This is a genomic window from Geomicrobium sp. JCM 19039, from assembly GCF_000698145.1.
GTDB lineage: Bacteria > Bacillota > Bacilli > Bacillales > Marinococcaceae > Geomicrobium_A.
This window is the reverse complement of sequence record NZ_BAXB01000012.1, coordinates 1-57,671: the sequence shown is the minus strand read 5'-3', so window position 1 is coordinate 57,671 and position 57,671 is coordinate 1. Positions and strand designations below refer to the sequence as shown.

The window sequence follows — 57,671 nt, the reverse complement described above, 5'->3', positions numbered from 1 at the left end:
GAAGGGGTACTTGTCACCCACCGTGTTCACGAAGTTATTGATAACGGTCAAAGCTATATTACAAAAGGGGATAACAACAATGCTCCAGACACGTCCCCAGTGATGGCCGAAGACATTGTCGGAAAATATACTGGGTTTACCGTTCCATTTATCGGTTCTGTCATTATGTTTGCCACATCTGAGTTAGGAGCTGTGCTGTTGTTAATTGTTCCAGGTGTGCTATGTGTCATTTACTCAATAATCATTATTTTTAAGGCATTAGATCAAGTTGATCAGATGGCTAAAGGTAATGCTGATGTAACCCCTTCGGTGTCTACGTCTGAACATGAGACGTTACATAAATAAATCTCTAGGAGGAAGCAATCATGACGGTAAAAAAACAGCTTGGGATGGGAGTTGCAACTGCAGCTCTAGGGTTGACGCTAATCGGTGGTGGAACGTATGCATTTTTTAGCGACAGTGTCACAACGAACAACACGTTTGCAGCGGGTACGTTAGATTTAACTGCAGAGCCTACGGAAGTGATTAATGTGGATAACATTAAGCCTGGAGATTCTATGATTCGAGACTTTGAGTTAGGCAACGATGGTCATTAGACATTGGACTCGTCACGTTAGAGACAGATTATCGCGTGATTGATGCACAAGGAAACAACACAGATGATTTTGGAAACTTTATTGAGGTGGAATTTTTATACAATGTGGACAATCTTGATGAAGTGATCTACCAAACGACACTTAGCGAGCTACAAGACATGTCACCGGAAGCCATTAGTGAAAACATCTTCTATCCTGAATTGGGAGATCAAGGACTGCCTGTTGGTGAAACGCATGACCTTGTTGTCCAATTTAATTTCTTAGCAGATGTAGAAGAAGATTTAAATCAGTTCCAAGGAGATTCATTACAACTCGAATGGACATTTGTGGCAACACAAACGACGGGCGACGATAACCGTTAACTTTACTTCACTTATCATTCATTTGGCCCTCGTGATTAATCAATGTCACAGGGCTTTATTCAAACAGTAAAGGAGGGGCAATATTGAAGAAAATAATCGTTTCCGCAGCACTAGTGGTGAGTTTACACGTTCCAAATTTTGCGCAGGCAAGTGAAGGTTTGAGTGAATTTCCAAATCCAACAGACAAACAGTCCTGGCAGTTACCAAGAGACATGACGTGGGATGATTATAAACCAGTCCCTGGCATTGACTGGCACAACCCTGAGGTTGAAGCAGATCGAGAAATACGTGGCGCTTTAATTTTAGTTGATTTTCCAGATCAAGAGTTTATTTTGACGAACGAGCAAGGGAGTGACCCAGCTGGAAATCCTATTGGCGCAAGCGAAATTTCCGAAGAAGAGCTTGGGCAATGGTGGGTCGACTTTTTGAACACACCGCAAGACTTAAATAATGGACGTACCGTAGATGAGTTTTGGCGTGAAAACTCGTATGGGAAATGGAGTGTTGAACTCGATGCGTTCGGAGTCTATACAATGGATCATAAAGAGTTTCAATACGGATTGAATGAATTTGGTCAGCAGCAACATTTACCTGAAGGATATGGACCCCAGCGTCTCGTTCCTGATGCACAAGCTGCTGCTCGTGAGGATCTTGAGGCATCAGGTGAGGATTATGATTTTGAGTTCATCATTCATGCAGGTTACGATGAATCCGCACTTTGGCAAGAGTTTGGTGAGATGATGTTTGAAACAGCACAAGATGTGAGCGATGAATTTGGCTCACCGTTCGAGGGTCATCCAAACTATACGACGACGCGCTACGTAGATTGGACGTCTTGGTTTGCTGCGAGAAGTATCTGGTCACATGCGTACCGGGGAGGGTCTGTACAAGCGGAAAATAGTGGGCAGTCGGTGTTTGCTCATGAGTTTGGCCATATCGAAGGGTTGGGAGATAACTATAACAACCCGTATGCAAACCCGGTGTCTAGGTCTTATTCAGGCCCGTGGGAATTAATGAGCCGAGGCGCATTTAATGGACCAGGTGGTCCGCACACACGGTGGATGATCCCGGCAGTTGAAGGGTCTAGCTCGCCGTCTCACCACATGTTACGGAATAAAATTAAGCAAGAGTTCGTGACGGAAGGTGAAGAGTATTTGCAAATTGATCGCGATGACCTCAAGGACGGTCCAGTCTTTGAAAACATTTTGACAAGAGCCGTTCCAACGGGTGAGAATTTTGGGCGGGATGACTATATCGGCATCAACATTACGATGGACGAAGACAAAACGCCTAGAAATTATTTGGAAGATGACTGGCGTGCCGATATGCAACAAGGGGAAGATTGGTACGATAACTACACGTTAGAAGTCGTTGACCAAGTCGGTTTTGATTCGTTTCAAATGGACTCCGGTGTGTTGGTAGCAAAAACGAAGGATGAAGAGCGAGCACCGTTTATTTGGGTCGTTGATGCACATCCGGAAGATATTCAAGAGGTCGATTTTGTTCGACCGACCGGCACCATTCAAATGTTGTCGAAAGGGGATTATCAGCAGTTAGCGGATGCATTATTTAAAGCAGGCACCGGCGAAGGTGTTGTAAGTGAATATGTGGATGAACATAATCGCCTCCATTTTTATGTATTGGACAAGCACTATGATGACGTTGGTGCTTTATCTTATCGTACGGCCGTTCGTCATCTTGATTATGGCGGGGATTACACGAGAGAAATGAATGCGACTCATCAAACCATTGACCATGCTTCACCTGGGAACATTGAAACCCACACATTTACGGTTACAAATGATGGAGAGGCGACAGACCTTTACCGGTTGGATGTAGATGTCGATGAAGAAGTTGAATATACGTTCGACCATCACGTCATTGAAGTGGGCGCTGGTGATACTGTGGAAGTACCCCTTTACGTTCGGGTTCCAGAGGAGATTGATGCTGCCATTGAATATACGTTTACCATTGCTTCAGAAACAGATGCAGACGTCGTCGAATCAATCCAACAAGATATTGGTGTATCAGCCAGTACAATTTTGGCACTCGTTGATGAGTTAGAAGAATCCGCTTTTTATTCGGAACAAGCGTACCGGATCGCGAGAACCCATATGACCGCAGTTACTCACTTTGAGAATCGTTCGAACAGCACGAAAGTTGTGGAGCATACGAGAGGCTTTCAAGCGTTGATCGCACACCAAATGAATCAAGGAAATCTTGAAGAAACGGCTTTCGAGCGACTTGATCGGTTATCAGAAACGTTAATTACTAGATGGGAATAGATAAAGATTGGAGACATGATCTATGAAACTACGAAAAGCAACGCTTGCTGCTCTTGTAACTCTTCCAGCTCTATATCATCTTGACGAGACAGCAATCGCAGAAACGGCGGTATCTGATCATGTAATTGACGAGGGTGTATCCCAGCCGGTCTTCTCTTATGAAGATGCGATCAGAGAAACCATTTATGTGGAAACGGATTTAGACACAGATGGTGATGGAAAAAACGATAGAATCGCTGCGGATATTATCCGTCCTGCTGAAAGTGAAGAAGGTTTAGAAGTACCTGTCATCATGGTTGCTAGTCCATACAACGAAAACATGGGCCGCGGCGAGGAGTCGCAGTTAAAAGAGTATATTGATGGAAAGCCAGTTTCATTTCCATTATTTTATGACAACTATTTTGTTCCACGTGGTTACGCCGTTGTACACGTTGATATGATTGGGACGAGCCTTTCGGACGGTTGTCCGACGACAGGAGGGTATGAAGAAACTGAAAGTGTAACCGCCGTCATTGATTGGTTAAATGATAATGCGGATGGTTATGACATTCATGATGAAACCGCAGTTGCAGATTGGAGCACTGGTAAAGTAGGGATGTATGGGAAGTCATACGATGGTACACTTGCAAATGCAGCAGCAGCGACAAATGTTGAAGGGCTTGAAACCATTATTCCTGTTACGGCAATCAGTAGCTGGTACGACTACTATCGTGCAAATGGTAGCATCTACTATTTGAATGGACCGAACGGTTTGGCCAATCGCGTAGTGAACTCAGAACGTAGGGGAGATTGTCAGTTTGTATTCAATGGCATGAGGGATCTAATGGATGATGAATTTGGTGATTATAATGAATTTTGGGAAGAAAGAAATTACGTACCAGATGCGGATAACGTTACAGCGAGTGTTTTTCTCGTTCATGGTTTGAATGATCTGAATGTAAAAACGAATCATTTCGGACAATGGTGGGAGCAATTAGAAGAACATGATGTCGATCGGAAAATATGGTTGGCACAAACGGCTCATGCTGAACCTTTCGATTATCGGCGAGATGAGTGGGTGAGCACTGTCCATAGATGGTTTGACCATGAGCTTTTAGGTGTTGATAATGGCATTATGGACGAGCCAATGGCTGATGTGGAGCATGCAGCCAATGAATGGACGACGTATGACTCGTGGCCAGAGAGTAGCACCGAAGATGTGAAATTAACGATTGGACAAGGTAATGAGCACGGTCATTTGACAGATGTGCCGGTTCCATCAGGTGAAGAGCTTAGTTTTCGCAACCTTCCACTAACGGAGAGGCAACTTGCCGAAGATCCTTTAGCCGATCATGACCATCGTCTTGCATTTTTATCACCTGAGCTTGAAGAGGAAGTTCGAATAAGTGGAACTCCAGAGATCGAACTGACAGCTTCGGTAAATGGAGAAAGAGTAAACCTTTCTGCACTTATCGTTGATTATGGAACAGATGAACGGCTGGATCATCGGAGTGGTTCTAGCGGTATGCAAATGATTGAAGAGCAAACATGTTGGGGCGAAAGTTCTGAACATGACAGCGCTTGTTATTATGAACATGAATTGCTTACTCACGTGCAAGACTATGAAATTGTGTCCAGAGGATGGATGGATGCAAGAAATTATGAATCGGTTTGGGAAAGTCAATCGCTCGTTCCTGGGGAAACGTATTCGTTTAATTGGAACACGATGACTCATGATTACGTGTTTAAGCCAGGACATCGAATTGGTGTTATTATTTCAGGCAGTAACCGCACACATACACGCGCTGAACATAGCGATGTTGAGGTAACGGTAGATTTGAGTGAAAGCCTCATTTCATTGCCAGTTGTTGGCGGTAGTGACTCCATTGATTTTGGTTTAAGTGTAGAGAGTCTCATTGAACAAGTGGAGCAATTCAACCTTGAAGGCGCATTTTCTAATGAACGATCTGTACGCCAATTGCTTACACATCTGACCGCAGTCAAACATTTTGAACAGCGAGGAGACCGAGAGCGAGCGGTGCAGCACCTCGGTTCATTCCACCATCTACTACAAGGGCAACTTAACAATGGGGTCATTAATGAACAAACGTATAACGATTTAATCGCTCATACCAACGCTTTGCAATACAAATGGGAATAACAGATGGTCGCCGGCCTTTCGCCGGCGGCTTTTCATGTGAGAAAGTGTAAGAAGTACATATGAGGAGTTGTTGTACTGTCGGGGCAGGTTAATTATTATTAGGTTAAAACTAAAATATCGGAGAGTGAGTATATGTTAGAGCTTAGGCCCAAAAAAATACACATTGGTACAATTTCTCGTTTGTATGGGAGGATTTGAAACAATTTATATGTCGTAAAACAAGAAAATCTCACCATAGATTGTTCTATGGTGAGATTTCGTCCCATCCCCTACGCCCTGTGGACAGGGGGATAAGCTGCCCCCGAGGGTAGACGTGCATCGTTTAAGAATCGTCTTCATCCTCTGGTGGGTCGTTTTCTGGTGGTGGGGTTTCATTATCCTCACCGTCTTCTTGGTCATCAGGCTGTTCGTTATCCTCGTCAGAACTCCCGTTGTTTTCACCTTCGCCAGTAGAGTCACTTTCTTCTGGCTCTTGACCTTCAGTAGGGTCTTCTTCTGGCTCTTCAGGTGCTGGAACGCTTTCGGTCGGATTCGACGGGTTCGACTCTCGGCCCATCGTATCGACTGCGGCTACGTAGTAGCCTTGGGCAGGGTCAATGCCAGAAAAGCTCGTCGACGTATTTCCTTTCACTGAACCAACGAGACTGCCTGATGCTGTGTATACACGATAGCCCACAATGTCGCCATCGGAATGTTGCGCCCAGCTGATTGTTCCGCCACTTGATGACACTCCGGAAACTGCAGCTGGAGTATGGTCAAGTGCAGGGGCGTTTCGGTCAGGCACTAAATTCCCGGACAAACTGTCTGGCAAATAATCTTGGATATTCACACCGTCGAAGAACGTTGAGTTTACGGAAAAACCGGTGTCCGTAAATTCGGCAGGTGTTTGTTCATACGCAAGATAACTTTGACCACTAATCGTTACGTAGCGTGCGCCTTCTAGTGAGTCATCGGTTTGAGATGGCAAATAGTTGCTATTAAACAAATCGGTGTTCACAAGGCCAGCGTCGTAGCAACTTTGGGAAGGGAGTAACCCGCTCACGCCACAAATTGACTGTCGTACAATTCCTTCGGGTTGCTCGAATCGTGAATCGGTCAAGACGACGTCACGGTTTGTTTCAACAGTACGGTTCATAAGCGTTGCCCAAAGCTGTTGTTGACGTTGACTGTATTCGCCTTGAAGCGGTTGGTTATCTCCGTAGCCGATCCATAAACCGAAGCTCACTTTCGGATTCATGCCGACGAACCAATAATCACGGGCACCTTGCGACGTCCCGGTTTTTCCGGCCCAATCCCCACCGAAGTTTAACAGGCTAGGAATTCGCGATGCGGTTCCGTTTGAGAGGACATCTCGCATCATATCAATAGAAAGGTACGCCGTTTGCGGGGAGAACACGTCAATTTGATTGTGTTCATGCTCATAGATCACTTCACCCGTATGCGTCTCTATCCGTTCAATCATATACGATTCATTCCGCGTACCACCGGTCGCAAGCGTCGATAATGCATTCGTGTTTTCTTCAACCGTTGCATCAAAAGAACCGAGTGCAAACGACTCCGCAGCATAGTCAAGGTGCGGGGTGTAGCCAAGTTTTATCATATCATCGTACAAATCTTCTTCTGGCACTTGCCAAAATGTCCGTACCGATGGGGTGTTTCGTGAGTTCGTAATCGTATCTCGCACGGAAGGGATGCCGGCGTAAGAACCACCAAAGTTACTAACGGGACCTTGATCTCCCCCGCGGTAATTTGTTGGCACATCGGGAACGACGATGCCCGGTTGCACAACCCCGCGCTCCATCGCAGATCCGAACGGCATGAGCGGCTTAATCGTTGAACCCACGGACCGGCCTTCGCCAGTCGTAGCGTGGTTCCATGATTCTTTTTCAAAGTCACGTCCGCCGATAAAGCTTAAAATCGCTCCTGTTTCATTATCTTGTAACAAACCGCCCACCTGTTCAGGTTGTCCGTCATTCGTATTCGGACCGAACAATTCACTGTTGGCGATCGTGTCTTCCATCGCGTCATAAATGTCTTTATGAATGGTAGTATGAATGCGGTATCCGCCAAGTCGAAGTTCAGTGCTTGCGCGCTCGGTGTATTGTTGGACTGTGTGTGCACGGTCTTCATCTTCCATGTCACTTAAGTCAACCCCGTCTTTGTCCAATAGATAATCTCTAAGAATGGGGACGGTTCTGCGTTCTGTTTCGTTCGTAACGTACGGATAACTCTCAAAGCTGTTTTCTGGTGCATAATCCGTAATGTCTTCCATTAGGTCATACTCTCGAGCTGCTTCGTACTCTTCCTCGGTAATCGTTCCAGAGTCTAACATCCGGTAAAGAACGATATTTTTTCGTTGCATTCCAGCAGTCAAGTCCTCTTTCAAATCCCCACCGGACGTGAAGGGAGTGTATGAAAACGGATTTTGTGGAATGCCGGCAATATACGCGGCTTGAGGTAACGAAAGTTCCGAAGCCTCGACATCAAAAATCCCATTCGCTGCAGCTTGAATGCCTGCAATTTGTGTACCGGCCGCATTTCTACCGAATGGTACGATGTTTAAGTACGCTTCAAGAATTTCATCTTTGTCCATATAATTCTCTAAACGCATCGCAATTAAGATCTCTCTTGCCTTACGGTCAAAAGAAACTTCGTTAGATAGCATTTGGTTTTTCACAATTTGTTGGGTGAGCGTACTGCCTCCCGTTTGCATGCCTGTGTCGACGAACTCTTGAAACACTGCGCGCATTACTGCTTTTGGAACGATGCCATTATGTTCAAAGAAATATTCGTCTTCTGTCGCAATTAACGCGTCTTTCACGTGCGTAGACACTTCGTCCAAGCTTACTTCTCTTCGCTCAAGAATCGAAGGAAGTTCGCCTAAATATACGTCATCGGCGAAGTAAACGACACTCGTTTCTTCATAATTGTAAATATCTGCACGTATTTCTTCTTGTGTATATTCCGGCTCATCTTCAACTAAAGAAACGAAGTAGCCAGCACCGGCTGCACCGACAAATGTCGTTCCGAGCAAGATCGTCACGCTTAAAAGAATGAGAATGTTCCAAGCGACAAGGCTTGTAATATTTAACCCTTGTACATAGCGATTGTTTTGTATGAAATCAGCCCAGCGGTTAAACCTCTGCAATATATTTTTCATCGTTCACCCCCTAAGAAGATCACGCATATTATAGCATACTTTGTTATAGACTAAAGAACCGCTATCCAGGTTATTCGTGATGATTATGTACAATTCCTCTTCTAACCTTTCGTTCTTACGTGTAGGTTGCCATATCGATCGGGTTTACATACAGTTGACAGTGAACAATTGGCATGGTATAAAAAGATCATTGTCAATATAGGTAACGCGATGATGGCAACGAAGTAGTTTCTTGTGTACAGGTCCAGAGAGTCGACGGTCGCTGCAAGTCGATCCGGCGCAAGAGATGAATTACATTGCTTGAGCTTTCTAGGAAACGTATACTCTGCGTTAAAGAGCCGAGTGGAGAGCGGAAGTTCTCAACAAGGGTGGTACCGCGATACGTTCGTCCTTTTTAGGGGAGGGGCTTTTTTTTATGGACAAAAATAAGAGGAGGACGAAGATATGACAAGCGAATGGACATTAACAACAGAACAAAAGGAAGAAGCGAATCGCCAAGTCGAGGCGCTCATGAGAGGTGTTGTGGAGATTGTGCCTGAAGAGGCGTTCCGAGGGAAAATTGAGAAATCAATTGCAACAGGTAAACCGCTCAACATTAAGCTAGGCATGGACCCTTCGGCCCCGGACGTGCACATTGGCCACACCGTCGTTCTTCATAAGCTTCGCCAATTTCAAGAATTTGGACATCACGTACAAATGCTGATCGGCGACTTTACAGGCAGAATTGGTGACCCAAGTGGTAAATCTGAAACGAGAAAAGTATTAACGAGTGAACAAGTAGCAGAAAACGCCAAAACGTACGTCGAACAGTACGGCAAAGTGTTGGATATGGACAAAGCAACGCTCTACTACAACTCGGAATGGTTAAGCCAGCTAAACTTTGAAGATGTCATCAACTTAGCTGGGAATTTAACAGTGGCAAGAATGCTTGAACGTGAAGATTTCAATAACCGGTACAAGAACAACCAACCGATTTCCATTCATGAGTTCTTCTATCCATTAATGCAAGGCTATGATTCGGTGGCGATGGATACCGATATTGAGGTTGGGGGTACTGACCAAACGTTTAACCTTATGATGGGACGTCAGCTTCAAGATGCGTACGGGAAAGATAAGCAAGTTGCCCTAACGCTTCCGCTCATTGAAGGGTTGGACGGTGTGCGCAAAATGTCGAAGTCATTAAACAACTACATTGGAATTGATGAAGAACCGAATGAGATTTTTGGTAAATCAATGAGCATTCCTGATGAGTTGATGGTGAAGTATTATAAACTGGCAACCGATATTCCGATGGAAGAGGTTGAAGCTTTGGAGAAAGGACTTGGTGAGGGGAGCATTCACCCAAGAGATGTGAAACAACGACTTGGTCGCCGTTTTGTTGAAATGTACCACGGGGAAGCTGCAGCTGCCGAAGCTGAGAAATACTTCCAGACGGTGTTTACGAAACGTGCACTTCCTGAGGATTTGCCGGTCGTTGACTGGAAAGGTGAGCCGATCGTGTCCATTATTGATTTGCTCGTTGAGCTGGAATTACAACCATCGAAAGGCGAAGCACGCCGCATGATTAAAAATGGCGGTGTGAAAATTGATGAGCAAAAAGTCGAAGACATTCATGCAGAGATTACAATTGCAGACGATATGATCGTGCAAGTTGGCAAACGGAAGTTTGCTCAACTTAAGAAATGAAGAAAAAAGATGGGGAGCATCCCCGTCTTTTTTCTTGCTAAATGAACGTCTCTATGGAAAAATAAAACGAAATAGGTGAGGAGGAGCGGTGATGTATAACAAAGCGTATTCAAGCCGATTGGAAGAATTCAAATCGTTAGCTCCAGAGGCCTTTGCTGCCTTCATCGCATTCGACAACGAAGCGCTCGCGCCAGGAAAGTTGCAGCCGAAGTTGAAGGAATTGATTGCTGTAGCGGTTGCTCATACAACCGGGTGCCCGTATTGCATTGAGCAACATGTTAATCAAGCGAAGAAACAAGGGGCAAAGAAAGAAGAAGTGGCAGAAGCAATCCTAGTGGCTACCGCTTTAAAAGCTGGATCAGCAATCGCGCATAGTGTAAATGCATGGAATGCTTATGATGAAAACGGCGAAGATGAATTGTACAAATCTTCTTACTTTAGACGCCTAGAGGAAATGAAAACATACACTGAAGATACTTTTCAGAAATTTCTTTCGTTTGATCAAGCGGCTCTTCAAACAGGTGCATTAACGGTGAAAGAAAAAGAACTCATCGCTATTGCCGTCGCACACACGACAGGTTGTCCATATTGCATTGAATTGCACACAGCAGCCGTAAAAGTTGCAGGAGCATGTCGCGAAGAAGTGGCCGAGTCTTTACTTGTTGCAACAGCTTTGAAAGCTGAGTCTGCCCTTGCCCACGGAGTGAACGCATTAAATGCCTACGATCAGTAAATGAGGAGGTGACAATCGAATGAGTTTAGTGTGAATCATTCAGCTTCATCTACTCTAACTTGACTTGAGTGTCGAGAATCGAATCACTTAATCTTAAGGAGGATAATGATGAAGCAGAATAAACAAATCGAGCGATTACTGAACGTTCAACGAGATGTGAATTTTTCTGGAGTGGTATTCATAAAAGAAAACGATGGTGTGTTCGAGCAAGCGTTCGGTTATGCCAATCAGGCGGAACAACTAAAAAACAGGCCAAGTACACGGTTTGGCATCGCATCCGGAGCGAAGGTGTTCACGAGCGCAGCCATTTGCAGACTCGTTGAAGAAGGGAAACTTTCATTTAATACGCGTTTACAGCAATGTGTAGACATCGCATTCCCACACTTTCATGAGGACATTACGATACATCATTTGCTTACGCATACGTCAGGCATTCCCGATTATTTTGATGAAGAAATGATGGATGATTTTTCTGCATTGTGGGATGAAAAGCCGATGTACAGCATGAGGGAAGGCAAGGATTTTTTGCCAATGTTTCAACAAGACCCGATGAAATTCCATCCTGGTGAACGGTTTCATTATAATAACGCAGGTTATATTGTGCTAGGTCAAATCGTTGAGGCGGTATCGGGACGTCCGTTTGACCGATTTGTTGAAGAAGAGATCTTTCAAAAGGTGGGCATGGACAAGTCAGGTTATTTTGAACTTGATCAGTTGCCTGAACAGACTGCGCACGGGTATATTGAAAGCAATCGAACGAATCAATATTGCATTCCGATAAAAGGTGGGGCAGATGGGGGTGTGTTTGTCACCGCAGCTGACGTGGTAACGTTTTGGCGGAGTGTCGATAAAGCTGAACTTTTCTCAGAAAAGATGACGGAACAATTTTTACGTCCGAGAGTTCACGTAGACGATACTGTCTTTTATAGTTATTCAGGTTATACAATTGAAAGAGAAGACGGTTCAAGAAAACATCTACTCGTCGGCTACGACCCGGGTGTTTGCTTTCGGGCTTCGTTTGAACCCTCGAGTAGTCGTGTTGTCGTCGTGTGCTCAAATCAAAGTGAGGGCGCAGATGAAATGATCGAAGCGATTAAATAATAAAAACCCCCTCTTTATAAAGAGGGGGTTTAGTGTATTAACGAGAGTACCACTCAACGATAAGCGCTTCGGTAATTTCTGAAGAAAGTTCAGAACGCTCTGGAAGGCGTGTGAACGTAACTTCATACTTCTCACCGTCTACACTGACATATTCAGGTGTGAAGGCAAGGGATTCGCGAGCCTCAGCGATCGAGTTCATGTTGCGTGACTTCTCACGTACACCGATTACTTGTCCTGGCTTAAGCGTGTAAGACGGGATGTCTACGCGCTGACCATCAACAGTAATGTGACCGTGGTTTACGAGTTGGCGCGCCCCACGACGTGTACGAGCAAGACCTGCACGATAAACGAGGTTATCTAGCGAGATTCAAGAAGGATCATGAATTCTTCACCGTGTACGCCTCCGCGCTTTGCTGCTTTATCGAATGTGCGCTTAAACTGACGCTCAGTCAATCCGTACATAAAACGTAGTTTTTGCTTCTCTTGAAGCTGGACACCGTACTCTGTCAATTTCTTGCGTTGAGTCGGACCGTGTTCACCCGGAACGTAAGGGCGTTTTTCTAGTTCTTTACCTGTACCGCTTAGTGAAATACCAAGACGGCGTGATTTCTTCCAAGATGGACCTGTATAGCGAGCCATAGTATAGCTCCTCCTTTTATCACGTTTATCGTGAAAAAGACGGGCAGGGGTAATCTCTTAGACGCTCATTTTGTTTTCACACATCTTCGCTCCGACAGCGGGGAGTTAGTGATGCACCTCGATTGTGATCAGCCGCAGTCGAGGAACAAAATGAAAGACGAAGTAAGTTTACCTTGGCTGTCTTTTAGCACAACTACCATTGTATAAATTCCTCATATAAAAGTCAACCTCAACGAACGAATAAAAACATGATATAGTGGGGGTGACTGAAAGAATGGAAGGTGAAGAATGATGAACAAATCAACACTCGCATCATACATTGATCATACGTTACTGAAACCTGAAGCATCAAGATCAGCCATTGTTACGCTTTGCGAGGAAGCCAAGACACATGAGTTTAAAACGGTTTGTGTTCACCCGTATTGGTAGAAACGGCTGTCGCTCTGTTAGAAGGTAGTCAAGTAGGTGTAACTACAGTCATTGGCTTTCCGCACGGCATGAATGTGCCAGAAGTGAAGGCTTATGAAACAGAAATTGCCATCAAACAAGGCGTAGCAGATGTGGATATGGTTATAAACATGGGAGCGCTCAAGTCTGGGAATGATGATCATGTGCTTCGCGATATTCAAGCCGTCGTAAACGCGGCAGCAAATAAAGCGACAGTGAAAGTAATCATTGAAACGAGTCAGCTTACCGACGCTGAAAAAGTAAAAGCTTCTGAGTTGTGTGTACAAGCCGGAGCGGACTTTGTTAAGACATCCACAGGGTTTCACACTGGCGGTGCAACGCTTAGTGACGTTCGTTTAATGAAAGAAACCGTCGGTGATCATGCAAAAATTAAAGCTTCAGGCGGTGTGAAGAATGCGGCCGTCGCTGAAGAATATATTGAAGCAGGGACAGATCGAATTGGGACAAGTTCTGGCATTGCGATTGTTTCAGGTGCCGAGTCTGGAAGCGACTACTAGTCTCAGAAAAGATTTCGGGTTTACAATCGGCGCAAAACAGGAAAATTCTCTATAACAACCTGTAAAGGAGAGAGAACCTGTGTTACTACGTGTCGAGGACTTTAGAGACTTTTCACTGTCAGCTACTGACGATGATTTCGGAGCGGTTGACGATGTGTATTTTGACAGTACGGGTCGTTGGAAAGTTCGTTATATCGTTGGGGATACGCGGCGTTGGTTTTTTGGCGGGAAGGTACTCATCAGCCCGAGTTGATTACAAGGCTTGAAATTACTGAACAGCTCGTTGATTTAGACGCAACGAAAGACCAAGTGAAGGACAGTCCGAAGCCAGAAACAGATCAGCCAATCTCAAGGCAATATGAAGCAACGTTGCTTGATCATTACGGCCTTCAGCATTACTGGACCGTTTCGCCTGCGACACCAGCAGGGGTTCCACACTTTCCATATGCAGGGCCAATTGCGCCCGTTTCGGGAACGCCAAGTCCAGACGATGTTGCCGGTTCACGTTTGGATGAAGAGAACTATCATTTGCAGAGCTCGAAAGATCTAACATCCTATTCAGTGTACGCCAACGATGAAAAGGCGGGTTCCATTTCCGATATTTTGTTCGATAGTACAACGTGGCAAGTCCGTTTTATAGAAATTGAGTCAGATGGCATTATGGAACGCGACCGTTACGTTTTGCCAGTCCAAGTGTTTAAAGACTTTGACCCGTTGGAAAGCAGCGCCCATGTGCCGGTTGCTTTGCAAGTCATTGAAGATGCTCCGAAATCGGAGACGTTAACCGATGACGACGAAAGAGAGTTAAACGCATATTACGGCATCAAATAAAAATAAAAGGCAAGCTCCTTCAACCAGGAGCTTGCCTTTCTTTATGCTAACGTTGTAAGTGAGGAACAAGGTGCTCAACAAATACAGTGAGCAGGCGACCCTCTTCTTCAGAGAAACGCGCCTTTTCTGGAGAGTCAATATCCAAAACACCGTATACTTGGTCGTTCATAATGATCGGAACGACTACCTCGGATTGTGAAGCAGCGTCACAAGCGATGTGGCCAGGGAATTGATGCACGTCCTCAACGACTTGCGTTTCTAGTGTCTTCGCTGCGGTACCACACACCCCTTTGCCGACTTGAATACGCACACAAGCGGGCAATCCTTGGAAAGGCCCGAGCACCAACTCGCCCTCTTTTAAAAGATAAAAACCGACCCAGTTCGTACGATCTAGAAATTGTTGTAACAAGGCAGTCGCATTGGCTAGGTTCGCTGTAGGATCATCCTCATCTTCAAGCAAGGCATCCAGTTGTTTATAGAGCATGTCATATTTCTTCTGCAAATTTCCGTCGTAATTGACAGGTTCAAACATTCGTGTACATCCTCCCCTATATAACACTGTCTAAACTCATACTAACATGTAGAAAGAGTAAATAAGAAGTCGTAAAGCCTTTGCAGGATCGCACGATCATAGAGCGAATGTATTCGTTAACCGAGTCATGAAAGGATGGAGCAAGTGAGAACTGAAAAACAAAACACAAAAGAAGCTGTCCAAACAGCAGCCATTGACTTGTTTATGACAAAAGGATTTACGGGGACATCCGTCCGTGCAGTTGCCGATCGAGCGAACGTAAATGTCGCTTTAATTTCATATTACTTTGGTGGAAAAAAAGGTTTGCTAGAATATATTTTGAATGACTATCTCTCTGGATATTTACAAGCAATTGAAGAAGCTATTTCATCGTCTGAATCTAGTTTTGATCAGCTATTGTCGATGGTGGAGCGGGCGATGGTGTATCAACAACGGCATGATCGTGCTGCCCGCCTCGTTCTACGTGAGTTGACGCTCGATTCAATGCTCGTTCGCGAAGTGATGTCGAGTTATTTCATGAAAGAAAAGCATCTATTTTCTCTCGTCTACGATCAAGGAAGAAAAGCGGGTGTGTTCACGCAAATGCGAAAGGAGTGGGCGATCTTACATTTGCGTGGCATGATTACGATGCCTTTTTTACATGCGCAATATATTCGTGAAGTCTTCCATCTTGAACCGAGAGACGAGACGTTTATTGGCAAGTATATGGGCCATGTTCGTCAGTTTGTGGAACGACAACTTTGTTCGACACGCATAGCAGATTCCCCGCCTTCAAGTCTTGTTTACGTCTAAAGGCGCGTACATTCGGACGCCTCTTAGCTGCTCTCGTCCTTGACTAAGGCCATGAGGATGGTGAGCATCGGAGCCGTACACGAGGTGAAGTCCTTCCGCTTCTTTTTCTTTTAGGAACGAAAGAGGCGGATACGGTTCTTGACAGCCAGGTTTATTCACACCTGCACCGTTCACATCCACTTGCATCCCTTCGTTTTTTATAAGGATGAGAGTGTCTCTAATCCATTGATCATCCGTTGGGTATGGCAGATTCTTCTGGAATTTACGAGCCAGTGTTGGATGTCCGATTCGTCTCGGTTTAAATACCCCCAAATGACAAGTGACGGATTGTTGCACAGTTTTATAGTAATGCCGCACCGCCTCGTCTATAGAGGAGAACTGGTTTGCGTACATTTGAAACACTTCAGCACTATAATCAATACAAAAGTAACCCGCACTCGTGTGGATGAAATGAACCGAGAGAATGCTATCATCTAGAAAACGTCCGTATTCATCAAGAAAAGCTTCGGTTTCTTTTTCGTAACCTTCGATATAATCAACTTCTAGACCAACGTTTATCGTCAACTTCGATTTGTATTCTTTTTTCAACTTCTGCAATTCATCCAAGTATCGTGCGAGGGACTCCAGTGTCATTGCACTGTCTGAATCGGGGGTAGGGTCAACAAACCTTTCAGGAAGTGGCGCATGCTCGCAGAACGTCACCCCTTCATACCCGTCGTGAATGAGGGTCTCAATGTATTCTGATATTGCCGCTGAACTTCCGTGGGGACAATACGGACTGTGAACGTGGCCATCGTATACGATCGATTTCATATTTCTCCCACCTTCTTTCCAATTTTCCACTACTCTATTAGGTTACATGTTAATATAGTAATACACCAGTTCAATTCTCTTCAAAAATCGTCAGCGATGTCGATATAATTTAGAGGAGTTTGGACGTATTTGTTGAATTTTGTAAGTGGGTATTATTATATACGAAACTAATTATTGATGGAATATATTGGAGTGAGAGAAATGGTTCCTGTAATCATCATTGCCGTTAGCATCCTTGTCGTTGCTGGAATTGCGTATGGTGCCTGGTCAAGGCGGCGGGTCTACCAAAGTGTAGATGAGTTAGATAAAAGAAAGAACAATGTGATTAATGAACCGATTGCGGATGAGATCAGCCGTGTAAAGGGGTTAACCATTTCTGGGGAAACAGAAGAGAACTTCGAGCGGTGGCGAAAAGCATGGGATTCCATCGTTGAAGATCGTTTTCAAGAAATAGAACTCGACTTGTTTGATATTGAAGAAGCCGCAAATAAATATCAGTTCAAGAAAGCGAAAGAAAAGATTGAAAAGGTTAGCGTAACCTTAACAAGCGTAGAAAACGAAATCGTTTCCATCCGTGAGGAAGTGGATGAACTTGTTAGTAGTGAACAACAGAATCGCGATGAAATTGAGGCTGTATCCGAAAAATTAAAAGATACACGTGCGATGTTGTCTCGCCAACAAAAATCGATGGGTGAATCGGTGGAAGCGATTCGTGAAGAAGTGGAATATTGCCGCAGTGAGCTTGATAACTATTACGAAGATACCGCTCTAGGAAACTACATGAGTGCAAGGAGTCGTTTATTAACGATCTCTGAGACGATTGAAAGACTTGACCAGTTGATGAATAAGATTCCTGGCATGCTCATGGAAGTAAGTGTCTCCTTGCCGGAAGAAATTCGCAATTTAAGAAGTGGAATTGAAGAGTTATCAGAACAAGGGTTTAACTTTGATCATTTTACGATTGAAGCGGACTTGCGTGAATTGACAACATCGCTTCCGAAGATTAAAGAAGCGGTTGATCGTTTGCAAGTAGAATATGGCGAAGAACAAATTGAACGCTCTAAAGAGCAAATCGAAGAGATGTACCAAACGCTAGAACAAGAAGTCGAAGCCAAGCAACGAGTGGAACATGGTGTGAAGCAACTTGGTGAAAAGTACGAAGCCGTTCGAACAAAACTGGAACACTTAGAAAAAGAACGTCAGAAGGTGAAAGAAAGCTATCAGCTTCCTGAAGAAGAAACGAATCTCTATGAACAGATGAAAAAGGAACTAAAAGATGCAGAGAAGGACCAGCAAGTGTTTGCTGATTTGCACGCTAATCGTAGACAGTCTTATATCGACTTAGAGCAGACGATGGTGAAACTTCAAGACAAGCTACAGACAGTTAAAGAAGATATAGATGCATCAATGGAGCGACTCGATGAGCTTAGAAGCGAGGAGCTAAGTGCGTATGAGCAATTAACGACGTTACGAAGACGGATGAAGTCGATTCAAATGAAAGTACACAAGAGTCACATCCCTGCTATGCCTGAGCATTTGCTCTCGCAGTTGGATGATGCAGAGAAAGAGTTGGAAAAGGCGAGAGCTCAACTAGACGTGGCCCCGCTGCAAATGAAAGCGGTGAAAGAAGCAATTGAGCTCGGTCAGCATCAAGTAGGAAAGGCCGCTCATACGGTTGACGATACGTTGGCTCGTTCCGCATGGGCAGAGCGGTTGATACAATTTGGTAATCGCTATCGCAACGAACACCCAAGGCTCCGACAAGTTCTCGAAGAGAGTGAATGGCAATTTAGGAATGGCTATTATGACGACGCGGTCGAGAAGTTGACAGATGCGTTAACCGAAGCTGTACCTGTAGCACTAGGGAATTTAGAATCGTCTTGGAATGAAAGTGAAGAGAATGTCTATCAGAATGCTTAAATGAAGAAGTGACAAGAAGAGCTGGGCAAACGAGCCTAACGTTGAAGCACAAGTGCAATCATAATGCACTGTGCTTCTCGTTTGTTTACTCCACTTCTCGGCACACAGGTGAATTTATGATATAATATTCCGTTGCTAGCGAACAGTTGAAAACAAGAGGTGTCAAGCTCAATGATCTATCTAGATAATAGTGCAACGACAGAACCTTATCCAGAGGTTATTCATACATTTGTAACGGCTAACGAACGTTACTTTGGGAACCCATCTTCATTACACCAAAAAGGTTCTGAAGCAGAGAATCTCCTGCGAGAAGCGAGGCGGACCATCGCTCGACTGCTGAATGCACAACCATCAGAGGTTGTGTTTACTTCAGGTGGCAGTGAAAGCAACAACTTGGCAATACAAGGAATCGCAAGGGCGAGAGAAAAGCGTGGGCGACATCTGATCACAACGGCTGTTGAACACCCGTCAGTACTTGAGACGTGCGAGTATCTAGAGACGGTTGGGTTTTCAGTGACGTATTTGCCAGTAAACGAAGAAGGCGTCGTATCTTTAACGGACTTAAAGCAGGCAATAACTGAAGAGACAATCCTCGTATCGGTCATGCATGTAAATCATGAAACAGGGGCTATTCAGCCGGTTCTAGAGTTCGGTGAATACTTGAAGAAGTTTGAGAAGATCCGTTTTCATGTTGACAACGTCCAAGGGTTCGGGAAGGTCAATCTCGACATCCAATCTGTGGGCATTGACCTTTGTTCTGTATCCGGGCATAAGTTTCATGGCTTAAAAGGGACCGGTTTTTTATACGTTAGAAGCGGAGTGAACATCCAGCCACTTGTATTTGGCGGAGGGCAAGAGTTCCAACTGCGTGCCGGTACAGAAAATGTTCCTGCTATTGCTTCACTTGCGAAAGCGGCTCGTATGGCGATGGAGAAAAAAGAAATACAAAATAGCAAGCTTGCTCGTATGAAACAGGAACTATTCGAGTGGTTTGACGCTCAAGAAGGGGTGCACGTGAATACCCCGAGAGAAACAAGTGCGCCGCACATTATGAATGTTTCCATCGAGCGGACAATGCCGGAAGTGCTTATCCAAGCCCTCAGTAATAAAGACATTCACGTATCATCAAAATCAGCGTGTGCTTCCAAACAACCGAGCAAAAGCGCAGTACTCCTAGCACAGTTTGGTGAAGAAGACGAAAGAGCAGCGACGGGGTTGCGCGTGAGCATGTCATGGCAAACTTCACAAGCAGACCTGGAAGCTTTAAAAGCCGCATTGAGTCAAATCGTTCCACAGGTGAGAGAAATGAAGGAAGTGAAATCGTGAACATTGAGCATATACTTGTAAGGTATGGAGAAATTGCCTTAAAAGGAAAAAATAGAAATGAATTTGAACGGGCATTAAAAGGGAACATCAACAGTGTTCTTAGAAAGATTGGCTCATCTCGAGCGAAACGAACGTTTGGACGACTTATTGTTGAACTGAACGGCGATGACCCGAATGTTGTGATTTCTAGACTGAAAGATATATTCGGCATTATCTCACTATCAGTGGCAGCAAAAACGAGTCATGACGTCCACGACATCCAAAAAGTTGCGCTGCAACTAATGAAAGAAGAAACCACAGCGAAGACATTTAAAGTGTCAGCAAGGCGTTCATTTAAGAAAACAGAACTTGACTCACAAGCACTTAACTACGAAGTCGGATCCTACGTGCTACGAAACACAGACGATATTACGGTTGATGTGCATAATCCCGACGTTGAGATTAGCGTTGAAGTCCGTGAGCACGGCACATATATTAGTGCAGGTAAAGTCCTAGGTAGAGGCGGTTTGCCTGTAGGTACGTCTGGAAAAGTTATGCTCATGCTTTCGGGGGGAATTGATAGCCCAGTGGCAGGATACCTCGCGATGAAGAGAGGGTCGATCGTCGAAGCGGTCCATTTTCATAGTCCTCCATTCACAAATGAACGAGCGAAACAAAAAGTTATTGATCTTGCTAAGCAGCTGTCACTCTATGGAGGCGCAGTGCGGTTGCACGTCGTCCCTTTCACTGAAGTTCAACAAGAAATTCATCGGCAAATCCCTTCATATTATGCAATGACGATTACGAGAAGAATAATGCTAAGAATTACAGAGAAGATTGCAGCAGAACAAGGTGCACTTGCGCTAGTGAATGGGGAAAGCTTAGGTCAAGTTGCTTCGCAAACGTTGGAAAGTCTTCGTACGATTGAACAGGCAGCTGAAATCCCAATATTACGTCCGTTAATTACGATGGATAAAATAGAAGTGATGGACATTGCCAAACAAATTGGGACGTATGAAACATCCATCTTGCCGTATGAAGATTGTTGTACGATCTTTTTGCCAGAGCAATCAAAAACAAAACCGAAGCTTGAAAAAGCCTTGCAATTTGAAACCTCACTCGATATTGATGCGATGGTCGACAAAGCCGTTAACAACCGAGAACCATCCCTTATTTCTAGTGATTCACCAACCGATAACAATTTCACGGAATTATTGTAAGTTCATTCATACACCGTCATCCTAAATATACTTGCCTAGTTTAGGGTGATGGTGAACGTTCTAGGAGGTTGACGATGCAAACCATTTACTATAACGGCAAAGTATATCCGATGACTTCTGAACATTCAATCGAAGAAGCCGTTTTTGTTAAGGACGGAGTTATTCAAGCGGTAGGGTCAACGAGTGAAATCATGAATAACTTTAAACAAGCAGAAGTTGAGCTCATTGATCTCGATGGGCACGTCATGTTTCCAGGATTTGTAGATAGTCATGCACATATGCTTGGTTATGGGTTTTCCTTAAAACGCTTGGACCTTAGCAATGCAAAAAGTAAAGAAGATGTGATAGAAAAACTCATTCGTAAAGCAGAAGAATTGCCTCAGCATGAGTGGCTTATTGGAGAAGGATGGAATGAGAATGAATGGGTACAGCCGCATAGTATTCACCGGAATGAACTCGATGCCCATTTCCCAAATCGTCCAGTAATGATCACGAGAATATGCCGACATGCGATGGTCGTAAACAGTCGAGCGCTTGAGCTTGCGGGTGTTCATTCAAATACACCTGATCCTTCTGGCGGTGTTATCGGTCGCGACGATACAGGATTGAATGGTTTGCTTCTCGAAAATGCACAAGATATAATACATGCTGTGACACCTAACTTTACCTCGGATAGTATGACTGACGCGTTAACGCTCGCTTATGAGCAGATGACATCTCTCGGTTTGACAGGCGTACATACGGAAGATCTCGCTTACTATGGAAATACAGAGGCGGTTTTGGATACGTACCGGGCAGTATTAACAAAACGAGAGCGTCAGTTTCGTGTGCACCATCTCGTTCATCATGAAGCCATTGACGATTGGGCGAATAGCGTCGGTGGCGTAGACCAAGATTGGTATGGGCAAACATTTAGCAGCATGAAGATCTTTGCAGATGGTTCGCTCGGGGGGCATTCTGCTTGGTTGTCAGAACCTTATCGAGGTGAAGGATGAACCGAGGGGTTCCGATTCATTCAGATCATGAATTAGAGGTGCTCGTTCAAAAAGCACGAAACTTAGGAATGACGGTCGCCGTACATGTAATTGGAGACGCTGCACTCGCACAAACATTAGACGTACTTAAGAAGCACCCACCCGTCGGTGAGAAAAAAGATCGGCTCATTCACTTGCAAATTACGAGTCAATCACTTATTGAAAAGATGCAAGGTATGCCCATTGTTCTTGATATCCAACCGCAGTTCACTGTATCAGACTTTCCTTGGATTCAAGACGCAGTACCCGGGCCATTGCTTCGAGTTTCGTATGCATGGAAAACATTATTGGATCACGAAATCATTTGTGCAGGTGGCTCAGATGCACCGATTGAACCGCCAGATCCACTTTTAGGGATTCATGCAGCAGTTGCAAGACGCAAACAAGGTGAGCGTCATTCGGGTTACATACCAAGTGAGAAACTCACTGTCTATGAAGCCATTTCTCTGTATACTTCAGGAAGCAGCCAAGCTTCTGGAGAAGCGCATATGTACGGAGTAATTCAGCCGGGGTTTGCTGCGGACTTTACGGTTCTCGATCAAGATCCTTTTCAACTCCATAACATCGACGAACTTCTTAATACGAATGTCGTGTATACCATCGTTAATGGCACGACGGTGTATGCAAACAAGCAAGAGAAATAGAGGAGGAAGAGAATTTGACTGTTAAACGTTGGATTGCCTTAGGGATTGCTGCTCTAGTACTCGTCATCTCCGGTGCGTTTCAGTTAGCAATGACTGTCGCATCCGCAAGCTTTTCAGATATGATTGATTTGGACGGCGGAGATTTCAGGCAAGAAATTATGGAAGTAGGTTCAAATGGACAAATTGCGGTCATAGACCTTAATGGCATGATTATGGATACCGGTGCAGACGATGGATTGTTCGCATCCGGAGGCTACAATCACCGCACGTTTTTACAAAAGCTAGAAACCGCGATGGAAGACACGATGGTGGACGGCATCGTTATTAATGTGGATACACCTGGTGGAGGCGTCGTTGAAAGTGCGTCGATCCATGAGCGAGTTGTAAGAGCCCAAGAGGAGTATGACACCCCGGTGTATATTTCTATGGGAGGAATGGCGGCTTCTGGCGGGTACTATATTTCTGCGCCTGCTGATTACATTGCCGCTCACCCAGCGACGATGACCGGTTCACTAGGTGTCATTATGGACTCGATTAATTTCTCTGAGTTAGCCGAAGAATGGGGGATTTCCCATGAAGTCATCAAGTCAGGTGACTATAAAGATATGGGTAGTCCAACGCGAGAGATGACTGACGATGAGGAAGCCATCTTGCAAAGTATGGTTGATGACATGTATGAGGATTTTGTCGAAGTCATTGTTGATGGCAGAGATATGCCAGAAAGCGAAGTTCTTGAACTTGCCCAAGGTCAAATTTTCACTGGAAATCAAGCGCTCGAAAATGGGCTCATTGATGGATTAGGTGATTTGGAACATACCATTGAACATATGGAAGAACAGTTGGAGCTTGATGCAACGGTTATCCACTATACAAATAGTTTTGGAACAGGTTCAATCTGGGGGTTGATGGCAGAAGCTGTATCCGGTGATAACCTTACATTAAGTCATTTAGAAGAGCTCGTCACGCATTCGAGTGCACCAAGGCTCATGTATCTCTACCAAGAATAAAGGAGGGACGGTCAAATGGAAATTCCATATGATGAAAACGACAATCGGGTATCTCGCCACCGTGAAGATGAGCAACCGATGCACACCGCACCGCCCTCAACATATCAAGTAAGTGTGTATGGTGGTTTTTGGCTTCGCTTGTGGGCGTACCTATTGGACCTCATCGTTGTAGGGTCTGTAAATGGTTTGTTGATCTCTCCAATCTTCATCCTATCAGACGCCAATCCCGAATTTTTAACGATCTTTACCGTACATGGAATACTCACGTCGATTATGGCTTACGTGTATTTCCTGTTGATGACAAAGTTTTTTGGGCAAACGCTCGGGAAGATGGCCTTTGGGTTGCGCGTCGTGTCTGTCGGTCTTACAAAGCCAACATGGGGAGAGGTATTCACACGAGAAGTACCAGGAAGAATGATTCATCGTGTGCTCGTCATCACGAACATTATGTACGTCGTTGTCGGTTTTCACCCTCAAAAAGCGGGTGTACATGACCTGTTGGCAGATACGAGAGTCGTTCGTGATGTTGAACCGATTCGTGAAGATGATCAAGAAGACGATGAAGATCGCGTTGAAGCATAATAAGAATACAAAAACCGACTTCCGAAAAGGAAGTCGTTTTGTATGATGTCAAGCGTGTAGCTAAAAGAAACGAATCTGTTAGTGAACGTGGCATAGAGGTCACCATTTATATATCCATGGCTGAAGGGTTACCACACACTCGTGTACCGTTTAAGGTTTGGATGGTTTGTCTATACTGATGACAAAGAGACGGGAAAGATGTGGTCAAACATGCTCTATCTGGTGATTGCCATCGTTTTGTTTATTATTATCGTATCAGCTCTCTGGTGTATGAAAATTTCAATTCATGTTCACTATATGCAGGCAAACTTACATGCCGAAGGCGTCATTCGCCTCTCCCTTCTGAAAGGGTGGATGAGTAAGACGTGGAGCGTCCCGAACGTAGAATGGGATGATGAGGAACTATCGGTAAAGTTTAAAAAGAACGAAGATCATTGGTTCAAACCTTCAGAACAATCGCAAATCGAAGAAGAGACGCCGAGGGATTTGTTACATCAATGGGAAGCGTCACGAGCTTTCTTACGCAAAGTCAAGGGTTTTTATGTAATTGTACAAAAGTTTATGGCGACGGTTAACGTTCATGAAATCCAATGGAAAACCCAGTTAGGTACTGGCGATGCTGCCACGACAGGAACGATGACGGGAATGATATGGACAGTAAAAACGACCGTGATTTCTTTTTTCTCAAATCGAATGAAACTAAAGCAAATGCCAAAAATGAATGTATTGCCATTTTATCAAGCGGCGGTATTTCACACCGAATTTACGTGCATACTCCGCTTTCAGGTCGGGCACGCTGTTCTTATGGTCTTACGAGTGCTAAAGCATAGGAAGAGGAGCACACACACCGTATATTCTGACGTGCAATCAATAAAGAGAGGGGCTTAACTTACAATGTCTGAACATCCAATCCAAGGCTTATGAAAACAGCCATGGAAAATATTAAAGAAATGGTCGACGTCAATACGATTATTGGAGATCCTGTAGAATCACCTGATGGAAGCGTTATTCTTCCAGTTTCAAAAGTCGGGTTCGGCTTTGCAGCAGGTGGAAGTGAAATCACGCTAAATCGTGTCGTTGATGAAGAGGAGCGCCATCCATTCGGTGGGGGGAGCGGTGGGGGTGTTTCCATTACTCCAGTTGCATTTCTTATTGTCGGTAATCACGGTGTGAAAATGATTCACCTTAATAACCAGACACACTTTTATGAGAAATTGTTGGAGTTGACTCCGCAAGTGGTTGAAAAAATTAAGGATCTACTATCGGATGATCCGAAGACGAAAAACCAGACGGAAGTTATCACACATACGCACAAGGATCAAGAACCACCCATTTAAAGTACGATTCGTTGATTGTTGCCTTCTAACCCATTACACTAATAGTAGTTAGTAGATTAAAGGAGGCAGCAATAATCATGGCAAAAGTTACCTTTAAAGGCAACCCGATGACATTAATCGGTGAAGAAGTAAGCGTTGGCGAACAAGCGCCAAACTTTACAGTCTTAAATGCAAGTCTTGAAGAGAAGTCATTAGAAGACTATCGAGGGCAAGTTGTAGCATGAGTGTGATTCCATCTATTGACACCGGTGTTTGTGAACAGCAAACGAAGCGTTTCAATGAAGAAGTTGCCCAATTACAAGGGGTGCACGTACTTACGATTAGCGCCGATCTGCCATTTGCACAAAAGCGTTGGTGTGCAGCAGCGGGTGTAGAGAATCTAACGATGCTGTCAGACCACCGAGACTTTTCGTTTGCAGAAAGCTTCGGTGTTGGCATGAAGGAATTACGATTATTAGCTCGCTCTGTATTCGTCCTTGATTGTAACGGTGTTATTACGTACAAGGAATATGTAAAAGAAGGCACTGAACATCCTGATTATGAAAAGGCGTTACATGCGGTGAAGCAAACGGTCGATGCCTAAATAGAAAATCCGAGCAGGAAGTTTTGACTTCTTGCTCGGATTTTTATTGTGAAGTCATAAAGTTTTTGGTTGTGGGGCTAAACAGAAATGTTAACATCATCGGCGTAGCAGGAAAGACGATAATTTTATGAGAATTTTATACAAGTTGAACTTCAGAATTTCAATGATAGGATCGACATCGCTCTTTGCCGAAGGGTAAAAAGACGTGATTGATGTTTACCACCTGGCACTTATGTGACAATTCAGCCCTCAAACCGGGCACTTTCGGCCCTCAACGGTCACATATATCGCGCTTTGTGACCGTTGACTCCGTTTATGTGCGGATTCACGCTTAAAATCAGGATTTTTCTTTCTCAAGTGTCACAGTAATGAATATATGGGGCATTTGGACTTCTTTTCGCACACCTTAGCCAGTAGGTAAAAACGTAAATCGTGTCGCCCTTATGCTCTAAAGAAAAAGCTTCTGCTTGTAAAGGAAAGCAACAACCAACAGCGCAAATGAGAAAAAATTTACGTTCATTCTATATCGATCGTCCACAAATAAAATCCCCACCCAATTTCGGGGGTGGGGATTTTATTTGGAATGTTGAACGCGTTCGTGGGCAGGGTTCGTCGTAAGGGAGTAACACTCGTAGCAAACAGATTCGTATACTTGGGAAGCATTGCCAAAGTCTTCAACATTTATTGGAGAGCCGCTCGTTTGAAGCTGCCCATCTAAATAGAGCAAATGATGCGTCGCGTCTTGTGAGCAATGCACACAAGGCATCGACAGATGGTGAATGGTAAATCCGCATTCCATTGCTCGTTTGACAGGTTCAAACATCATTCCTGTGTATGATATCATCAGTCCGTATGCTTGAATTGTTGAATCATACGCAATGGAGGCAGCAGATAACGCTTCTACTTGTTCATCTGTAAAAAACTGAAGTTCGTCAACAAGAACAACATCGGGTTGAAACGACTCAATTGTGGATAAAAGAAGTGTTCCGTCGTCATATTTTGGAATGACGGTAGCAGGTCGTTTTGTATGTAGCGCGCGGGAAGACACAAAGGCTCCGTCCCGTAAGTCTGTTTCAGGCTTTAGAGTCAGGACGCGTTTGCCTTGTTCGTCTAGTTGGTGACCATTCATAATGAGATGTGCAGATTTTGAAGATTTCATAGTACCTAAAATTAGATGACGAACTTTATTCGACCTAAGCATTGTGAACACCTCTTACGTGAGTATATTTCATGAGTAAACGACGTTCGAGTCAAAGCGACATCGAGTGTTGTACAAGATATTATCTTGTCACAGTTTCCACCGAGTTGCAAGATGAGATATCGTATGAATGGTTTCGGAAAAATGTTCGGTTTGTGGAACTGAACTGGAGAAAGAGTGCCGGGTCATGCTAGAATCGAGTGAGACAGATTTGAGGTGGCGTAATGAAACGACAATTAGATGTAGATCAATTATTTCATACACTAGATACAATGACAGAAATCTTAACCGAAGAAGGCCACGGTCAGTACCTTGAAGCGTTGGCCCAAACAGGAGAGAATTTGTTTCGAGGAGAAATTCTCCAAGAACCGCTTTCTGATGGGGCGATGGATAATATGGATGCCTTATTCAAGCAAGTACATGATACGAGCATAGAGAAAGAAACGGTGAGAAAAGCGTTTCAACTAGCGATTATTAAAGGCATGAAACAGTCGGTGCAACCACACCATGCAATGACTCCTGATGGGATCGCAGTGTTTTCATCATACCTTATTCAGCGCCTCATAGGAGCTGATCAAAAAGTGACGGTTTATGATCCTGCAGTCGGTACAGGGAACTTGCTAACTGCGGTTATGAACCATACGGACAATATTGAAAAAGGCATTGGGCTGAAGTCGATGAGTCGCTCATCAACCTTGCGTATGTGATGTCGAATCTTCAACAATATGACTTAGAACTGTTACAGATGGACAGTGTACGTGAACAAGGCATCCCAGACGTAGATCTGATCCTTTCTGACTTGCCTATCGGCATTTATACAAACGACGATGTCGTCGAATCATTTGAATCGAAACCTGACGATGCACGGATGCCCGCAGAGTATGCGCTTATAGAGAACAGTTTGAAGTCTCTAAAGCTTGGTGGTATTGGGCTGTATCTCATTCCGAATGACATGTTTTCGAGAGACCACTCTGAGAATTTTCGCGCCTTCATGAAACGAGAAGCGATTACGCTTGGCATGTTGCAGTTACCGGTTTCGATGTTTAAAGCAGAAAAGCACCAAAAGAGTATATGGATGATTCAAAAGAAGGGACCGGGAGTAACGGCGCCGTCCCAAGCACTACTTGCTGAGCTCCCTTCATTTCAACGTGCTGATGCACTTTCTGACATGATGACGCGTATTAATGATTGGTTTTTGAAGCATTTCAGCCGCTAATATCCGGGAGGACAAATGATATGGATCAAGATCAACGATCAGAAAGACTGCTCGCTATATCAGATTGGGAACGTTTATATTTTCAACAATCATCGAGTGCCGCTACCACTTCAGAGCCATGGGTGCTAGATACAAAAAAAAGATTACCAGAGCGGTATGAAAAGCGGCTTATTGATTTATTAGATCGGTTTGTTTTTTATACACAGACACTCATTCTTAATTCCAACACGCAGCATGACACGGAACAGCGTATGCTCACAACGGCACGTGTGTTTGACGACCGTGTTCAAGAAATCGCTGACTTAAAACATTTGCGCTATGAACAAAATCGCTTTTTACTCGAACAAAGTACAGCGAAGCAACGACTTATCTCTTTTGGTCAAGGTGGACTCACGGGCTTAGGAGGGCCGATGCTACTAGCGGCAGATCTTCCATTAATGTTGGCGATTAATTTGCGAACTGTGCAATTGTCTGCGATGTCATTTGGTTATGATTTGCGGCATCCTGCGGAAATGATGATTGCGCTGAAAGCATTCCATACCGCAACATTGCCCCGGAAGTTACAACGCGCAGCCTGGATCGAGCTTCAACATGAGAAAGAACGACTCGCCACCAGTTTCCCTGTGTTTTATGACGGTAAAGAAGAAGTCATTACGGCCGAATGGTTACAACAGCCTCTCCGGCAAATTGGAAAGTTGGCACTCATTACGATGCTACGTAAGAAAATGGTGCAAGGAATACCGGTTGCGGGCATTTTCTTAGGAGCGATGAGTAATTATCAGTTCAGTCGGCAAGTGTCGGATATCAGTGCCCATTATTATGAAAAACGGTATTTAGAAGACATGGTTGATTGATTTGATTATGCAAATTAATATGTAATTACAAAAAGCGAAACCTTAATTAATTAGGGTTTCGCTTTTTGTTTTGTACATTTTTATAAAAATGTATGTATAAGTATTGAGTTATTTCGCACGTGATGATACAGTATGAGTAGAATAAAAAACAAACAGTTTTGCATGTTTACTAACCCGATATGAATAAAAATAAAAGCGAATTCTCGTATAAGGAGGTGAACAAGAGAAGTGATACGCTTACTTCTCTTGTAAACAATGAATAAACAAAAAGTTGTATTAGCATACTCAGGTGGTTTGGATACATCCGTTGCCGTTCGTTGGTTGATGGATCAAGGATATGAAGTTATTGCTGTTGGTCTAGATGTTGGGGAAGGCAAAGACCTAGAGACGGTTAAACAAAAAGCGATTGATGTTGGGGCAACCCAGTCATATACGATTGATGCAAAGAAAGAATTCGCAGAAGAGTTTGTACTTCCTGCTTTACAGGCGCGCGCAATGTACGAAGATAAATATCCGCTCGTTTCTGCATTATCAAGACCATTAATTGCTAAGAAACTTGTGGAAATTGCTGAGCAGACAGGCGCTGGAACGATTGCGCACGGGTGTACTGGGAAAGGAAATGACCAAGTCCGCTTTGAAGTTTCCATTCAAGCGCTTAATCCTGACTTTGATGTCATTGCCCCAGTGCGTGAATGGGGTTGGTCACGTGACGAAGAGATTGAATATGCAAAACAGCATAACATTCCCGTTCCTGTTGACCTTGAAAATCCATATTCTATTGACCAGAACCTTTGGGGAAGAAGCAATGAATGTGGCATTCTTGAAGACCCTTGGGCGACACCGCCTGAAGGGGCTTATGACTTAACGAAGCCATTAGAAGATACACCCGATCAACCAGATATTATTGAAATAGAATTCCAAGCTGGAAAACCTGTAGCGATTGACAATCAAGCGTATGAGCTAGATGAATTAATTATGCAGTTGAATAAAATAGCGGGAAAACATGGTGTCGGTCGGATTGACCACGTGGAAAACCGCCTCGTTGGCATTAAATCAAGAGAAGTCTATGAAACACCGGGAGCGACAACGTTGCTAACGGCTCATAAAGAGCTAGAAGATCTCACATTGCCACGTGAAGTCGCTCACTTCAAACCGGTCGTGTCTAAGCAATTGACAGAGCTTATCTATCAAGGTCTTTGGTTTTCATCATTGCGTCCGGCATTGCTTGCGTTTTTAGACGAAACGCAAAAGAATGTTACTGGGAAAGTACGCGTGAAACTATTTAAAGGCCATGCAATCGTTGAAGGACGCCAATCTCCGTTCTCACTTTACGATGAGAAATTGGCAACGTATACGTCCGAAGATGAGTTTGATCATAACGCAGCCGTTGGTTTCACAAAGCTTTGGGGCTTACCGACGAAAGTTCACAGTCAAGTGGTAAAGAACGGTGTGAACGTATGACGAAGCTTTGGGGTGGACGATTTACAAAAGAAGCAGAAGCTGGGTAGATGAATTTGGAGCTTCCATCGGCTTTGATCAACAGTTGGTTTTTCAAGATTTGGAAGGGAGCATGGCACATGCGGCCATGCTTTCCTCTTGCCAAATCATTTCTAAAGAAGACGAAGAGCAGATACAAAAAGGGCTCACAGTTTTAAAAGAGAAAGCGGAAAAAGGCGAGCTTGTCTTTGATGTGAAATATGAAGACATTCACATGAATATCGAGAAATTATTAAGAGACGAGATCGGAGACGTTGCCGGTAAGCTACATACCGCAAGAAGTCGAAACGACCAAGTGGCGACAGACATGCATTTGTATGTTAGAAATGAAACGCATGAATTGATCGAAATGGTTCAGGAGTTGCAACAAGTGTTGGTCGCGCAAGCGGAGAAACACGTTGAGACTTTAATCCCAGGTTACACGCATCTGCAACGTGCCCAACCCGTCTCATTTGCGCATCATTTATTAGCGTATGTATCGATGTTTAGTCGGGATGAAGGGAAGTTGGTCGACAGTTTAAAGCGTGTAAACATTTCGCCACTTGGCGCCGGCGCCCTTGCAGGAACAACATTTCATATTAATCGTCAACAAACGGCAAAAGCATTAGGTTTTGACGACGTGTATACGAATAGTATGGATGCGGTGAGTGATCGGGACTATTTAATCGAGTTTCTTAGCATTGCTTCAACGATTATGATGCACTTATCAAGATTTTCAGAAGAGATTATTCTTTGGTCGAGCCAAGAGTTCAATTTTGTTGAATTGGACGATACGTTTGCGACGGGAAGTAGCATTATGCCACAGAAGAAAAACCCAGATATGGCAGAACTCGTTCGTGGGAAAACAGGACGAGTGTACGGAAGCTTACTGTCTATGCTTACAACGTTAAAAGGTCTGCCACTCGCATATAACAAAGATATGCAAGAAGATAAAGAGGGGATCTTTGACACTGTGAAGACGGTGAAAGGGTCGTTAAAGATTTTTACAGGCATGATTGACTCAATGATTGTAAACACAGACGAAACAGAACGAGCGACCAATTCAGATTTCTCGAATGCAACCGAGCTTGCAGATTATCTTGCAAACAAAGGCATGCCGTTTCGAGAAGCTCATGAAATTGTTGGCAAACTCGTATTGCAATGCATTCAGCAAGGAATTGTTCTCAATCAGTTGCCATTAGAGACGTTCCAAAGCATGAGTGAGTTGTTTGAGCAAGGTATTTATACGGCTCTTGATCCTTACGAGGCGGTTGCAAGAAGAACGAGTGAGGGCGGAACAGGATTTACTGTTGTACGCGAGGCGATTGCCGCTCATAAAAAAGAGTTAGGCTTAAAATAAAACGAGTGTGGGTCATATGCCCACACTCGTTTTATTTACGGCGTACAATCAACACATCGCACGTTGCTTGTCGAACGATGGCTTCTGACACACTACCGATTACAATCCGTTCAACTTTGTTGGCACCTGTAGCTCCTGCCATGATTAAATCAATGTCATACTTTGGCGCGATATAGCGTGTAATTCTGACTTTTGGAGACCCGAAGTCGAGAACCGTTTCAATTTCTTCGACACCATTTTCTTTTGCTTGCTTTTTGTAATTCTCTAACGTTTCTTTCGCTTGTTCTTCTGCACGTTTCACAATTTGACGATCAAACCGTTCGATGGTAGCAAAGGATTTTGTATCAATGACGGTAACGATGAACAGCTTTGCTCCTTGGTCTGCAGCAAATTCGCATGCTTGGTCAAACGTATAGTTCGACTCCGTAGAACCGTCCACCCCTACAAGTATTCTGTTATAGCGACGCACAATGACTCCTCCTCACATAACTTAAGTAAACGTAAAATCAATGCAAGATAATAATAACAGTTCTTCTATGTTAGGTGTTACCTTTATGCACCAATTTTAAACCTATTCAATAGGGTTTTTAAGTAGATCGAGAAAAAATTGACGAAAATGAATGAAAGAAGGCATTTAAAGGTCTCATGCTTTTTATCTACTACGAAACATAGTAAGATCGTGAGTAACGATGTGTAGTTTGGAGGAAGACGGCATGAAGCATGCACTTGTAACCGCAGGTTCAAAGGGATTGGGACGTAAAGTGACAGAAATGCTCATTAAAAACGGATACGTTGTCACAATCAGTTACCGGAGTGACTGGGCATCCGTAGACGCTCTAAAAACAGATCTCGATGTGGATAGCGCCAAGCTGTTAGCTGTACAGGCAGACGTGACAAAGAGCGATGACATTGAGCATTTGTTCAGAACAGCAATCGATCATTTTGGCCGTTTAGATGTGCTCGTAAACAATGCAGGACCGTATATATTTGAGAGAAAGAAGATCTTTGACTATACAAACGCTGAATGGGATGAAATGATAACGGGAAACTTGACAAGCATGTTTCAAATGGTGAAGTATGCACTGCCCGTAATGCGCAAACAAAAGTACGGAAGAATTATTGCATACGGCTTTCAAGATGTTGGACATGCCCCTGGATGGCTGTATCGTGGACCCTACGGGGCAGCAAAAGCAGGACTCGCTTCATTCATCAAAACGCTCGCCCTCGAAGAAGCACCGCACGGGATTACAGCAAACATGGTTGTGCCAGGCAAAATTGTTGGTGAGATGAAAGAAGCCTCGATTGAAACGAGCCGTCAAATTCCTGATGAAGAAACGCCAGTAGGTCGCTCAGGGACAGGAGAAGATATTGCGAGAACGATTGCTTTTTTGATTCATGAGGATGCGGACATGGTAACTGGAAGCATCGTTGAAGTGACTGGTGGAGTGGATGTTCTTCATCAACGAAGGCACGAATAAAACGATATAGCGACAGCTGGAATCATTGTATAAAGTCACCAACAATGGTCATCTTATACAGTAGAGGTGATCACAGTCGTGAGAAGATACGTATCGTTTTTGATGCTTTTATGTTTGTTGTTTGCTGGGTCCTTTGTCGAAGAAGCGCACGCTGATGAGTTAATGGAAAGCTTTTCTTTAAGAGTTACGATTGAAACAAAGGATAATGTGTACCAATGGAAGTACGATAATCCCGATTATTATGAGTTTCAGGACGGAGATCATGTGCTCAGAGCAGAAGACGCGAAAGTGCACGTGGATAATATGTCCGAGCAGCTGCACGTAGATGAACGAGTCACTTCCGATCAGCTTGCAGGCCGAATTAAGGAGTTATTTCCTAAGTTAAAGTCGATGGATGTTCGTTGGCGCAATAAAGATAGTGAACTGTACACGTGGCGATGGAAAAATGACCAAGTGCTGGTTGATTAATCCCCTCGTATAGTCTATCTTTGAGAGAGATAATGAAAGCCAACCTATAATGATAAGGGCGTGGGGAAATGAAGATTGGCGTACCCAGAGAAGTGAAAAATCAAGAAAACCGTGTGGCGATGACGCAACCGGTGTTGTTCTTCTTACACGTCAAAACCATGAAATATTCGTGGAAAAGTCTGCAGGTGTAGGTTCAGGGTTTACGGATGAACAATACATCGAAGCTGGTGCCATAATTGTCGATTCGGCAGAAGAAGCGTGGTCGAAAGATCTAATCGTTAAAGTGAAAGAGCCAGTCAAAGATGAGTATCAGTACTTTAGAAAAGGGCAGTTGTTGTTTACATATCTTCACCTTGCCGCTGAAGAAGAACTTACGAAAGCTCTTTTAGAGAATGAAGTAACATCGATTGCTTATGAAACGGTACAACTTCCAGATGGGTCTTTGCCTTTGCTTACACCGATGAGTGAAGTAGCGGGTAGGATGTCGACACAAATGGGTGTGCAGTATTTAGAGAAAACAAAAGGCGGCAAAGGCATTCTTCTTGCAGGAGTTCCAGGAGTTCAGCGTGGAAAGGTAACCATCATCGGAGGTGGGGTAGCCGGTACGAATGCTGCTAAGATTGCTCTTGGTCTCGGTGCGAGTGTCACGATCCTTGACTTAAGCCACAGCGCTTGCGGGAATTGGACGACTTATTTGGTTCATCTGTGAACCTTCTTGTTTCTAATCCTGTCACGATCGAACAATCCGTAAAAGAAGCGGATGTTGTTATTGGTGCTGTGCTCATTCCAGGAGCAAAGGCACCGAAGCTTGTGAAAGAAGAGACGATTAAACAGATGCAACCTGGATCAGTACTCGTCGATATTGCGATTGATCAAGGCGGGATTTTTGAAACAACCGATCGGATTACGACACATGATGACCCGGTGTATACGAAACATGATGTGTTACACTATGCAGTTGCGAACATGCCAGGCGCCGTACCTCGTACGTCTACCATTGCGTTGACGAATGTGACTACGCCGTTTGTATCTGCACTGGCAAGCAAAGGGCTTATCAAAGCATTCCGAGAAGATGTGACGCTTAGTAAAGGTTTGAACACGATTGATGGAAAGCTGACGTACCGAGCCGTTGCAGAAGCGATGAACTTCCCTTACACATCGATGGAAGAGGCACTGCAATCGTAATCGACGTTTATACAACGTACAAACCGGTAATAGACTAGAGATGAATCTATGAAAAGGGTGATGAAGATGAACCTGACATTCCATGGACAATCTTTTGTAGAGATTCAATCAGGAGACTATACGGTCCTTATTGATCCATTTATTACCGGAAATGATACGTGCGACATTTCACCAGAAGATGTGAACCCAGATGCGATTCTATTAACACACGGTCATGCTGATCATTTAGGTGACACCGTGGATATCGCTAAAAGAAGTGGAGCACTCGTTGTGGCCACTCATGAACTTGCCACCTATCTTGGTGGGAAGGGGTTAGAGACACATCCATTGAATATTGGTGGAGGATATGAGTTTCCATTTGGTCACGTGAAACTAACACAAGCGTTTCATAGCTCGTCGTTCCAAGAAGAAGACGGTCAAATTATTTATCTTGGAATGCCAACGGGCATATTGTTTACTGCTGAAAGCAAGACCATTTACCATGCCGGTGACACATCTCTGTTCTCTGACATGAAGCTTATCAGCGAGCAATATGATCTCAAAGCTGCATTCCTGCCAATTGGTGACAATTTCACGATGGGACCTGCGGATGCGAAGCTTGCTGCGGAATGGTTAAAGCCTGATCTTGTCATTCCAGTCCACTACAATACGTTCCCGCTAATTGAACAAGATGGTGATGCATTCGTCGATTCGATTGCACCCGTTCAAGGGAATGCGTTGAAACCTGGAGAGTCTGTCCAGATATAACATGACTACGTAATGAAAGTTCATGCTTCGTGCGAATCATTGCAGGAGCTCTATTTGTTCAACACCCCAACTGTTATTGTTAAAAGGAACGGTTGGGGTGTTTTATTAGCGATACGTCGTCTAATCCTTCTGGTCACACACGTGTACGAGCATAGTGCATTTGCTTTTTGCATAAGGTGGTAAAGACAGACACTTTTTGAAAGAGGTGCACAAGCGATGCGGTTACGCTTATGGATTTGTATACTTGTTGCTGGCTTTTTGCTTTATCATGGAATCGAACAGTTCTATTTAGGCTCGACAGGTTTGGCGGGATGGTTTTCCTTGTTTTGGTTTGCGTTTTGCTTGCTCGTCATCGGGGGAAACCTCTCTTTGTTGTTAACGAACCGAAAAAGGGTCCTTCGTCATGCAACAGAATGGCGGACAAAAGAAGAATCTACCGTAAGTGAACGAGGGCGTGCTCGCCTTTGAACTTGAACAACGACTAGCGCACCTAGAAAAAACTTGGCACAAGGCCAAGTTTTCTAGGTGCGCGGAATGGTAACTTGTAATAAAGAATGAGGTGATGCGCTTTTGAGTACAAAACATGAACAAATTTTACAATACATTTCGCAATTAAACATCGGCGAAAAAATATCCGTTCGACAAATTGCCAAAGCGTTACACGTGAGTGAAGGAACGGCCTATCGAGCAATTAAAGAAGCAGAGAATCAAGGACTTGTGACGACCATTGAGCGAGTCGGAACGATAAGGGTGGAACAAAAGTTAAAAGAAAATATTGATCATCTCACCTTTGCAGAAGTTGTGAACATTGTTGATGGACAAGTTCTCGGTGGCAGGGGCGGATTACATAAAACGTTGCAACGATTTGTTATCGGGCGATGAAAATGGAAGCCATGATGCGTTATGTAGAGCCTGGCAACCTCTTGATTGTCGGAAATCGCTATCAAGTGCACCGACTTGCATTAGAGGCTGGAGCGGCGGTGCTTATCACCGGTGGGTTTGGAACAAATGAAGAGATTATTCAGTATGCCAATGAACAGTCGTTACCTATTATTACGACGAGTTATGATACATTTACAGTAGCGAGCATGATTAATCGAGCGATCTATGATCAGTTGATCAAAAAAGAGATTGTCGTCGTTGAAGACATTTTAATTCCGCTCCAAGAAACCTACTTTCTAACGACAGATAATATGGTTGAGCGGTGGCATCAACTAAACGCCAAAACGAGCCATAGCCGGTACCCGGTCGTAAATCATGAGATGAAAGTACAAGGGATGGTTGCGGCCAAAGATATTCTCTCAATGAAAGAAAGTACACCCGTAGAGAAAGTGATGACGAAAGATCCAATTACTGTTCAAGCTTCGATGTCTCTTGCTTCGGCTGCGCACATTATGGTGTGGGAAGGCATTGAACTTTTGCCAGTCATCGATGATGAGGCGAAACTCGTAGGGGTCATTAGCCGTCAAGATGTGCTCAAAGCGTTGCAAATGGCCCAAAGACAACCGCACGTCGGGGATACGTTGGACGACGTCGTCACGAGGCAAGTGGAAGAAGCGCCGACAGGAACTGTCTATGATTACGTGTGCCATCTCACTCCGCAAATGACAAATCCAATTGGGATGATTTCATACGGCGTGTTATCGACACTCGTCACCGAGGTAGGGAGTCGGTTATTGCGTCGTCATAAGCGTGGAGATGTCGTTGTGGAAAATCTATCTTTATACTTCCTGAAGCCGGTTCAAATTGAGAGCTTTATTGAAATGAAAGGGAAGATACTAGAAGTGAGTAGAAAAAGTGGAAAAGTGGACGTTGAGCTATTTTTCAAAGATGAGCTCGTTGGAAAAGGGTTAATGACAGCGCAACTATTAGAACGTTAAAAACAGCCGCAAGAGCAGCTGTTTTTCGTATTAATTTTGCTGAGAGCGAAGCGCCTCGACTTCTTCTTTTGCGTACGGACGAATGATCTTGTTTGAGCGAACACCGTAGTAGACGAAGATTCCGCCGAGTATTGCAAATGCTGCACCTACAACGAGGTCTACCCAGCCGCGGAAAGAAAACAAGAACAGTACACCAGGGGCAAGGATGAATACGCCAAGTGCGATCATTGCCTTTGTTTGATACCATTGCTTTAGATGTTCACCATTCACACGAAATCGCTTATATTTATAATAGACGTAAAGCGCAATTGCAACGGTAATAATGAGAATGACAGCAATCGAGAAAAAAGCCATGTGGAGTCCCCTTTCTAGTTTCGATTCTAGTGTACAGGAACAAAATGTGAAGCACAACAGAGGAGAAGTGACAGTGAAGCAAAACTTATTCGACACGATCGAAAAACATGACACGATTATTATCGTTCGACACGTTCGCCCCGATCCCGATGCGTTCGGTTCACAAAAAGGGTTGGCAGAACTCATTCAATTAAATACGAATAAAACGGTTTACATGGCAGGTGAGGACGAACCTTCCCTTTCGTTTCTTGCAACGATGGACAATGTCCCAGCAGATGTGTGGAAACGCGCCCTCGTCATTATCTGTGATACAGCAAACCGTGAACGCATTGATGGTAAGCAGTATGAAGACGCCTTAGCGACGTTTAAAGTTGATCACCATCCACCGATTGATCAATACGCGGATGAAGAATGGGTGGATACCGAGTGTAGTTCCACATCAGAGATGGTGACTCGGTGGTATGTAGATGTAGCAAAGCCGAATGGTTGGAAGATGTCAGATGCGGCGGCTACGTTGTTGTACGCAGGCATTGTTGGAGACACCGGGCGCTTCCGCCATCCGAATACGACGTCGGACACGCTAAAGGCCGCGAGTGTTTTATTTGAAAACAATATTGATTTACGGACGCTGTTCGCAAATCTTTATAAGAAACCACTCCAGCTCGTCCAACTGGAAGGAGAAGTATTAAGCGAGGTTGCGCTCAGTGAAGCAGGTGTTTCGGTCATGACGATCCGCCGTCACCAATTGGATAAGTACAATGTGAGCGTAAACGAGTCATCTGCGCTCGTTCATTCAATTTCCGATGTTGATGGGTTATTGGCTTGGGTCATGTTCGTTGAACTTAGTGACGGAACGTTCCGGGTTCGATTGCGTTCGAAAGCACCGGTCATTAACGGTTTGGCAGAAAGGTACGGAGGAGGCGGACATCCGCTTGCTGCAGGTGCGCTTGCTAAAGATGAATCTGAAATCGCCGCAATCGTTTCTGAGTTGAATGCACTCGCCAGTTCGTTCACAGCTAATCAGACACCGTAACAATGTCAGCGTGAATGGCAAGGGTTGAATAGAAGATTGCCCGGTTCACGACGAGCATATATTCATGATCATTCACGCTAAAACGCTTATTTTCAATTGTGCGAATGACGAGTTCTTGATTGCTTGCGACATTCGATAACTCTTGATGTAAGAGGGGTTCAAGCTCATCAATTGCTTGTTGCCTAAGATCAAACAACGTTAACTCACTGAGTCGGCTTTCCCGTTCGTTTTCAAACGTAATCTCGATCCCTTCGATCGTTAACGTTTCTTCATCTTCATTTTGCTCTTCTTCTCTCGCGAGGAGAAGCTCAATTTGGTCTTCCAATTGCGCAACTTTGAGCTCGTTTTTACGCAGTTCTACAACGGTTCGTTCATGGATGTTCCCAAACTGAAATACGAACACAGACCAACCGACAAGGATTCCGATGAGCACACCCGCCAAAAAACGTTGCCAGTTCGGTCGTTTATGAAAAGGTGGAATTCTCATGGGTACATTTGTTCCTGAGTAATCCATTGGATAATGAGAGCACCTGCATTTGCGCCTGAAAGTGCAGACAATACCATGAATATCGTCTTATAAATATCAATGTGTGTACCTGCAAAAAGTCCTCTCTCAAGGCTTGTAATGGCATCAAAGGTGCCTCCAATTGCTGCTACAAGCGCCCAAATCTTTAGACTACCTGCAAGGTCGTGAATCGCTGTAAGCGGAGGCTTTCCGATAATAAACGCACCAATACCACCAATCAGTGCACCACCCAATACAACACCAAAAGCAACGAAGAAATCAATGACAAGTGTTGCGGCAAACTCTCTGCTGAACATTTGTCGCGCCCCTTTCTGATCAGCTAGACAAACACGTCTATTAGCATTATGTATATCAAAAAGTGGGCCAAGTTATGAATGAAATCACCGGTATTTCTTGCAAGGAGGAAAATGAATGCCGTCATACGTCCATTTGCAAGTAAAAAGTGAATACACCTTACTCTCGAGTACGTGCCGCATTGAGGAACTCGTTAAGCAAGCGGCGGTCGATTATGACGCGCTTGCCCTCACCGATCTTAACGTCATGCACGGCGCTCGGAAATTTTACGATGCGTGCCTACGTCACGGTATCCAACCGATTATCGGTTTGGAAGCAGAAATGTTTTGTCATGAAACGAAAGGTTCGGTGCTTCTGTACGCGCTGGATAATCGGGGATATGAAGATTTATTAAAGGTATCTTCGTATTTGATGTCGAAAGCGACGGCACTCACGGCTGAGCAACTGCTAGAAATGACAAGCAACCGAGTGATCGTCGTTCTACCTGAATCTTCACATCCGATTGCTCATCATATAGAAAAAGGTGATGATGAGGCAGCGAAGCGTAGCCTTTCATTTTGGCGTAAACACGTGCACCGTGACCGTCTGTTTGCAGGAATTTTACCTGAAACACAAGCGAGTTTGCATCACCATGAACAGTGGAGACAATTGATGAAGGGGCATGATGTTCCTCTTGTGGCGACGGGGAATGTAACGATGCTTACGCGTGAAGACGAACGTGTGAAACAGCTGCTTACTGCGGTGAAGACAGATCGACCGATTGATGATGTGAATCGTTACGAATGGCGGGATGAGTCGTATCTGTTTGACCCGAGTGAAGTGAACAGGCGTTGGCCTTCAGATGAAGAAGCACTGCACAATGCTCGCCACATTCAACGTACATGTGAGGTTCAGCTCGATCAGATCAAAACGTCTTTGCCTGTATACAGAAGCGGTCAAGACACGGTTGAATTTACGTTGCGAAATTTAGTGATGACCGGAGCAAAAAAACGATATTCAGAAGTGACCGCCTCAGTTCAAGAAAGAATAAACAAAGAACTACACGTAATTGAGAATATGAACTACGAAGATTATTTCTTAATCGTTTGGGACTTTATGGATTACGCACGACAAAAAGGGATCTTAACAGGTCCAGGCAGGGGCTCAGCTGCTGGATCCATTGTCGCCTATTGCTTATTCATCACAGATGTTGATCCGATTGCCTATGATCTTTTGTTTGAGCGCTTCTTAAACCCTGAACGCGTTTCATTGCCTGACATTGATATTGACTTTCCTGATCATCGACGGGACGAGGTAATGAGGTATGTGATGTCTCGCTATTCAGAGGAGCGGACGGCACAGATCGTTACGTTTGGGACGTTTGGGAAAAGAGCGGCGCTTCGAGATGCGGCTAAAGCGCTAGGGGTGAGGGAAGCTCTTCTAGAAAGAATGCTGAAGTTCTTGCCTCAACAAGCACAACATTTACGAGCCGCACGAGAAGAGAGCAAAGATTTGGCTACACTGCTCGAAGAAAATGAAGAAGCTTATTCATTGTACGAATTTGCATCTGCCATCGAGGGGCTGCCGAGGCATACATCCTTGCACGCAGCGGGGGTTGTTCTGAGTGAGCGGCCACTGCAAGAAGTCATTCCAACGATGAAAAATGACCAAGGCATTACCGTCACGCAGTTGCCGATGGAAGATTTAGAAGCATTTGGTCTTTTAAAGATTGACTTGTTAGGCCTTCGAAATTTGACGTTGCTTGAGTATATCCAAAAGGCTGTGAAAGCGAATGCGGGCGTTGATATTCATCCGAAAGAAGTACCTTTGGATGATGCGTTGACGTATTCTTTATTGCAATCTGCCCAGACGACGGGCGTGTTCCAGTTTGAATCCGCGGGCATGCAGCGGGTACTGCGCAAATTAAAGCCAAATCAATTTGAAGACTTGGTGGCTGTTAATGCCCTCTATCGTCCGGGTCCGATGGAACAAATCGACACATTTATCCGCGGAAAAAGAAATCAACAAACTGTGTCTTACCCCCATCCGGCATTGGAGGCAATCCTCTCATCAACGTATGGGGTGATGGTTTACCAAGAACAGGTGATGAGTGTGGCGGTAACGATCGCAGGTTACTCTTTAGCCGATGCCGATCTGCTCCGAAGAGCGGTAAGTAAAAAGAATAAAGAAGAACTTGAGCGTGAAGAGGGACGCTTCATTCACGGTGCCAAAGACCAAGGGTTTAGCGAGACAATGGCCGGCCAATTGTTTGCATGGATTGTTAAATTTGCTGATTACGGGTTTAACCGTAGCCACTCGGTTGCTTATAGTTTCATTGCCTATCAGATAGCGTACTTCAAGGCGAACTACCCGTTAGCATTTTACATGTCTTACTTGAACACGATTGGCAATGATCGCACGCGATTGCAACGGACGATTGCCGAAATTAAAGAACGAGGATGGAAAGTCTATCCACCCTCCATTCAAACAAGTGGCTATGAATTTACGATGGAACGAGAAGGTATACGATTTCCGCTCCAAAGCATAACGGGGATTGGGAAACAAATGGCTCACCGAATGGTTGATGAACGAAAGGAAAATGGAAATTATCATACGTTCGTTGACTTTTGTCGACGTGTAAAGTCCATCGGGTTGAATCGTAAAACAATCGCAAACTTAGTAAAAGCAGGGGCGATGGATGCTTTTGAGTGGAATCGTTCCACCCTCTTGCAGTCAATTGATCGAGCGTTAGAGTTTGTCGATTTTGCAGAAGACATTGGCACGTTGTTCCATAGCGGGGAAGGGGATTTCCGTTTTGCCGATGCAGTGCCTTTTACGAAACTTGAAGAGCTAGAATACGAACGAGAAATGACTGGTTTTTATTTAAGTGGCCACCCATTGTCTCATTATGCTCATGTTGCAAGTATTCGAAATCCAAAAACGCTACTTCAAGTGCTTGCACTTGAAGTAGCAAACCGTGCTTGGGTTGCAGGTCGAGCGGATGTCGTCACGACCATTCGGACAAAGAATGGGCAAACAATGGCTTTCTTGCAGCTAAGTGATGAGACTGGAGAAATGGAAATCGTCATATTCCCCGAAGTGTATCGGCACGTCTATGACGCCCTTCATGAAGGAAAATATATACTCATCCAAGGGAAAGTTGAACAAAGGCGCCAACAAAAGCAGCTTCTTGCTAGCCAAGTGCTTGATTTAAGTCAATCTGAAAAACAACAAGCAGAAACGCTATACTTGAAAGTTCCTGCACACATGAATCGAGAAAAAACGTTACGGGCCATTAAAGGACACCTTACCGTGTTCCCAGGCTTCTCCCCAGTACTTGTATACGACGACAAACAGAAGCAACTTTATGAGTTGTCAGCGGAGTATGCTGCGCAAATTCATCCTGATCTGTTGTTGCGACTTCGTGAAGTGATTGGTGAAGAAAACGTTGTCAAAAAATAGAGTCTGAGTTTACATGTAAAAGGGTGATTGCACTGATACAGTTTGTTATAATAGAGACCATCTGTACGACATGAATACATGAACCTACCCGTGCAGGCGTCTCGGATTCAACAGATGAATACGAACTGTTCTATGCGGACGGCTGTACAAAATAATACACTTGGTGAAGGAGTGTGGACATACATGCCAACAACGAGAGAAGAAGCATTGCACATCCATAGAATGAAGCAAGGAAAACTCGAATCAAAGTCCAAGATTCCCGTAAGAAATAGCAAAGATCTAAGTCTAGCTTATTCACCGGGCGTTGCTGAACCATGTAAAGAAATCTTTAACGATAAACAAAAAGTTTTTGAGTACACAATGAAAGGAAACATGGTCGCTGTCGTTTCTGATGGAAGTGCGGTTTTAGGACTCGGAAACATCGGTCCAGAAGCGTCTCTTCCAGTAATGGAAGGAAAAGCAGTTTTGTTTAAGTCGTTTGCTGGTGTTGATGCGTTCCCAATTTGCTTAGACACGTCTGACCCAGAGCAAATCATCGAAACGGTGAAATTGATGCAACCGACATTTGGGGGCGTTAATCTCGAAGATATCGCTGCACCAAACTGTTTTATTATTGAGGAGCGTTTGAAGAAAGAAACGAACATTCCGATTTTCCATGATGACCAGCATGGTACAGCCATTGTGACGCTTGCAGGACTAATTAATGCATTGAAAGTAACCAACCGCCAGTTATCTGACATCAAAGTCGTTGCGAACGGTGCAGGAGCTGCAGGTATTGCGATTGTAAAGCTACTCCAAAGCATGGGTGTACGCGAAATTGTCATGTGTGATAGCCGTGGTGCCATTTATGAAGGGCGTTCCAGTGGAATGAACCCGATTAAAGAGGAGATTGCTAAAGTCACGAATTCCGCGAAGAAAACCGGATCTTTGGAAGATGTGATTGCTGGAACCGATGTGTTTATCGGCGTGTCTGTTGAGGGCGCGTTGACAAAAGAAATGATCGAGAGCATGAACGACGATGCCATTATTTTTGCGATGGCGAACCCAAATCCAGAGATTATGCCTGAGGATGCAAAAGCTGCTGGAGCAAGTGTTATTGGAACGGGTCGGTCCGATTTCCCTAATCAAGTGAATAACGTATTAGCGTTCCCTGGTATATTCAGAGGGGCATTGGATGTGAATGCCACACATATCAATGAAGAGATGAAACGTGCCGCTGTGTATGCCATTGCTGACCTCATTACTGATCAAGAACTCACTCGAGATTACGTCATTCCTGCACCGTTCGATCCACGCGTCGCTCCTGAGGTTGCGGCTGCGGTTGCGAGGACGGCAATGGAGACGGGTGTTGCCCGCAAAGAGGCAGATCCAGAGGAAGTCAAAAGGCGCACGCGTGAAATGGCTATGATTGAAGAATAGCTCGATACGACGAGGTACAGAAACGATCGTCTCACGAGACGGTCGTTTTTAACCATTTGTATGACCGTAGTGCGAGCGGGCGAGAGCAAGAGAGAGGTGATAGCATGTTCAAAGATTTGTTTTCTAAAAAAAGAAAGTATGCAACGATTCCATCGGAACGAACACAACCGAACAAAATGAATGACGGTGTGATGACAAAGTGTCCGAGCTGCAAAACCATTATGTATTCTCGAGAACTAAAAAAGCATCATAATGTATGCATTGAGTGCAACCATCATTTCCGGTTAACGGCAAGAGACCGAATAAATAGCCTAATTGACGTAGGGACATTCAAGGAATTTGATATTGGAATGCTCTCTCATAACCCGCTCGATTTCCCGGATTATGAAGAGAAGCTAGAGAAAGATCAGCAAAAGACCGGTCTGAATGAAGCTGTCGTTACGGGTGCTGGGGAAATGGATGGCTACCCGGTCATCATCGGTGTGATGGACCCACGATTTCGGATGGCGAGTATGGGAACGGTCGTTGGGGAGAAGATTAAACGAGCCATCGAAGCCGCGATCGAAACGAAAACCCCATTTATTATGTTTAGCGCTTCAGGGGGAGCAAGGATGCAAGAGGGCGTTTTAAGTTTAATGCAAATGGCGAAGACGTCGGTTGCACTCAAAAAGCTTGATGAAGCCCGTGTACCTTTTATTTCGTTTATGACCCATCCTACGACGGGCGGGGTGTCCGCAAGCTTTGCATCACTTGGCGACTACAATTTTTCTGAGCCAGGTGCACTTATTGGTTTTGCCGGCAGGAGAATTATCGAACAGACCATTCGTGAAGAACTTCCCGATGATTTTCAAACGGCAGAGTTCCTGCTTGATCATGGACAACTTGATGGGGTCATTGATCGTAAAAACATTCACAAAACGCTTGTAACCATAATTAAGATGCACGCAGTAGACCACCAGGGCAACCAAGGAGGACAAAGTGCACAATGACACAAAAGCTTCCGTTTGAACAACCTGTTGTCGAACTTCAAAATAAAATTGACGAATTAAAGAACTTCACGAAGGATAAAGATATCGATTTGGAAGACGAGATCTCTTATCTGGAAGGAAGACTTCAACAAGTAGAGTCCCAAATCTATGATCATTTAAAGCCTTGGGAACGCGTGCAAATTGCACGCCATTCAGAGAGACCCACTACGTACGATTACATTGAACATCTATTCACAGATTTTATTGAGCTCCACGGTGATCGTCTTTTTGGCGATGACGATGCGATTGTCGGTGGGTTAGCTTATTACAAAGGACAGCCCGTTACGATTATCGGACATCAGCGAGGACGTAATACAAAAGAGAACATACAACGTAATTTCGGTATGCCACACCCAGAAGGATATCGGAAAGCTTTACGGTTGATGAAGCAGGCCGATAAGTTTGGAAGACCGATTATTTGCCTTGTCGACACAAAAGGGGCATTCCCTGGTAAAGCGGCAGAGGAGCGAGGTCAAAGCGAAGCCATTGCCCGAAACTTATTAGAGATGGGCGGTTTTACGGTGCCATCAATTGGCATTGTCATTGGCGAAGGTGGTAGCGGAGGCGCATTAGCGCTAGGGGTTTGCAACCGTATGTTCATGCTGGAGAACTCAACCTACTCCGTCATATCTCCTGAAGGTGCCGCAGCCATTCTTTGGAAGGACGCATCACTTGCTCAACGTGCGGCAGAGACGATGAAAATCACTGCCCCAGACCTTAGTGAACTAGGGGTTATTGACGGTGTCATCCGAGAAGTAAGAGGTGGTGCACACCACAACGTTAAGGAACAGGCGGGCTACATCGATGGCGTTTTGGATCAACACTTGACGGAACTAATGAAGATGAGTGGAGAACAATTACGGGAACAACGGTACGATAAATTTAGTCGGATCGGCCTCTAAAACAGACAGTGACCCAAAATAAGGGGTGAGAGAGATGAAACGAATAGGTGTTTTAACGAGTGGAGGCGACTCGCCTGGAATGAATGCAGCCATTCGAGCAGTCGTCAGGAAAGCAATTTTTCATGATGTTGAAGTATATGGGGTGCGCTACGGGTATGCAGGCCTCATTAGTAATGATATTCATAAACTGGAAGTTGGAGATGTAGGAGATATTATCCACCGAGGTGGAACGATGCTCTATACGGCGAGGTGTGAAGAGTTTAAAACACCGGAAGGTCAGCAGGCAGCCGTCGACAATTTGAAGAAGTGTGGCATTGAAGGGCTCGTAGTGGTAGGTGGAGACGGCTCCTTTCGAGGTGCAGAAGCGTTGACCGCACGAGGGTTCCCGACAATAGGTGTCCCTGGAACGATCGACAATGATGTACCAGGCACCGATTACACAATCGGATTTGACACTGCACTCAACACGGTCATTAACGCCATCGACAAGATTAGAGATACGGCTACATCCCACGAGCGAACGTACGTCATCGAGGTGATGGGTCGCGATGCAGGTGACCTTGCACTATGGTCAGGTCTTGCTGATGGTGCAGAAACCATTTTAATCCCTGAACAGCCCCATGATATTCATGAAGTTGTTGATCGTTTGTTAAGAGGTCATCGTCGTGGAAAGAAGCATAGTATTATCATTGTTGCCGAAGGTGTCGGCAGCGGTGTGGAGTTCGGGAATAAAATTCAAGAAGAAACGGGGCTTGAGACACGGGTAACCGTCTTAGGCCATATTCAACGTGGCGGGTCCCCGACTGGATTTGATCGGGTGCTTGCGAGCCGACTCGCAGCCAAAGCGGTGGAATTACTTCTAGCTGGTGAAGCTGGAAAGATGGTCGGTATCGTAAACAATGAACTCGTCGACCAGCCAATTGACGCTGCATTGAAACAAAAGCACGAAGTTGACTATACGATGTACAAGCTTTCCCAAGAACTTTCAATCTAACCGAACAGGAGGTCTAGTATGCGAAAAACAAAGATCGTCGCAACGATTGGTCCTGCTTCAGAAGACAAAGCCATGCTGAAGCGGCTCATTGAAGCAGGTATGAATGTCGCTCGCTTGAATTTTTCCCATGGAAATCATGAAGAACACGAGAATCGCATCCTACAAATTCGCGAGGCAGCTCAAGAAGTCGGCAAAAACGTGTCGATTTTACTAGACACTAAAGGTCCAGAGATTCGTACCTTTAATATGGAAGATGATGGGATTCACTTAGAGAAGGGCACGTCCATCATTGTGTCTGGCGAAGAAGTGCTAGGGACGAAAGAGCGCATCGGAGTGACGTATCCACACCTTGCCAAAGATGTTGAGCCAGGGAACGTTATCTTGTTAGATGACGGACTCATCGGACTGTCTGTCGATGCCATTGAAGGCAAGGACGTCCGGGCAACGGTTATGAATAACGGATTGTTAAAGAATAAAAAAGGGGTAAATTTGCCGAAAGTAAAAGTGAATTTACCTGGAATGACTGACAAAGATGCAGCAGACATCCGCTTTGGGATTGAACAAGGCGTCGATTTTATCGCTGCTTCATTTGTACGTCGTGCTTCTGATGTGTTGGAAATTCGTGAACTGCTCGAAGCTCATGGTGCAGAGGATACACACATTATCCCTAAGATTGAAAACGAAGAAGGCGTCGAGAACATTAACGAGATACTCGAAGTGTCAGATGGCCTCATGGTTGCAAGAGGGGACCTCGGTGTGGAAATTCCACCTGAAGAAGTTCCTCTCGTACAAAAGCAGCTCATTAAGAAAAGCAATGCGATGGCAAAACCGGTCATAACCGCAACCCAAATGCTTGATTCCATGCAACGAAATCCTAGGCCGACGCGCGCAGAAGCGAGCGATGTTGCCAATGCGATTTTTGATGGTACCGATGCGATTATGTTGTCTGGTGAAACCGCAGCCGGCGATTATCCGTATGAAGCAGTAGAGACGATGAGCAATATTGCAACACGTACAGAATCTGCTCTCGATTACGAAGGATTACTCACAGCCGTAGCGGAGGAGAGCCGCACGACAATTACGAACTCGATTAGTCAGGCGGTATCTAAGACTGCACTAGCTTTGAATAGCTCTGCAATTTTAACAGCGACAGAAAGTGGGTACACCGCTCGCCTCGTATCGAAGTACCGACCGAAAGCTAAGATCATTGCGGTTACGAGTGATGAGCGTGTGCAACGACGCTTAAACCTCGTTTGGGGCGTACATCCATTGCTAGGTACGAAGGTCGAAACGACCGATGAAATGTTTGATGAAACGGTTTCCGTTGCTCTCTCAAACGATGAAGTCCAACATGGTGATTTGGTCGTGATTACCGCCGGAGTTCCAGTAGGGAAAGTCGGTACGACGAATATCATGAAAGTTCACGTGATTGGAGAAGTTGCTGCGAAAGGTCAAGGCATTGGCAGAACGACGGCTAGTGGCCGAGCGGTTGTCGCTGAACAGGCAAATGATGCAAACGAACGAATGTCACCTGGCGACATCCTCGTTACGCGTAGCACCGATAAAGATATGATGCCTGCTTTTGAAAAGGCGAGCGCTGTCATAACCGAAGAAGGTGGACTCACATGCCACGCTGCTGTTGTAGGCATAACGCTTGGCATTCCGGTGATTGTCGGTGTAAGTGATGCGATTCGGATCTTTGAAGATGGTGAGGAACTTACCGTAGATAGTGCGCGTGGCGATATTTATAAAGGACATGCAAGTGTGTTATAGGTGAACGAAGAGAGGAGGAGAATGTAGATGGTAGATTTATCGTATTGTTATTATTACTCATCCCAATTATAGAGATTCTCGGCATCTGGATGGTCGGGAGTTGGCTCGGTGTCGGGTGGACAGTCTTTCTAATGCTCGCAACGAGTGTTATTGGCTTTCTCATGGCAAGGAGCCAAGGCCGCCAAGCTTGGCAGGTGTTTATGTTGCAAGTCAATAATCGTGAAGTGCCTACCGGTACGGCAATCGATGGGGTGTGCATTTTGCTCGCTGGATTTTTACTGATCGCACCGGGATTTGTCACCGACCTCGTTGGCTTTATTCTCCTCGTTCCGTTTACTCGTAACTATGTGAGAGCATTCCTGACGCACACGTTCCATAAAATGATGGCGAGTGGTAAATTTATCGTCATTAAAAGATAAGAGGGCAGAGTCCCTCTTATTCTTATGCGGGCAACCGAAAACGCCTAGCTAGTAATATGTGGGAACCGAAAGTAGCAAAACGTCATCATTCCTAGTATACAAACGGTTATCCATTCTGAAATGCTTGTATACAAAAAGACATATTAAAAAAGATTTGTAAGTTTTCGTTCACAAAAGGATGAATAATGTTTATAATAGAGGATGTTGAAAAAACTGGAGAAATCGTAAAGCGCCATAGTATATACGATGATGAGTGCTCGAACCGACGATGAGGACATCGTTATCTAAGAATAAGAAACGGATAGGGATAACAACGCAAAAAAACGGAGTTACCTTATAGACATTCATGGTGCGCGAATTTTTCTAGTCACAGCAGCCTTCTCGTTTCTACGATCTGTCTGCTTATACACGTCTGCAGAGAGATTTTCTTGAGAAACGCATAATGATGGTCGGGAATAGAAATTCTATACTTTGATCATCATTCAAAAACGGATTCTTGTTACAAAAGGGAGAGATTGTAATGAGTCAAACTAAAGGTCTAGAAGGAGTCGTCGCAACGACTTCAAGTGTAAGCTCAATTATTGATGATGTACTCACGTACCAAGGGTATCACATTGATGATTTAGCAGAGAAATCTTCTTTTGAAGAGGTCGTGTACTTACTTTGGAACGGACAGCTTCCAAATAAAGAAGAACTTCAATCATTTTCTCAACAGTTGGTTGAGAATATGGAAGTTCCCGAAGAGATTTTTAATTATATGAAAGCGTATCCGATTGCTGACGTACATCCAATGGCGGCACTTCGCACAGCGGTCTCTCAGCTCGGGTTGTATGACGCTGAAGCTGACGAGAGTGACATCGAGACAGCGAAGCGCATTGCTGTAAAGTTGCAAGCGAAAATAGCGACTGTCGTTACGGGATTTGCAAGAATTCGTGAAGGCAAAGAACCAGTGGCGCCTAAAAAAGATTTAAGTTTCGCTGCAAACTTCTTGTACATGCTTAACGGTGAGGAGCCGAATGAAACGGCGACAGATGCATTTAATAAAGCATTGGTTCTTCATGCAGACCACGAACTGAATGCCTCGACATTTACCGCTCGTGTTTGTGTGGCTACACTTTCAGATTTCTATTCAGGTATTACAGCCGCAATTGGCGCTCTTAAAGGGCCATTACACGGTGGAGCGAACGAGCGTGTAATGGGAATGCTATCTGAAATTGACACACCTGAAAATGTTGATAGCTATATTCAAGATATGTTTGATAAAAAAGAAAAGGTTATGGGCTTTGGACACCGCGTGTACAAGAATGGAGATCCACGTGCGAAGCATTTGCGTGAGATGTCCAAAAAACTTGCCGACATCACCGGTGAAGATAAGTGGTATGAGATGAGTCTTGCTGTTGAAAAGAAAGTGACGGATAGTAAAGGTCTTTTACCGAACGTCGATTTCTATTCAGCGTCGATGTACCATAGCCTAGGCATTGATCATGATCTATTCACACCGATCTTTGCTGTAAGCCGAGTATCAGGATGGAATGCGCATATTCTTGAGCAATATAGCGACAACCGTCTCATTCGCCCACGCGCTGAATATGTCGGTCCAGATAAGCGCTCTTACGTTCCTCTTGAAGAGCGTTAAGCTTACGAATTCGTAACGTACGTTTAATTTAACCCAATTTATAGGAGGTCATTTTAACGATGGCAAACGGTGAAAAGATTTCAGTAAATAACGGTGTACTCAACGTTCCAGACAAGCCAGTCATTCCATATATTGAAGGCGATGGTATCGGTCCTGACATTTGGGCAGCGGCTTCTCGCGTTCTTGATGCTGCGGTAGAGAAAGCATATGACGGAAAAAAAGCAATCGAATGGAAGGAGATTCTCGTTGGTGGAAAAGCACATGACCAAACAGGTGAGTGGTTGCCAGAAGAATCTCTAGATGCAATTCGTGAATATCTCATCGCGATTAAAGGACCATTAACAACACCAATTGGCGGTGGAATTCGTTCTCTAAACGTAGCGCTTCGCCAAAAACTTGACCTCTATACGTGCCTTCGTCCAGTGCGTCACTTCACAGGTGTACCTTCACCAGTTAAGCGTCCTGAAGAAGTAGACATGGCCATCTTCCGTGAAAACACTGAAGACATTTATGCAGGAATTGAATTCAAAGAAGGAACGCCTGAAGCGAAGAAAGTCGTTGACTTCATCCGCAATGAAATGGGCTCTGAAAACATCCGTTTCCCAGAAACATCGGGTATTGGAATCAAGCCGGTTTCTAAGGAAGGTACGGAAAGACTCGTACGTTCTGCAATTCAATACGCTCTTGATGAAGGTCGTAAGAGTGTTACTCTCGTCCACAAAGGAAACATCATGAAATTCACTGAAGGTGCGTTTAAGAGCTGGGGTTATGACCTTGCTGAGCGTGAATTTGGAGATCGCGTATTCACGTGGAACCAATACGATGAAATCGTAGAAAAAGAAGGCAAAGACGCAGCAAACAAAGCACAAGATGAAGCTGAAGCTGCAGGTAAGATTATCGTAAAAGATCGATTGCAGATATCTTCTTACAACAAATTCTTACACGTCCAAAAGAATTTGAAGTTGTTGCGACAATGAACTTGAACGGTGACTACATTTCCGATGCACTCGCAGCTCAAGTAGGCGGAATTGGAATTGCTCCTGGTGCAAACATTAACTATGACACTGGACATGCCATCTTCGAAGCGACTCATGGAACAGCACCAAAGTATGCAGGTCAAGACAAAGTAAATCCTTCATCTGTTATCCTTTCTGGTGAATTAATGCTACGCCACCTTGGATGGAACGAAGCTGCTGAACTTATCACTGCGGCAATGGACAAAACAATTGCAAGCAAAGTTGTCACGTATGATTTCGCGCGTCTTATGGACAACTCTAAAGAAGTGAAATGCTCCGAGTTTGCAGACGAACTCATTAAAAATATGTAAGGTAGATTCCTAGGAGGCAAATCGAATGGCTATTAAACGCAGAAAAGTGTCCGTTATTGGCGGAGGCTTCACAGGAGCGTCCACGGCGCTAATGGTTGCACAAAAAGAACTCGCAGACGTTGTACTCGTTGATATTCCTGACCAAGATGGTCCTGTAAAAGGAAAAGCTTTGGACATGCTTGAAGCAACACCTGTTGAAGGTGCGGATGTGAACGTAGTAGGTACTTCTGATTACAGCGAAACAAAAGATTCAGATGTGGTCGTCATTACAGCAGGTATTGCAAGAAAGCCAGGCATGAGCCGTGATGATCTTGTAAACACGAATGCGAACATCATGAAATCTGTTACTGAGCAAGTTGTGAAGCACTCACCGAACACGTACATTGTTGTGCTTACAAATCCAGCTGACGCCATGACTTACGCTGTATACAAAGCATCCGGTTTCCCGAAAAACCGTGTCATTGGACAATCAGGTGTATTGGATACTGCTCGTTTCCGTACGTTTGTCGCTCAAGAGCTCAAGCTTTCGGTAGAAGACGTGCAAGGATTTGTTCTTGGTGGCCATGGTGATGATATGGTTCCACTCATTCGCTATTCAAGTGTTGGCGGTGTACCGCTAACAAGCTTGCTTTCACAAGAGCGCATCGATGCAATTGTAGAGCGCACACGTAAAGGCGGCGGTGAGATTGTATCCCTCCTCGGAAATGGAAGTGCATATTACGCACCTGCAGCATCTCTTACACAAATGGTAGAAGCGATTCTTAAAGATAAGAAGCGCATTCTCCCATCCATTGCTTACCTTGAAGGAGAGTATGGGTATGAAGATGTTTATGTCGGTGTACCGACGGTACTAGGTGGAGATGGCATTGAGAAGATCATTGAGCTTGATCTTACTGATGATGAAAAAGAACAATTTGCTACGTCTATTGCATCTGTTCGTAACGTCATGGAAGCTCTTCCTAAACAATAAGAATGAAAAACAAAAAACCGGTCGTTGCCGGTTTTTGTTTTGAATCTGACTTTCTTATGTTTGGAAAATCGTCGTAATTTGTTTTTGTCCGAAGCGTAACAATATGATATGATGAGTCCGTAGTATATTTCAAAGTTTCCAGGTCACACTAATCATACTTACGCTACGTAATCGACATATTTTGAAGGAGGAAATACGATGGGCATTCCAAATATTGGCATTCCGAGTTTAATTCTCATTCTTGTGATTGCGCTTTTAATCTTTGGGCCTAAAAAGCTCCCTGAAATTGGTGGCGCGTTCGGCAAGACACTCTCTGAGTTTAAGAAATCTACGAAGCAGATGATGGACGATGAGCCGGACCGTAAAGATATTGCTGAGCAACCAACAACGACAGAAACCGGTAAACAACATCAATCATAATGGACTCATAACTGACACATACGCTGTGTCAGTTTCTTTGTGTTGTTTTAAGGCATTGTAAAGACTGCGAAGAATTGGTAAAGATCGTAGAGGTTTGCTTGAGCAGTGTCAGTCGTTCGATTACGATATAAGAACAGATTGTTATACATAAAAGGAGCCACGTTCATGAGCTATCGAATTCTCGTTGTTGATGATGAACCATCCATTGTTACGCTACTCACATATAACTTTGAGCAAGCAGGCTATGTCGTAGACGCTGCAGTAGACGGTGAACAAGCCGTAGAGCAAGCGCTCGCTCATGTGTATGATGTAATCGTTTTGGATTTGATGCTGCCGGTGTTTGATGGCTTGGAAGTGTGTAGAAGACTGCGGGAGCAACAAGTTACAACGCCTATTTTAATGCTGACGGCAAAAGACGAAGAGTTTGATAAAGTGCTAGGGTTGGAACTTGGCGCTGATGATTATTTGACGAAGCCGTTTAGTCCGAGAGAATTAATTGCTAGAGTGCGTGCGATTATACGGCGTGTAGAGCAGTCGGGCAAAGAACAAAATCAACAGACAGAAGAAGATGCCAATGAAAAGCAATCGATTGGAGATTTGGATGTATATCCAGATTATCATGAGGCCTATATAAGGGAATCACGCCTAGAGTTAACGCCAAAAGAATTTGAGTTGCTCCTATATTTGGTGAACAATAAAGGACGTGTACTTACACGTGATCAGTTGCTCAAAGCAATTTGGAATTATGAATTTGTCGGGGACACAAGAATTGTAGATGTGCACATTAGTCATTTGCGAGAGAAAATTGAACCGAATACGAAAAAACCTGTCTATATTAAAACGGTACGTGGGCTCGGGTATAAAATGGAGAATCCACGAAGCCGATGAATACCTTTCGTGCGCGTTTAATGTTTTCATTATTACTCATCATCGTTACGGTACTAACCGCCCTCGGTCTGCTCCTCGGTTCGCTGATGAATGAGATGAACATGGAGCAAACGGTGGACAGGTTGCAAAAGGAAACAAAACTTCTAGCATTGCAAATCAACCCATTAGACGAAGACCAGTCACTTGACGTTTATATTGAAGAAGCTAGCAAGCAGCTTGATGCTAGGATTACCGTGATTAACGACGAAGGAGCGGTCATCGCAGAAAGCCATGCAAGTTATGAAGCCAGCACAGTTGATTATTTGCAAAGACCCGAAATTAGAAATGCAGGGGTAGATGATACGGCTGAGGTGAGAACGAGCGAATCTGTCAATGAAGAGATGCTCTATTACGCAGAGCCGATCGGAAACGGTGAAAATGTGGAAGGGTTTGTTCGAATGGCCCTTAACATTGAGCACATTCACGAGGCGACCGGTCGGGTTTGGCTGTTTATTGGCATTAGCTTCTCGGCAGCACTCCTTATCATCATGATCCTCGGATACCGGGTCGGTCATCAGCTCACTCGACCGATTTATGAGCTCACTGAAATGTCAAAGCAATTGGTGAAAGGCAACTACAAAGCGCGAGCCTATGATGATTCTAGCGATGAAATCGGTCAACTTGCTCGATCTGTTAACTTACTGGCATTGAACTTAGACAAAACAACGAGACGATATGAACGAGAGCATGACCGATTGCGGGCACTTATTGATCATATGGGAAGCGGGTTCATTTTTATAAACCGTCACGGGATTGTCAGTGTAGCAAACCGAATTGGAAGAGAAATCTTTGCTGATGGAGAAGAATTCGAAGGGTTATATTACGAAATTATATCCGAGCAAACCCTTGTAAACTTTATTCAATCGGTGTTTATGACCGAAGAAAACAAGCAAGATCGATTGCGCCTTGTCACGTCGCCAGCCAATCAGAGCTATTATGAGGTGTACGGCACACCGATTATGAGTGAGCGTAGTGAACTAGAAGGTGTGGTTATCGTGTTGCATGACATATCAGATTTAAAGCGGTTAGAGCAGATGAGAAAAGACTTCGTTGCTAACGTATCACATGAATTAAAGACGCCCGTCACTTCCTTGAAAGGTTTTGCTGAAACATTGTTGGATGGCTCACATGAGGACCCAGTCATTCGAAAGCAATTTTTAGAAATCATTGGGAAAGAAAGCAGTCGACTCCAGGACCTTATTGAAGATTTGCTTGAGCTATCACGTATTGAGCACCACACGTTTCAACTTCATCCTTCCGCTTTTTTGTTGACTGAAGTCATTTCTGAATCATTGACACTTCTTCATAAAAAAGCAGAGAAAAAACACATTCGACTTGAGGAGCGATTCCACGAAGAAATGGAAATGGTCGGTGACGCAGCGAGAATTAAACAGCTCGTCATTAATCTCGTCACCAACGCGATTGTGTATACGCCAGAGAACGGACATGTAACTGTGGAGGCGTTTAGAGACGAGGAGAATCAGCGTTGCGTCATTCAAGTAAAAGACAACGGAATTGGTATTGATGAACAGTCTTTGCCTAGAATCTTTGAAAGGTTCTACCGGGTCGATCGTGCCCGTAGCCGAAATTCAGGTGGAACAGGTTTAGGTTTGGCCATCGTCAAACACCTTGTAGAAGCTCAGCAAGGTACAATTACTGCAGAAAGTACAGTGAACAAAGGAACAACCTTTACCGTTCGCTTACCATGCTCAGTAACAAATGAAACAAACCGAGTTCCGAAGATTGAGGCACTCGTGCGTTGACTTGATTTAAGAACTATAAAAAGGGCTGTCTAAAAGCTTCTAACGTAAAATCGGAGTACAGATCGTTTTTGATCTGTACTCCAATTTTTGTATGTACGTTTTTATATGAAGCGTATTGGCAGGCGAGGCCCACCGTCTTCTGCAAATTGTGGAGTATCCCGACTGATAGGAACGAAAGAAATTCATGGGATGCTAGAATGTAGAGATTCCATTGTGGACAAAAGCGGAATCACTCCAATTATACCGGGTGGGGCAGGGCATCGTTCGCATTGTGCGCGCTAGTTTTCACATTCTGCGCGCAAGTTTGCTTTCTTTA

At 44.4% G+C, this 57,671-nt stretch carries 46 protein-coding genes, 9 pseudogenes and 1 other annotated feature (1 of these 56 running past the window's edge); of the genes and pseudogenes, 46 read left to right on the top strand and 9 right to left on the bottom strand.

The features are described 5' to 3' along the window. The 4 genes and pseudogenes from sipW to JCM19039_RS12540 form a co-directional block, all read left to right on the top strand. Nucleotides 1-345 carry the 3' portion of a S26 family signal peptidase gene (sipW, locus tag JCM19039_RS12555; protein ID WP_373900392.1) on the top strand. The gene continues 255 nt to the left of window position 1, outside the view, so only the last 345 of its 600 coding nucleotides appear in the window; its start codon lies off the left edge, out of view; it ends in the stop codon at nucleotides 343-345. 20 nt (nucleotides 346-365) lie between these two features. Beyond that, nucleotides 366-958, top strand: a pseudogene (locus tag JCM19039_RS12550) (TasA family protein). 83 nt (nucleotides 959-1,041) lie between these two features. Next, nucleotides 1,042-3,243, top strand: a complete 2,202-nt coding sequence (locus JCM19039_RS12545) for an immune inhibitor A domain-containing protein (RefSeq protein ID WP_238545032.1) — start codon at nucleotides 1,042-1,044, stop codon at nucleotides 3,241-3,243. 22 nt (nucleotides 3,244-3,265) lie between these two features. Beyond that, entirely contained in the window at nucleotides 3,266-5,383 is a 2,118-nt protein-coding gene (locus tag JCM19039_RS12540) for a Xaa-Pro dipeptidyl-peptidase (RefSeq protein ID WP_042427670.1), read from the top strand. A 322-nt stretch (nucleotides 5,384-5,705) separates the two neighbouring features. Here the strand turns inward: JCM19039_RS12540 and JCM19039_RS12535 are convergent, their stop codons facing one another. Next, a complete protein-coding gene (locus tag JCM19039_RS12535) occupies nucleotides 5,706-8,543 on the bottom strand; it encodes a transglycosylase domain-containing protein (protein ID WP_042427667.1) in 2,838 nt (945 codons plus the stop codon). A gap of 201 nt (nucleotides 8,544-8,744) precedes the next feature. Then, nucleotides 8,745-8,939 (top strand) — a binding site (T-box leader). Between the two features lie 48 nt (nucleotides 8,940-8,987). On the opposite strand from JCM19039_RS12535, the gene tyrS reads away from it, so the two are divergent. From tyrS to JCM19039_RS12520, 3 genes are all read left to right on the top strand, one after another. Beyond that, the gene (tyrS, locus tag JCM19039_RS12530; protein ID WP_042427664.1) at nucleotides 8,988-10,229 is read left to right on the top strand and encodes a tyrosine--tRNA ligase; all 1,242 of its coding nucleotides are present in this window, start codon (nucleotides 8,988-8,990) and stop codon (nucleotides 10,227-10,229) included. Between the two features lie 91 nt (nucleotides 10,230-10,320). Next, complete coding sequence (locus JCM19039_RS12525) at nucleotides 10,321-10,962, top strand: carboxymuconolactone decarboxylase family protein (RefSeq protein ID WP_042427661.1); 642 nt, start codon at nucleotides 10,321-10,323, stop codon at nucleotides 10,960-10,962. A 108-nt stretch (nucleotides 10,963-11,070) separates the two neighbouring features. Further along, the gene (locus tag JCM19039_RS12520) at nucleotides 11,071-12,063 is read left to right on the top strand and encodes a serine hydrolase (protein WP_042427658.1); all 993 of its coding nucleotides are present in this window, start codon (nucleotides 11,071-11,073) and stop codon (nucleotides 12,061-12,063) included. Between the two features lie 37 nt (nucleotides 12,064-12,100). Here JCM19039_RS12520 and rpsD read toward each other — a convergent pair. Beyond that, nucleotides 12,101-12,702: pseudogene (gene rpsD / locus JCM19039_RS12515) on the bottom strand (30S ribosomal protein S4). A 291-nt stretch (nucleotides 12,703-12,993) separates the two neighbouring features. Between rpsD and deoC the strand changes: the two are divergent. The 3 genes and pseudogenes from deoC (at nucleotide 12,994) to JCM19039_RS22155 (ending at nucleotide 14,498) form a co-directional block, all read left to right on the top strand. Beyond that, nucleotides 12,994-13,667 (top strand): annotated as a pseudogene (gene deoC / locus JCM19039_RS12510) (deoxyribose-phosphate aldolase). A gap of 79 nt (nucleotides 13,668-13,746) precedes the next feature. Next, nucleotides 13,747-13,920: a hypothetical protein gene (locus JCM19039_RS24450; protein WP_193744233.1), complete on the top strand. Its 174-nt coding sequence runs from the start codon at nucleotides 13,747-13,749 to the stop codon at nucleotides 13,918-13,920. Continuing rightward, on the top strand, nucleotides 13,881-14,498 hold the full coding sequence (locus JCM19039_RS22155) for a PRC-barrel domain-containing protein (protein WP_193744232.1): 618 nt from the start codon (nucleotides 13,881-13,883) through the stop codon (nucleotides 14,496-14,498). Before JCM19039_RS24450 ends, JCM19039_RS22155 begins: the two co-directional genes overlap by 40 nt. Nucleotides 14,499-14,544: 46 nt before the next feature. On the opposite strand, the gene JCM19039_RS12500 is transcribed toward JCM19039_RS22155, so the two are convergent. Next, nucleotides 14,545-15,030: a GAF domain-containing protein gene (locus tag JCM19039_RS12500; protein WP_042427652.1), complete on the bottom strand. Its 486-nt coding sequence runs from the start codon at nucleotides 15,028-15,030 to the stop codon at nucleotides 14,545-14,547. A gap of 144 nt (nucleotides 15,031-15,174) precedes the next feature. On the opposite strand from JCM19039_RS12500, the gene refZ reads away from it, so the two are divergent. Next, nucleotides 15,175-15,822, top strand: a complete 648-nt coding sequence (gene refZ, locus JCM19039_RS12495; RefSeq protein ID WP_193744231.1) for a forespore capture DNA-binding protein RefZ — start codon at nucleotides 15,175-15,177, stop codon at nucleotides 15,820-15,822. Here the strand turns inward: refZ and hisJ are convergent. Further along, nucleotides 15,802-16,635 carry a histidinol-phosphatase HisJ gene (gene hisJ, locus JCM19039_RS12490; RefSeq protein WP_042427645.1) on the bottom strand — a complete coding sequence of 278 codons (834 nt, stop codon included), beginning with the start codon at nucleotides 16,633-16,635 and terminating at the stop codon, nucleotides 15,802-15,804. The genes refZ and hisJ overlap by 21 nt on opposite strands. 201 nt (nucleotides 16,636-16,836) lie before the next feature. On the opposite strand from hisJ, the gene JCM19039_RS12485 reads away from it, so the two are divergent. The 10 genes and pseudogenes from JCM19039_RS12485 to tpx all read left to right on the top strand — a co-directional run bounded on the left by JCM19039_RS12485 (nucleotide 16,837) and on the right by tpx (nucleotide 26,267). Next, a complete protein-coding gene (locus JCM19039_RS12485; RefSeq protein ID WP_042427644.1) occupies nucleotides 16,837-18,555 on the top strand; it encodes a septation ring formation regulator EzrA in 1,719 nt (572 codons plus the stop codon). Between the two features lie 171 nt (nucleotides 18,556-18,726). After that, entirely contained in the window at nucleotides 18,727-19,881 is a 1,155-nt protein-coding gene (locus JCM19039_RS12480; protein ID WP_042427641.1) for a cysteine desulfurase family protein, read from the top strand. Continuing rightward, on the top strand, nucleotides 19,878-21,080 hold the full coding sequence (thiI, locus tag JCM19039_RS12475) for a tRNA uracil 4-sulfurtransferase ThiI (protein ID WP_042427639.1): 1,203 nt from the start codon (nucleotides 19,878-19,880) through the stop codon (nucleotides 21,078-21,080). The genes JCM19039_RS12480 and thiI overlap by 4 nt, the downstream gene beginning before the upstream one ends. Nucleotides 21,081-21,154: 74 nt before the next feature. Beyond that, a complete protein-coding gene (locus tag JCM19039_RS26565) occupies nucleotides 21,155-22,075 on the top strand; it encodes an amidohydrolase (RefSeq protein ID WP_052398766.1) in 921 nt (306 codons plus the stop codon). Next, on the top strand, nucleotides 22,072-22,758 hold the full coding sequence (locus JCM19039_RS26560; protein WP_052398765.1) for an amidohydrolase family protein: 687 nt from the start codon (nucleotides 22,072-22,074) through the stop codon (nucleotides 22,756-22,758). The genes JCM19039_RS26565 and JCM19039_RS26560 overlap by 4 nt, the downstream gene beginning before the upstream one ends. A 14-nt stretch (nucleotides 22,759-22,772) precedes the next feature. Continuing rightward, complete coding sequence (gene sppA, locus JCM19039_RS12465) at nucleotides 22,773-23,765, top strand: signal peptide peptidase SppA (RefSeq protein ID WP_042427635.1); 993 nt, start codon at nucleotides 22,773-22,775, stop codon at nucleotides 23,763-23,765. A 15-nt stretch (nucleotides 23,766-23,780) separates the two neighbouring features. Next, nucleotides 23,781-24,347, top strand: a complete 567-nt coding sequence (locus JCM19039_RS12460; RefSeq protein WP_081834496.1) for an RDD family protein — start codon at nucleotides 23,781-23,783, stop codon at nucleotides 24,345-24,347. A gap of 210 nt (nucleotides 24,348-24,557) precedes the next feature. Further along, entirely contained in the window at nucleotides 24,558-25,235 is a 678-nt protein-coding gene (locus tag JCM19039_RS12455; RefSeq protein ID WP_193744230.1) for a DUF2953 domain-containing protein, read from the top strand. Between the two features lie 6 nt (nucleotides 25,236-25,241). Beyond that, a pseudogene (gene ytfJ, locus JCM19039_RS12450) lies at nucleotides 25,242-25,684 on the top strand (GerW family sporulation protein). 77 nt (nucleotides 25,685-25,761) lie between these two features. Then, a pseudogene (gene tpx / locus JCM19039_RS12445) lies at nucleotides 25,762-26,267 on the top strand (thiol peroxidase). Nucleotides 26,268-26,841: 574 nt separating this feature from the next. On the opposite strand, the gene JCM19039_RS22140 reads toward tpx, so the two are convergent. Continuing rightward, nucleotides 26,842-27,468 carry a hypothetical protein gene (locus JCM19039_RS22140; protein WP_052363566.1) on the bottom strand — a complete coding sequence of 209 codons (627 nt, stop codon included), beginning with the start codon at nucleotides 27,466-27,468 and terminating at the stop codon, nucleotides 26,842-26,844. Nucleotides 27,469-27,689: 221 nt separating this feature from the next. On the opposite strand from JCM19039_RS22140, the gene JCM19039_RS22135 reads away from it, so the two are divergent. The 5 genes and pseudogenes from JCM19039_RS22135 to argH all read left to right on the top strand — a co-directional run bounded on the left by JCM19039_RS22135 (nucleotide 27,690) and on the right by argH (nucleotide 32,371). After that, nucleotides 27,690-28,172 carry a hypothetical protein gene (locus JCM19039_RS22135; protein ID WP_052398764.1) on the top strand — a complete coding sequence of 161 codons (483 nt, stop codon included), beginning with the start codon at nucleotides 27,690-27,692 and terminating at the stop codon, nucleotides 28,170-28,172. Next, entirely contained in the window at nucleotides 28,172-28,681 is a 510-nt protein-coding gene (locus JCM19039_RS22130) for a class I SAM-dependent methyltransferase (protein ID WP_052398763.1), read from the top strand. Before JCM19039_RS22135 ends, JCM19039_RS22130 begins: the two co-directional genes overlap by 1 nt. 20 nt (nucleotides 28,682-28,701) lie before the next feature. Beyond that, entirely contained in the window at nucleotides 28,702-29,535 is an 834-nt protein-coding gene (locus tag JCM19039_RS12430; RefSeq protein ID WP_042427629.1) for an EcsC family protein, read from the top strand. 255 nt (nucleotides 29,536-29,790) lie between these two features. Continuing rightward, complete coding sequence (locus JCM19039_RS12425) at nucleotides 29,791-30,996, top strand: argininosuccinate synthase (protein WP_042427626.1); 1,206 nt, start codon at nucleotides 29,791-29,793, stop codon at nucleotides 30,994-30,996. Then, a pseudogene (gene argH / locus JCM19039_RS12420) lies at nucleotides 30,993-32,371 on the top strand (argininosuccinate lyase). The gene JCM19039_RS12425 and the pseudogene argH overlap by 4 nt, the downstream one beginning before the upstream one ends. 31 nt (nucleotides 32,372-32,402) lie before the next feature. Here the strand turns inward: argH and JCM19039_RS12415 are convergent. Beyond that, a complete protein-coding gene (locus JCM19039_RS12415) occupies nucleotides 32,403-32,840 on the bottom strand; it encodes a universal stress protein (RefSeq protein ID WP_042398556.1) in 438 nt (145 codons plus the stop codon). Between the two features lie 244 nt (nucleotides 32,841-33,084). Between JCM19039_RS12415 and JCM19039_RS12410 the strand changes: the two genes are divergently transcribed. The 6 genes and pseudogenes from JCM19039_RS12410 (at nucleotide 33,085) to JCM19039_RS12385 (ending at nucleotide 38,129) form a co-directional block, all read left to right on the top strand. Beyond that, nucleotides 33,085-33,849, top strand: a complete 765-nt coding sequence (locus JCM19039_RS12410) for an SDR family oxidoreductase (RefSeq protein ID WP_042427623.1) — start codon at nucleotides 33,085-33,087, stop codon at nucleotides 33,847-33,849. Nucleotides 33,850-33,927: 78 nt separating this feature from the next. Further along, on the top strand, nucleotides 33,928-34,317 hold the full coding sequence (locus JCM19039_RS12405; RefSeq protein ID WP_042427620.1) for a hypothetical protein: 390 nt from the start codon (nucleotides 33,928-33,930) through the stop codon (nucleotides 34,315-34,317). A 68-nt stretch (nucleotides 34,318-34,385) separates the two neighbouring features. After that, nucleotides 34,386-35,502 (top strand): annotated as a pseudogene (ald, locus tag JCM19039_RS12400) (alanine dehydrogenase). Between the two features lie 66 nt (nucleotides 35,503-35,568). Continuing rightward, the gene (locus JCM19039_RS12395; protein ID WP_042427785.1) at nucleotides 35,569-36,249 is read left to right on the top strand and encodes a metal-dependent hydrolase; all 681 of its coding nucleotides are present in this window, start codon (nucleotides 35,569-35,571) and stop codon (nucleotides 36,247-36,249) included. Between the two features lie 216 nt (nucleotides 36,250-36,465). Next, entirely contained in the window at nucleotides 36,466-36,717 is a 252-nt protein-coding gene (locus tag JCM19039_RS12390) for a hypothetical protein (protein WP_042427617.1), read from the top strand. 102 nt (nucleotides 36,718-36,819) lie between these two features. Continuing rightward, nucleotides 36,820-38,129 (top strand): annotated as a pseudogene (locus tag JCM19039_RS12385) (DRTGG domain-containing protein). 30 nt (nucleotides 38,130-38,159) lie between these two features. Here JCM19039_RS12385 and JCM19039_RS24445 read toward each other — a convergent pair. Further along, a complete protein-coding gene (locus JCM19039_RS24445; protein ID WP_042427614.1) occupies nucleotides 38,160-38,483 on the bottom strand; it encodes a YtpI family protein in 324 nt (107 codons plus the stop codon). Between the two features lie 73 nt (nucleotides 38,484-38,556). Here JCM19039_RS24445 and JCM19039_RS12375 point away from each other — a divergent pair, with 73 nt between their 5' ends. After that, nucleotides 38,557-39,516, top strand: coding sequence for a bifunctional oligoribonuclease/PAP phosphatase NrnA (locus tag JCM19039_RS12375; protein WP_042427612.1), 960 nt, complete (start codon nucleotides 38,557-38,559; stop codon nucleotides 39,514-39,516). On the opposite strand, the gene ytrI is transcribed toward JCM19039_RS12375, so the two are convergent. After that, nucleotides 39,500-40,030 carry a sporulation membrane protein YtrI gene (ytrI, locus tag JCM19039_RS12370; RefSeq protein WP_152550199.1) on the bottom strand — a complete coding sequence of 177 codons (531 nt, stop codon included), beginning with the start codon at nucleotides 40,028-40,030 and terminating at the stop codon, nucleotides 39,500-39,502. The genes JCM19039_RS12375 and ytrI overlap by 17 nt on opposite strands. After that, entirely contained in the window at nucleotides 40,000-40,338 is a 339-nt protein-coding gene (locus tag JCM19039_RS12365; RefSeq protein WP_042398575.1) for a YtrH family sporulation protein, read from the bottom strand. Before JCM19039_RS12365 ends, ytrI begins: the two co-directional genes overlap by 31 nt. 115 nt (nucleotides 40,339-40,453) lie before the next feature. On the opposite strand from JCM19039_RS12365, the gene dnaE reads away from it, so the two are divergent. The 13 genes and pseudogenes from dnaE (at nucleotide 40,454) to pnpS (ending at nucleotide 57,355) form a co-directional block, all read left to right on the top strand. Further along, nucleotides 40,454-43,777, top strand: a complete 3,324-nt coding sequence (gene dnaE / locus JCM19039_RS12360) for a DNA polymerase III subunit alpha (protein ID WP_042427610.1) — start codon at nucleotides 40,454-40,456, stop codon at nucleotides 43,775-43,777. 183 nt (nucleotides 43,778-43,960) lie between these two features. After that, nucleotides 43,961-45,196, top strand: coding sequence for an NADP-dependent malic enzyme (locus JCM19039_RS12355; protein WP_042427608.1), 1,236 nt, complete (start codon nucleotides 43,961-43,963; stop codon nucleotides 45,194-45,196). Between the two features lie 104 nt (nucleotides 45,197-45,300). Next, the gene (gene accD / locus JCM19039_RS12350; protein WP_042427607.1) at nucleotides 45,301-46,185 is read left to right on the top strand and encodes an acetyl-CoA carboxylase, carboxyltransferase subunit beta; all 885 of its coding nucleotides are present in this window, start codon (nucleotides 45,301-45,303) and stop codon (nucleotides 46,183-46,185) included. Further along, nucleotides 46,182-47,126 (top strand): acetyl-CoA carboxylase carboxyl transferase subunit alpha, encoded by a 945-nt coding sequence (gene accA, locus JCM19039_RS12345; RefSeq protein ID WP_042427605.1) that lies wholly within the window; start codon nucleotides 46,182-46,184, stop codon nucleotides 47,124-47,126. The genes accD and accA overlap by 4 nt, the downstream gene beginning before the upstream one ends. Before the next feature lie 34 nt (nucleotides 47,127-47,160). Next, complete coding sequence (pfkA, locus tag JCM19039_RS12340) at nucleotides 47,161-48,120, top strand: 6-phosphofructokinase (RefSeq protein WP_042427602.1); 960 nt, start codon at nucleotides 47,161-47,163, stop codon at nucleotides 48,118-48,120. 18 nt (nucleotides 48,121-48,138) lie between these two features. Further along, nucleotides 48,139-49,893 (top strand): pyruvate kinase, encoded by a 1,755-nt coding sequence (gene pyk, locus JCM19039_RS12335; RefSeq protein WP_042427599.1) that lies wholly within the window; start codon nucleotides 48,139-48,141, stop codon nucleotides 49,891-49,893. A 44-nt stretch (nucleotides 49,894-49,937) separates the two neighbouring features. After that, nucleotides 49,938-50,312, top strand: coding sequence for an FxsA family protein (locus tag JCM19039_RS12330; RefSeq protein ID WP_052398762.1), 375 nt, complete (start codon nucleotides 49,938-49,940; stop codon nucleotides 50,310-50,312). A gap of 520 nt (nucleotides 50,313-50,832) precedes the next feature. Further along, entirely contained in the window at nucleotides 50,833-51,948 is a 1,116-nt protein-coding gene (gene citZ / locus JCM19039_RS12325) for a citrate synthase (RefSeq protein WP_042398586.1), read from the top strand. Between the two features lie 59 nt (nucleotides 51,949-52,007). Continuing rightward, nucleotides 52,008-53,275, top strand: a pseudogene (icd, locus tag JCM19039_RS12320) (NADP-dependent isocitrate dehydrogenase). A gap of 25 nt (nucleotides 53,276-53,300) precedes the next feature. Further along, entirely contained in the window at nucleotides 53,301-54,245 is a 945-nt protein-coding gene (mdh, locus tag JCM19039_RS12315; protein ID WP_042427593.1) for a malate dehydrogenase, read from the top strand. A 198-nt stretch (nucleotides 54,246-54,443) separates the two neighbouring features. Next, on the top strand, nucleotides 54,444-54,665 hold the full coding sequence (tatA, locus tag JCM19039_RS12310; protein ID WP_042398593.1) for a twin-arginine translocase TatA/TatE family subunit: 222 nt from the start codon (nucleotides 54,444-54,446) through the stop codon (nucleotides 54,663-54,665). 165 nt (nucleotides 54,666-54,830) lie between these two features. Continuing rightward, a complete protein-coding gene (locus JCM19039_RS12305; RefSeq protein ID WP_042427590.1) occupies nucleotides 54,831-55,553 on the top strand; it encodes a response regulator transcription factor in 723 nt (240 codons plus the stop codon). Next, a complete protein-coding gene (gene pnpS / locus JCM19039_RS12300) occupies nucleotides 55,550-57,355 on the top strand; it encodes a two-component system histidine kinase PnpS (protein ID WP_042427587.1) in 1,806 nt (601 codons plus the stop codon). Before JCM19039_RS12305 ends, pnpS begins: the two co-directional genes overlap by 4 nt. Nucleotides 57,356-57,671: the final 316 nt, after the last annotated feature.

Excerpts from the sequence above, each read along its gene's own strand:
- accA (WP_042427605.1), top strand. The coding sequence starts at position 46,182 with ATGACACAAAAGCTTCCGTTTGAACAACCTGTTGTCGAACTTCAAAAT.
- JCM19039_RS12540 (WP_042427670.1), top strand. The coding sequence starts at position 3,266 with ATGAAACTACGAAAAGCAACGCTTGCTGCTCTTGTAACTCTTCCAGCT.
- JCM19039_RS22130 (WP_052398763.1), top strand. The coding sequence starts at position 28,172 with ATGTCGAATCTTCAACAATATGACTTAGAACTGTTACAGATGGACAGT.
- ytrI (WP_152550199.1), bottom strand. The coding sequence starts at position 40,030 with ATGGATTACTCAGGAACAAATGTACCCATGAGAATTCCACCTTTTCAT.
- JCM19039_RS22140 (WP_052363566.1), bottom strand. The coding sequence starts at position 27,468 with ATGCTTAGGTCGAATAAAGTTCGTCATCTAATTTTAGGTACTATGAAA.
- JCM19039_RS12500 (WP_042427652.1), bottom strand. The coding sequence starts at position 15,030 with ATGTTTGAACCTGTCAATTACGACGGAAATTTGCAGAAGAAATATGAC.
- JCM19039_RS12535 (WP_042427667.1), bottom strand. The coding sequence starts at position 8,543 with ATGAAAAATATATTGCAGAGGTTTAACCGCTGGGCTGATTTCATACAA.
- citZ (WP_042398586.1), top strand. The coding sequence starts at position 50,833 with ATGAGTCAAACTAAAGGTCTAGAAGGAGTCGTCGCAACGACTTCAAGT.
- JCM19039_RS12305 (WP_042427590.1), top strand. The coding sequence starts at position 54,831 with ATGAGCTATCGAATTCTCGTTGTTGATGATGAACCATCCATTGTTACG.
- pnpS (WP_042427587.1), top strand. The coding sequence starts at position 55,550 with ATGAATACCTTTCGTGCGCGTTTAATGTTTTCATTATTACTCATCATC.
- JCM19039_RS12425 (WP_042427626.1), top strand. The coding sequence starts at position 29,791 with ATGAATAAACAAAAAGTTGTATTAGCATACTCAGGTGGTTTGGATACA.
- accD (WP_042427607.1), top strand. The coding sequence starts at position 45,301 with ATGTTCAAAGATTTGTTTTCTAAAAAAAGAAAGTATGCAACGATTCCA.
- JCM19039_RS12485 (WP_042427644.1), top strand. The coding sequence starts at position 16,837 with ATGGTTCCTGTAATCATCATTGCCGTTAGCATCCTTGTCGTTGCTGGA.
- JCM19039_RS12520 (WP_042427658.1), top strand. The coding sequence starts at position 11,071 with ATGAAGCAGAATAAACAAATCGAGCGATTACTGAACGTTCAACGAGAT.
- JCM19039_RS26565 (WP_052398766.1), top strand. The coding sequence starts at position 21,155 with ATGCAAACCATTTACTATAACGGCAAAGTATATCCGATGACTTCTGAA.
- tyrS (WP_042427664.1), top strand. The coding sequence starts at position 8,988 with ATGACAAGCGAATGGACATTAACAACAGAACAAAAGGAAGAAGCGAAT.
- JCM19039_RS26560 (WP_052398765.1), top strand. The coding sequence starts at position 22,072 with ATGAACCGAGGGGTTCCGATTCATTCAGATCATGAATTAGAGGTGCTC.
- JCM19039_RS12480 (WP_042427641.1), top strand. The coding sequence starts at position 18,727 with ATGATCTATCTAGATAATAGTGCAACGACAGAACCTTATCCAGAGGTT.
- JCM19039_RS12430 (WP_042427629.1), top strand. The coding sequence starts at position 28,702 with ATGGATCAAGATCAACGATCAGAAAGACTGCTCGCTATATCAGATTGG.
- JCM19039_RS12395 (WP_042427785.1), top strand. The coding sequence starts at position 35,569 with ATGAACCTGACATTCCATGGACAATCTTTTGTAGAGATTCAATCAGGA.
- JCM19039_RS12410 (WP_042427623.1), top strand. The coding sequence starts at position 33,085 with ATGAAGCATGCACTTGTAACCGCAGGTTCAAAGGGATTGGGACGTAAA.
- mdh (WP_042427593.1), top strand. The coding sequence starts at position 53,301 with ATGGCTATTAAACGCAGAAAAGTGTCCGTTATTGGCGGAGGCTTCACA.
- hisJ (WP_042427645.1), bottom strand. The coding sequence starts at position 16,635 with ATGAAATCGATCGTATACGATGGCCACGTTCACAGTCCGTATTGTCCC.
- JCM19039_RS12460 (WP_081834496.1), top strand. The coding sequence starts at position 23,781 with ATGGAAATTCCATATGATGAAAACGACAATCGGGTATCTCGCCACCGT.
- JCM19039_RS12390 (WP_042427617.1), top strand. The coding sequence starts at position 36,466 with ATGCGGTTACGCTTATGGATTTGTATACTTGTTGCTGGCTTTTTGCTT.
- JCM19039_RS12365 (WP_042398575.1), bottom strand. The coding sequence starts at position 40,338 with ATGTTCAGCAGAGAGTTTGCCGCAACACTTGTCATTGATTTCTTCGTT.
- JCM19039_RS12455 (WP_193744230.1), top strand. The coding sequence starts at position 24,558 with ATGCTCTATCTGGTGATTGCCATCGTTTTGTTTATTATTATCGTATCA.
- JCM19039_RS24445 (WP_042427614.1), bottom strand. The coding sequence starts at position 38,483 with ATGGCTTTTTTCTCGATTGCTGTCATTCTCATTATTACCGTTGCAATT.
- JCM19039_RS12525 (WP_042427661.1), top strand. The coding sequence starts at position 10,321 with ATGTATAACAAAGCGTATTCAAGCCGATTGGAAGAATTCAAATCGTTA.
- tatA (WP_042398593.1), top strand. The coding sequence starts at position 54,444 with ATGGGCATTCCAAATATTGGCATTCCGAGTTTAATTCTCATTCTTGTG.
- pyk (WP_042427599.1), top strand. The coding sequence starts at position 48,139 with ATGCGAAAAACAAAGATCGTCGCAACGATTGGTCCTGCTTCAGAAGAC.
- dnaE (WP_042427610.1), top strand. The coding sequence starts at position 40,454 with ATGCCGTCATACGTCCATTTGCAAGTAAAAAGTGAATACACCTTACTC.
- JCM19039_RS22135 (WP_052398764.1), top strand. The coding sequence starts at position 27,690 with ATGAAACGACAATTAGATGTAGATCAATTATTTCATACACTAGATACA.
- JCM19039_RS12355 (WP_042427608.1), top strand. The coding sequence starts at position 43,961 with ATGCCAACAACGAGAGAAGAAGCATTGCACATCCATAGAATGAAGCAA.
- pfkA (WP_042427602.1), top strand. The coding sequence starts at position 47,161 with ATGAAACGAATAGGTGTTTTAACGAGTGGAGGCGACTCGCCTGGAATG.